Source organism: Geitlerinema sp. CS-897, from assembly GCF_028368005.1.
GTDB classification, from domain to species: domain Bacteria; phylum Cyanobacteriota; class Cyanobacteriia; order Cyanobacteriales; family Geitlerinemataceae; genus Baaleninema; species Baaleninema simplex.
The window spans coordinates 1-44,182 of the sequence record NZ_JAQNCQ010000182.1 but is presented as its reverse complement, the minus strand read 5'-3'; the positions used below and the strand labels follow the sequence as shown (position 1 = coordinate 44,182).

General features: G+C 54.1%; 41 protein-coding genes. 20 read left to right on the top strand and 21 right to left on the bottom strand.

Features of this window, described 5'->3' with window-relative positions; translation table 11 throughout:
- Positions 1-218: 218 nt before the first annotated feature.
- From POG22_RS11490 to ribBA, 3 genes are all read right to left on the bottom strand, one after another.
- Positions 219-2,828 (bottom strand): family 10 glycosylhydrolase, encoded by a 2,610-nt coding sequence (locus POG22_RS11490; RefSeq protein ID WP_498905355.1) that lies wholly within the window; start codon positions 2,826-2,828, stop codon positions 219-221.
- A gap of 561 nt (positions 2,829-3,389) precedes the next feature.
- Positions 3,390-6,038 carry a DEAD/DEAH box helicase gene (locus tag POG22_RS11485; protein ID WP_063715232.1) on the bottom strand — a complete coding sequence of 883 codons (2,649 nt, stop codon included), beginning with the start codon at positions 6,036-6,038 and terminating at the stop codon, positions 3,390-3,392.
- Positions 6,039-6,280: 242 nt separating this feature from the next.
- Positions 6,281-7,969 (bottom strand): bifunctional 3,4-dihydroxy-2-butanone-4-phosphate synthase/GTP cyclohydrolase II, encoded by a 1,689-nt coding sequence (ribBA, locus tag POG22_RS11480; RefSeq protein ID WP_063715231.1) that lies wholly within the window; start codon positions 7,967-7,969, stop codon positions 6,281-6,283.
- Between the two features lie 300 nt (positions 7,970-8,269).
- Between ribBA and POG22_RS11475 the strand changes: the two genes are divergently transcribed.
- Positions 8,270-8,410 carry a hypothetical protein gene (locus tag POG22_RS11475; protein ID WP_017659767.1) on the top strand — a complete coding sequence of 47 codons (141 nt, stop codon included), beginning with the start codon at positions 8,270-8,272 and terminating at the stop codon, positions 8,408-8,410.
- 26 nt (positions 8,411-8,436) lie between these two features.
- Here POG22_RS11475 and POG22_RS11470 read toward each other — a convergent pair whose 3' ends face one another.
- From POG22_RS11470 to murC, 8 genes are all read right to left on the bottom strand, one after another.
- On the bottom strand, positions 8,437-8,769 hold the full coding sequence (locus POG22_RS11470) for a c-type cytochrome (protein ID WP_026097484.1): 333 nt from the start codon (positions 8,767-8,769) through the stop codon (positions 8,437-8,439).
- Between the two features lie 4 nt (positions 8,770-8,773).
- Positions 8,774-9,907: a hybrid sensor histidine kinase/response regulator gene (locus POG22_RS11465; protein WP_498905353.1), complete on the bottom strand. Its 1,134-nt coding sequence runs from the start codon at positions 9,905-9,907 to the stop codon at positions 8,774-8,776.
- A gap of 9 nt (positions 9,908-9,916) precedes the next feature.
- Entirely contained in the window at positions 9,917-15,328 is a 5,412-nt protein-coding gene (locus tag POG22_RS11460; protein ID WP_498905351.1) for a PAS domain S-box protein, read from the bottom strand.
- A 46-nt stretch (positions 15,329-15,374) separates the two neighbouring features.
- The gene (locus POG22_RS11455; protein ID WP_017659771.1) at positions 15,375-16,016 is read right to left on the bottom strand and encodes a pentapeptide repeat-containing protein; all 642 of its coding nucleotides are present in this window, start codon (positions 16,014-16,016) and stop codon (positions 15,375-15,377) included.
- A 99-nt stretch (positions 16,017-16,115) separates the two neighbouring features.
- Positions 16,116-17,525, bottom strand: coding sequence for a DICT sensory domain-containing protein (locus POG22_RS11450; protein WP_498905350.1), 1,410 nt, complete (start codon positions 17,523-17,525; stop codon positions 16,116-16,118).
- Between the two features lie 232 nt (positions 17,526-17,757).
- Positions 17,758-18,102 carry a YbaB/EbfC family nucleoid-associated protein gene (locus tag POG22_RS11445; protein ID WP_017659774.1) on the bottom strand — a complete coding sequence of 115 codons (345 nt, stop codon included), beginning with the start codon at positions 18,100-18,102 and terminating at the stop codon, positions 17,758-17,760.
- A 142-nt stretch (positions 18,103-18,244) separates the two neighbouring features.
- Positions 18,245-19,186: a UDP-N-acetylmuramate dehydrogenase gene (murB, locus tag POG22_RS11440; protein WP_498905349.1), complete on the bottom strand. Its 942-nt coding sequence runs from the start codon at positions 19,184-19,186 to the stop codon at positions 18,245-18,247.
- Between the two features lie 42 nt (positions 19,187-19,228).
- Positions 19,229-20,761 carry a UDP-N-acetylmuramate--L-alanine ligase gene (murC, locus tag POG22_RS11435; RefSeq protein ID WP_498905347.1) on the bottom strand — a complete coding sequence of 511 codons (1,533 nt, stop codon included), beginning with the start codon at positions 20,759-20,761 and terminating at the stop codon, positions 19,229-19,231.
- A gap of 230 nt (positions 20,762-20,991) precedes the next feature.
- Here murC and nadD point away from each other — a divergent pair, with 230 nt between their 5' ends.
- Entirely contained in the window at positions 20,992-21,672 is a 681-nt protein-coding gene (nadD, locus tag POG22_RS11430; RefSeq protein WP_498905346.1) for a nicotinate (nicotinamide) nucleotide adenylyltransferase, read from the top strand.
- Here nadD and POG22_RS11425 read toward each other — a convergent pair.
- Positions 21,638-21,826 (bottom strand): hypothetical protein, encoded by a 189-nt coding sequence (locus POG22_RS11425; protein ID WP_498905344.1) that lies wholly within the window; start codon positions 21,824-21,826, stop codon positions 21,638-21,640. The genes nadD and POG22_RS11425 overlap by 35 nt on opposite strands.
- 615 nt (positions 21,827-22,441) lie before the next feature.
- Between POG22_RS11425 and POG22_RS11420 the strand changes: the two genes are divergently transcribed.
- On the top strand, positions 22,442-22,600 hold the full coding sequence (locus tag POG22_RS11420; protein WP_498905342.1) for a hypothetical protein: 159 nt from the start codon (positions 22,442-22,444) through the stop codon (positions 22,598-22,600).
- A 79-nt stretch (positions 22,601-22,679) separates the two neighbouring features.
- Positions 22,680-23,696, top strand: a complete 1,017-nt coding sequence (locus tag POG22_RS11415) for a type I glyceraldehyde-3-phosphate dehydrogenase (protein ID WP_017659782.1) — start codon at positions 22,680-22,682, stop codon at positions 23,694-23,696.
- A 129-nt stretch (positions 23,697-23,825) separates the two neighbouring features.
- On the opposite strand, the gene POG22_RS11410 is transcribed toward POG22_RS11415, so the two are convergent.
- The 3 genes from POG22_RS11410 to POG22_RS11400 form a co-directional block, all read right to left on the bottom strand.
- Positions 23,826-24,293 (bottom strand): DNA phosphorothioation-associated protein 4, encoded by a 468-nt coding sequence (locus POG22_RS11410; RefSeq protein ID WP_063715224.1) that lies wholly within the window; start codon positions 24,291-24,293, stop codon positions 23,826-23,828.
- A 156-nt stretch (positions 24,294-24,449) separates the two neighbouring features.
- Positions 24,450-26,321 carry a peptidoglycan D,D-transpeptidase FtsI family protein gene (locus POG22_RS11405; protein WP_063715223.1) on the bottom strand — a complete coding sequence of 624 codons (1,872 nt, stop codon included), beginning with the start codon at positions 26,319-26,321 and terminating at the stop codon, positions 24,450-24,452.
- A 57-nt stretch (positions 26,322-26,378) separates the two neighbouring features.
- The gene (locus POG22_RS11400; protein WP_150128243.1) at positions 26,379-26,888 is read right to left on the bottom strand and encodes a hypothetical protein; all 510 of its coding nucleotides are present in this window, start codon (positions 26,886-26,888) and stop codon (positions 26,379-26,381) included.
- A 306-nt stretch (positions 26,889-27,194) separates the two neighbouring features.
- Here POG22_RS11400 and POG22_RS11395 point away from each other — a divergent pair, with 306 nt between their 5' ends.
- The 3 genes from POG22_RS11395 to POG22_RS11385 all read left to right on the top strand — a co-directional run bounded on the left by POG22_RS11395 (position 27,195) and on the right by POG22_RS11385 (position 28,834).
- A complete protein-coding gene (locus tag POG22_RS11395) occupies positions 27,195-27,503 on the top strand; it encodes a hypothetical protein (RefSeq protein ID WP_498905339.1) in 309 nt (102 codons plus the stop codon).
- 134 nt (positions 27,504-27,637) lie between these two features.
- A complete protein-coding gene (locus POG22_RS11390) occupies positions 27,638-28,333 on the top strand; it encodes a glutathione S-transferase family protein (protein ID WP_498905337.1) in 696 nt (231 codons plus the stop codon).
- 204 nt (positions 28,334-28,537) lie between these two features.
- Complete coding sequence (locus tag POG22_RS11385; protein WP_026097486.1) at positions 28,538-28,834, top strand: hypothetical protein; 297 nt, start codon at positions 28,538-28,540, stop codon at positions 28,832-28,834.
- A 61-nt stretch (positions 28,835-28,895) separates the two neighbouring features.
- Here the strand turns inward: POG22_RS11385 and POG22_RS11380 are convergent, their stop codons facing one another.
- Positions 28,896-29,018, bottom strand: a complete 123-nt coding sequence (locus POG22_RS11380; RefSeq protein WP_281166978.1) for a hypothetical protein — start codon at positions 29,016-29,018, stop codon at positions 28,896-28,898.
- A gap of 59 nt (positions 29,019-29,077) precedes the next feature.
- Between POG22_RS11380 and glgB the strand changes: the two genes are divergently transcribed.
- Positions 29,078-31,405: a 1,4-alpha-glucan branching enzyme gene (gene glgB / locus POG22_RS11375; RefSeq protein WP_498905334.1), complete on the top strand. Its 2,328-nt coding sequence runs from the start codon at positions 29,078-29,080 to the stop codon at positions 31,403-31,405.
- An 81-nt stretch (positions 31,406-31,486) separates the two neighbouring features.
- Here glgB and POG22_RS11370 read toward each other — a convergent pair whose 3' ends face one another.
- The gene (locus tag POG22_RS11370; RefSeq protein ID WP_498905332.1) at positions 31,487-32,179 is read right to left on the bottom strand and encodes a Uma2 family endonuclease; all 693 of its coding nucleotides are present in this window, start codon (positions 32,177-32,179) and stop codon (positions 31,487-31,489) included.
- 278 nt (positions 32,180-32,457) lie between these two features.
- On the opposite strand from POG22_RS11370, the gene POG22_RS11365 reads away from it, so the two are divergent.
- The 6 genes from POG22_RS11365 (at position 32,458) to POG22_RS11340 (ending at position 35,370) form a co-directional block, all read left to right on the top strand.
- Positions 32,458-32,772, top strand: coding sequence for a hypothetical protein (locus POG22_RS11365; protein WP_498905330.1), 315 nt, complete (start codon positions 32,458-32,460; stop codon positions 32,770-32,772).
- Positions 32,773-32,802: 30 nt separating this feature from the next.
- Complete coding sequence (locus POG22_RS11360; RefSeq protein ID WP_498905328.1) at positions 32,803-33,084, top strand: hypothetical protein; 282 nt, start codon at positions 32,803-32,805, stop codon at positions 33,082-33,084.
- Between the two features lie 44 nt (positions 33,085-33,128).
- Positions 33,129-33,353, top strand: coding sequence for a hypothetical protein (locus POG22_RS11355; protein WP_498905326.1), 225 nt, complete (start codon positions 33,129-33,131; stop codon positions 33,351-33,353).
- Entirely contained in the window at positions 33,350-33,772 is a 423-nt protein-coding gene (locus POG22_RS11350) for a Uma2 family endonuclease (RefSeq protein WP_498905324.1), read from the top strand. Before POG22_RS11355 ends, POG22_RS11350 begins: the two co-directional genes overlap by 4 nt.
- Positions 33,773-33,873: 101 nt before the next feature.
- Positions 33,874-34,698, top strand: coding sequence for a prohibitin family protein (locus POG22_RS11345; RefSeq protein ID WP_498905356.1), 825 nt, complete (start codon positions 33,874-33,876; stop codon positions 34,696-34,698).
- Between the two features lie 111 nt (positions 34,699-34,809).
- Positions 34,810-35,370, top strand: coding sequence for a hypothetical protein (locus POG22_RS11340; protein WP_498905322.1), 561 nt, complete (start codon positions 34,810-34,812; stop codon positions 35,368-35,370).
- 431 nt (positions 35,371-35,801) lie between these two features.
- Here POG22_RS11340 and POG22_RS11335 read toward each other — a convergent pair whose 3' ends face one another.
- From POG22_RS11335 to POG22_RS11325, 3 genes are all read right to left on the bottom strand, one after another.
- The gene (locus tag POG22_RS11335) at positions 35,802-36,830 is read right to left on the bottom strand and encodes a leucine-rich repeat domain-containing protein (protein ID WP_498905320.1); all 1,029 of its coding nucleotides are present in this window, start codon (positions 36,828-36,830) and stop codon (positions 35,802-35,804) included.
- A 95-nt stretch (positions 36,831-36,925) separates the two neighbouring features.
- Positions 36,926-37,201 (bottom strand): hypothetical protein, encoded by a 276-nt coding sequence (locus POG22_RS11330; protein WP_063716811.1) that lies wholly within the window; start codon positions 37,199-37,201, stop codon positions 36,926-36,928.
- Between the two features lie 65 nt (positions 37,202-37,266).
- Entirely contained in the window at positions 37,267-37,935 is a 669-nt protein-coding gene (locus POG22_RS11325) for a M23 family metallopeptidase (protein WP_063716812.1), read from the bottom strand.
- Positions 37,936-38,217: 282 nt separating this feature from the next.
- Here POG22_RS11325 and POG22_RS11320 point away from each other — a divergent pair, with 282 nt between their 5' ends.
- From POG22_RS11320 to POG22_RS11310, 3 genes are all read left to right on the top strand, one after another.
- Positions 38,218-38,604: a hypothetical protein gene (locus POG22_RS11320; protein ID WP_498905317.1), complete on the top strand. Its 387-nt coding sequence runs from the start codon at positions 38,218-38,220 to the stop codon at positions 38,602-38,604.
- Between the two features lie 106 nt (positions 38,605-38,710).
- Positions 38,711-39,673 (top strand): Sll0314/Alr1548 family TPR repeat-containing protein, encoded by a 963-nt coding sequence (locus POG22_RS11315; protein WP_082901518.1) that lies wholly within the window; start codon positions 38,711-38,713, stop codon positions 39,671-39,673.
- A gap of 38 nt (positions 39,674-39,711) precedes the next feature.
- Complete coding sequence (locus POG22_RS11310) at positions 39,712-40,161, top strand: DUF3531 family protein (RefSeq protein WP_017662645.1); 450 nt, start codon at positions 39,712-39,714, stop codon at positions 40,159-40,161.
- 2 nt (positions 40,162-40,163) lie between these two features.
- Here the strand turns inward: POG22_RS11310 and POG22_RS11305 are convergent, their stop codons facing one another.
- Positions 40,164-40,304 (bottom strand): hypothetical protein, encoded by a 141-nt coding sequence (locus POG22_RS11305; RefSeq protein ID WP_498905315.1) that lies wholly within the window; start codon positions 40,302-40,304, stop codon positions 40,164-40,166.
- On the opposite strand from POG22_RS11305, the gene POG22_RS11300 reads away from it, so the two are divergent.
- The 3 genes from POG22_RS11300 (at position 40,303) to POG22_RS11290 (ending at position 44,090) form a co-directional block, all read left to right on the top strand.
- A complete protein-coding gene (locus POG22_RS11300) occupies positions 40,303-40,731 on the top strand; it encodes an NUDIX hydrolase (RefSeq protein WP_063716814.1) in 429 nt (142 codons plus the stop codon). The two genes, POG22_RS11305 and POG22_RS11300, sit on opposite strands and share 2 nt — an antisense overlap.
- Positions 40,732-41,088: 357 nt before the next feature.
- A complete protein-coding gene (locus POG22_RS11295; protein WP_063716815.1) occupies positions 41,089-42,312 on the top strand; it encodes an MFS transporter in 1,224 nt (407 codons plus the stop codon).
- A gap of 44 nt (positions 42,313-42,356) precedes the next feature.
- A complete protein-coding gene (locus POG22_RS11290; protein WP_498905313.1) occupies positions 42,357-44,090 on the top strand; it encodes a GH3 auxin-responsive promoter family protein in 1,734 nt (577 codons plus the stop codon).
- The last annotated feature ends 92 nt before the right edge of the window (positions 44,091-44,182 follow it).

The window sequence follows — 44,182 nt, the reverse complement described above, 5'->3', positions numbered from 1 at the left end:
CCCTACCGCTAACTTTCCCCAAGCTAGACTTTCCGAAAATCGGTGCGTTACGGCGGAAATTAAATTGTCTGGTTTTCCCGCAATTTCCAAGCCGCCTAACGCACCCTACCGCTAACTTTAACCAAGCTAGACTTTCCGAAAATCGGTGCGTTACGGCGGAAATTAAATTGTCTGGTTTTCCCGCAATTTCCAAGCCGCCTAACGCACCCTACCGCTAACTATAACTTCCGTTGTCCGTAGCGTAACAACGTCTCGATCGCCACCAAACGATTTTGCCACGTCGCCACCTGGTAGGGATTGCTCAACCGCTGCAACCGCAACCAATCCGAAAAGTTAGATCGATAACCCTTCAACCGATCGATCTCCACTGAAAGATTGTCCTTCGTGGGATTTTCCGCTAGGCGATCGAGCGCCTTCGACAACTCCAAATCCGCCGCTTGCCACTGCACCAACCCCTCATCATCAATCCACAATCGTTCTGTCGCCAAAGCCGCTTGCCACTCTCCCTGTAACGCACGATATCGCGCCGAGGCTGCTTTAAACGGATGTCGGTAAGGAATCGGATCGTTTTTCGCTTCCCCCTGAGTACGACGCAGAATTTCATAGAGGCGATCGTCCAACATTTCCGCCGCAAACAACGCATAACCGTTGGTGGCGCGATCGCGAATTAACTGCATTTGGTCGATCGCCACAATTTCAGAAAGTCCGTGCAACTTCACCGCCGGAACGATGGGAACGCCGACGGGAACGTTTTCTAACATCGGCTCGACAATACGTCCGAGACGGTTGGTATCCTGGGCGTAAGTCATGGGAACCACCAGATCGACGCTGCCGTTTTCGATCCAAGTTTCCCAATGCTGCTGAATTTTATGGATGCGATCGTGCGTCGATTGGGGAAACACCGCCACCGAGAGAATTAAATCCGGATCGCGACTTTCCAAATGGCGATCGACTTCCGCCACAAACGACGTAATCTGTTCGACGCGAAAATCTGTCCACTGCTGCCACAAGTCCACCTGACGGGGAGACAAATCCATCGGATCGACTCCCGCTAACTCCCGAAATCGCTGGCGTGCGGCGTCTCCGTAACCGTAAGTTCGCTCGGCGCTCGGATCTTGGAACGGATAGCGGATGTAATCGAGTTGAATGCCGTCTACGTCGTAGTTGCGGACGATTTCATCGATGACGCGAATGATATACCACCGCGCTTCGGGATTGGCCGGATCGAGAAAGGTTTTGCGAGAACCGGGGTGACGAATTTGTCCGCGATCGTCGCGATTGGCCCACTCGGGATGTTCTTGGAGAACCGGACTGAGAAAGTCCGAAGACTGCCCTAAAAGCAGATTGTGGCGTTCGTTCCCCACTGCAAACGTCCAAATCCAGGCGTGGAGTTCCATTCCCCGTTCTCGCGCCAGTTCGATCGCCGCCTGAAGCGGATCCCAACCTTCAGTTAAGGGGTTTTGCGCCGGGGCGATTTCTGTCGGATAAATGGGATAACCGGCGTTGACGGTTTCAAAGAAAACGGTGTTGATTCCGGCTGAGGCGAAGCGATCGAACATCTCCACTAAACCCGCTTTCGATCCCGCCTTGACGATCGAACCGCGATCGAGCCAAATGGCCCGAACTTCCGGTTGCGCTCGCAGGCGATCGTTCGGATAGCTGTTCCAGAGTTGCTGTCTGGCTTCTAGCCACTGCGATCGCGCTTGGCGGTAGTTTTGTCGATCGACCCACTCTGGAAACGCTTGCAATACTGACGCGGCCAGTTCTACGGCGTCCGGTGGAGACGACACCGTTTCGAGATCGCGACTGGCTTGGAGTTGTTCGAGACTCTCAGCATCCGTTGGATTCGCCGCTCGTGCGGCGAGAATCGCACTTTCAACTCGACCGAGGAGTTGTCTGAGTTCCTTTTGCATCGTCAAGGCGATAACGTCGTCGATGGGGGCGTCGCCGGGTTCGACTTGCAAGCCAGGAGGAGCGGTTTGAGAGGCCGGATCGCTCAGTTCGATCTCAGTCGTGTCGCTGTCGCTGCGAGCGATCGGGGGGGGAGAACTCGAAATTTGGGGAGTTGGCGTCGGTTCTGGAGATGGAGACGCCGAAATTTGGGGAGTTGGCGTCGGTTCTGGAGATGGAGACGCCGAAATTTGGGGAGTTGGCGTCGGTGAGGTTTTGGGGGAAGCGGCGAGACTCTCGGCGCTCAGACGTTCCATCGCTCCTTCTAACCAAGCGCGATCGAATTCAACAGTACTCTCGTCTCCAGCCCCCCACGACCACCCGAAATAGGTTGCAGTGGGCGAAACGGCAATGGCGACGCCCCGTCCGGTGACGCGCCAGTAGGCCGACGCTCGGGCGCGATCGTCCACCAGTTGCAGAATACCGCCGGGCCGTCGGGGATGGGTGTGTGTCGCGGGCATCCACAACGGGTTCGAGCAGTTGGAATTTTCGACATCGCAGGGGTCGGTTAGCAATTGCAGCGAGGCCGCTTGCGGTAGGGCGATCGTCCAGCGCACGCCTAGCAGTTCTTCGAGCTGTCGCCGCACTCGCCGCGAGGAGTCTACTGCCAAAGGACCGCTGACGATGAGCTGTCCGCCGCGATCGACCCATTGCGCGAGTAAGTCGGCTTGACGACGGGTGAGGGTTTCGCGATCGGGGAGAAACAGCACGGTCGCGCGACCGAAATCAGACAGCGATCGCACGTTTGGCCAGTCGAATACTTGATAGTCGATCGTAGATCCCTCGAGACGCCGTTCGATGCCTTCCCAAATATCGAGGTTGTCGTCACTGCGAAGAACGCCCAGACGCTCGGCCGCTTCGGCCGCCAGTCCCCCCATGAAGGTGATGGAGATTACTAGAAGTGCTACAGCGAGACGTTTGAGGGGAGAGGGGGAGCAGGGGGGCAGGGGAGAGGGGGAGCCGAGGTCTGGGTGGCGATCGCGGTTTGGACTGTTATATTCGATCGAGTTTCTATCTTTTATTTTTTCTTTTTTTGTGTTATAATTGGGTATCTTATTTTTGTTTTTTTGAGTATTAAAAACGTTCGAGCGGTTTTGAGTTTTTTTAGAAAAGAATAGCATCTTTCGCGTGTGGGAGCTAAGTGAAGGATAGGTTGTCAGTACGGTGAGCGTACCGCTCTAACAGGAATTTTAAGCAGTTTTGAACGCGATCGCCTCCTGATACTCCATCCTTTCCCGATAAGCTAGGTTTCAAGAAGTCTTCACCACATCCCCCCTTAGCCCCCCTTTCAAAGGGGGGTTGGAGGGATAGAGAGGGACTTGTCAGATTAGGCAAAACCAGTATTTGAGTCCTAGACTCCGCTCAGCGTTGAGATTCGGATTCCGTATGAAACTTTCCTCGTGACTCCCAAAACCTTATCGATTGTCAATTATCAATTATCAAACCTCTTCGTTGACTGGGAAGCGATCGAGCCGCTGGCTGGCGTCTCGGGCTGTCATTCGCAGGACATCGCTGATGTGGGGAACGTGAGGGATCTGAGATAAGAAATCGAGAGTTCGGCGCAAAATCCGGACGATATCTCCTTCATCTAAACTCGTGTTGTTACAGAGTTCCGTCCACTCCACCCCGTTAGCCCACTGCTCGACGAGGGCGATCGCGTCCCGTTCCAACCACACCGGATGCGCCACTTGATAGCGACGCTGTACTTGGAACAGTTGGCGGCGCACCCCGCGCAACTCCGCCAGCACCTCATTTACGTCGGTCGAAACGTCGTAATTCGTCCAAGTATCGGGGCGGGAAATCTCCGTCACCAACGCCGCGCAAGCTGTGGCGAACTGTTCGGGACTCAAGCCTTCAAACTCGCCACTCGAGAGGGCTAACCCCAACCATAGCTCGTTATCTCCGCGAATGGCAGCGGTCGATTCGCCCAATTTCGTCGGTTTGAGGGAATCTTCCTCCAAACAGCCGAATTCCAACAGAATATCGATTAAATCCAAAAACTCTTCCCAGTGACGGGCGAGATTGTAGCGAACTTTGTCCGTGCGATCGCTCAGTTTCCGTTGTAGCTTTTCGACGCGTTTGGCACGTTTGAGCAGCGTTCCCGGATTCCCAAACGCCTTTAACGGATGCTGTTGTACCTCCGCTTCGATTTCCGCCACGCGTTCTTCCCATTCCACGACTTCCGGGGTGATTTCTAGCGGCGGTAGAACCGGAACGCGATCGACGATCGCTCGAGTTTCCGCGTCGCCCTGGCGCGTTTGGCCGGGTTTCAGCGGCATATCAGGCGGGGGATTGAGGAGATCGACCGCATCGATGCGGGGAAACTCTCCGTGCAAACTCACCACATCTTTCGTCGTCACCACGTACCAGCGATCGTTCTGCCCCAAACAAATCAAATAGGGCGCTTTCCCCGGACTCGGGGCTTTCGTCACCAACACCGCCGGAAGCGGATCGGAAACCGGCACGTTTTTTCCTTTCAATTGCACGATACTACCAGCGACTGCAAACTGCAACGCCAACACCAACGACTTATCTTGTACGTCGCTGGCTTGCTGTCGGAGGGTTTTGAGGATGCGCCGTTCCTCCCGCAACCGTTCTTGTAACTTTTCGTACTCTCGCAACAATTGCGGATCGATGTTTTGTAACTTCGTTTGGGCCGCAGCCAGTTCCGCTTCCAAATCCGCGATCGCCTGTTGTTGCGGCCGCAGACTCAACGACGCTAAATACTGTCCGAAACTTCGTTCGACCAATTCCTTTGCTTCGTCGATGGTGTGGGTTTGCAGCAGGTTCAACACCATGCCGTAAGTGGGCGTAAACTGACTCACGAGAGGATCTGCCCCAGAGGTGGCCAAATGCGCCGCTTCCACCGACCCCTCAAACGGCGTATCCAGGGTGACGACATAACCCTGTTCGTCCATCCCTCGCCGTCCGGCCCGTCCCGCCATTTGCAAAAATTCCGAAGCCGTCAGCAGACGGTGGCCGCGATCGGTGCGTTTGGACAAACTCGAAATCACCGTCGTTCGGGCGGGCATATTAATTCCCGCCGCCAAGGTTTCCGTGGCGAACACCACTTTAATCAATCCCCGTTGAAACAGTCCTTCCACTAACCCTTTCCAAGCCGGAAGAATACCGGCGTGGTGGGCGGCGATGCCCCGATAGAGAGGTTCGACTTGTCCGTCTCGGGCGGCTTCGGGATTGTGTCCGAGAAATTCATCGACGGTTAACTTGAGTTGTCGGGCTTCTTCGTCGTTGACGAGGTTGAGGCTGCCCATATCCGCCACCGCGCGATCGCACCCCCGACGGCTGAAAATAAAGTAAATTGCTGGCAACATATCCCGTTTTCGCAGTTGCGAGACCACGTAACTGATGGCCAAGCCGTTTTTACGGTTGCTGCGTCGCTGGTTGGGGTTGTTGCGTCGGGGTTTCAGTCGCGGGTTGAGACGTTTTCCCGCTTTATCGAGGAGGGGAAAGACCCCTTTGCGGTTACAAAAGAGAAACTGTAGCGGAACCGGCCGCGATTCCGAATAAATCAGTTCCGTCGGCCCGTGAACCGTGGAAATCCAATCGGTCAGTTGGTCGCTATTGGCGACGGTGGCGGACAACCCCACCAGTTGGATTTCCGGGGGACAGTAAATAATCGATTCTTCCCAAACCGTCCCTCGCTGGCGATCGTTCATATAGTGGCATTCGTCGAGAACCACCGTTTCGACGCCCTGGACGGACGTTCCTACTTCGCCGATGGGCGTCCCGTACAGCATATTTCGGAAAATTTCCGTCGTCATCACCAGTACTGGAGCGTCGCGGTTGAAGGATACGTCTCCCGTGAGAAGACCGACGTTTTCGACCCCGAACAGTTCTTGAAAGTCGCGCAGTTTCTGGTTTGACAGGGCTTTGAGGGGCGTGGTGTAGAAGACCCGACGCTCGCTAGCGAGGGCGCGATAGATGGCGTATTCACCGATGAGGGTTTTTCCCGACCCAGTCGGCGCACAGACGATCGCCGATTTCCCCGCATTTAAGGCATCGATGGCTTGGTGTTGGAAATCGTCGAGGGCGAAGGGAAACAGTGCGCTGAGGTCGAGTTCGGACATAGTTAAAGTTGAAGTTGGACGAACTGGGGGTGCAGGACAGTTGCGATACGGTCTTCATCTCATCTTAATTGACATATCGCCGTCCCAAGGAACAACACCATTTTTTCTTCTCGAGTGGCGCGATCGCCAAACAAAACCGTAGGGACGTTTTTGGCAACGTTCCTACGGTTTGTCAGAATAATGGCTGGTTGACGTGAAGTCCCTTTATCTCATCATCCATCCCTTCATCACCCCATCACCTCTCAAGAGGTTCCTTCGACACGATAGATGTTTTGCGTTGCCAAACGAGAGCAAATCGTCGAGGGTAACTCTCCAGGGGCGAGAACCCGGCGGGCTAACTTTCCTTTCAGGTTCGTCATCGGATCTCGACCGGAGGAAATCAAGAATTCGATATATTTAACGCGTTCCCAAGTGGCCAAGCGATCTAAAATCTCGGCTGTGGCTTTGACATAGGGATGGCTACAATCTTCGTACCAATCGGCTTTGGCAAGGTTGGGTTGGTCGAAGCCGATGTGAAACGTAATTGTCGGTTGTCCGAACAAGGCCACGGTCACGGGGCGGGTTTCTTCTTGCACGAGTAAGTGTTGGTCTCGGGCGAGTTCTCGCAGGTTTTCTAACAACTGCGATCGCCCATCGGCGGTTAAAGGATCTTCCTCGTGCAAGTGCATCGCCACGGTCGCCAGATACGTCTGCAACAGCATATGACCGAGTTTTTTCGCCTTCGTGGCCAAATAAACGGAGTTATAATCGGTGGCTTCGATCAGTAAGGGAACGCGATCGACGACTTCGATACCGTAACCCCGCAACCCAGCAATTTTACGCGGATTGTTTGTCAGTAAGCGAATTTTACGCACGCCCAAATCGTTGAGCATTTGCGCCCCCACACCGTAGTTGCGTAAGTCGGGGGGAAATCCCAGTCGTTCGTTGGCTTCGACGGTGTCTAAGCCCATATCTTGCAGCGAATAGGCTTTGAGCTTGTTCAGCAAGCCGATCCCGCGCCCCTCTTGGCGCAGGTACAACACCACCCCTTCACCGTGTTGTTCGATGGTCTTCAGCGCCGCTTGTAACTGCATCCGACAGTCGCACCGCAGCGATCCTAGGGCATCCCCGGTCAAGCATTCGGAGTGAACGCGCACCAATACCGGGCGATCGCCGAACGTCCCCGGATCGCCTTTGACGATCGCCACGTGTTCGGTATCGTCCATCGCGTTACGATAGGCGTAAATCTGAAAGTTCCCGAACTGGGAGGGTAACGCCGCAACAGTTTCTCGGGTCACGAACCGTTCGTTTTGCAGGCGATAGCTAATTAAATCAGCAATGCTAATCAGTTTGAGATCGTGTTTGTCCGCGTACTCGATGAGTTCGGGCAACCTCGCCATCGTCCCGTCGGGGTTTTGGATTTCGCAAATGACCCCGGCCGGATATAGCCCCGCCAAACGCGATAGATCGACGCCAGCTTCAGTATGTCCCGCCCGTTTGAGAACGCCGCCCTTTTTCGCCCGTAGGGGAAAAATATGACCGGGACGGCGCAAATCTTCGGGTTTGGTATTCGGGTCGGTCGTCGCTAAAATCGTTCGCGCCCGATCTTCTGCGGAAATGCCCGTCGTAACGCCGAGGTGGAGGGCGCCGTCGATGCTGACGGTAAAGGCGGTTTGGTCGGCAGCGGTATTGCGCGTCACCATCAGGGGAAGGTCGAGTTCGTCGAGACGCTCTCCCGTCATGGCCAGGCAGATTAACCCTCGGGCTTCGACCGCCATGAAGTTGATAGTCTCTGCGGTGACGAACTGTGCCGAACAGATGACGTCTCCTTCATTTTCGCGATTTTCGTCGTCCACGACGACGATACATTTTCCCGCCCGTAAGTCGGCCAGGGCGGATTCGATCGAGTCGAACTGAAACGAGCTGGATGCGTTGGGTTGAGACGATTCCACGGATGTATCGACTGTCCTACTTTGAAAACCGTAAACTTTTTTTAAGTCTCCTATAATTGTATCTTGTTTAGCGGACTTCTTCGGGGCGCAAGGGAGAGGAGGAGCTTTTTCAGGGAAGAGGGAAGAGGGAAGAGGGAAGACAGGTAACAGTTTCTCCTTATCTCCTCACTGGTGACTGGTGACTGAAACACTGTTCGCTGTAAAAGGGGAGAGGATGTCAAACGCCCTCTGACAGCTCAGGCAAAGTGCGTTAAGCTCGAATCCAATCGACAAACGCAGATAAGCAAAAATTAGAAAACTATGGAAATTCCGGCATGGATGGATTGGGTAGTCGTGGGATTTGCCGCCGCACTGCTTCTCGGTAGCGGCCTCGTCATGTCCAACGGCGCGATCGAGGACGAGCAGAAGTTACAACGACCGAAATCGAAGCCTAAAAAATAAGACGTTTCTAACTTCGTTCGTCGAACTTATCTCGATCGCCAGTTGTTCGCAGCGCGATCGAGGACGTAAGCTGTCACGTCTGCAATTTCTTCGTCGCTGAGGCGATCGCCGTAGGCAGACATATTATTTTTACCGTTTTTGACCAGTTCGGCGATCGCTTCGGGCGTATCCCGTCCGTAACGCCGCAAAGTCCGTTGTTTCAGCGTTTTTCCCCGACGGATAATATTACCACCGTTAACGTGGCATCCCACGCAATACCGATCGAAAATCGCTTCGCCGTTGTCCAAATCTGCTGCGTTGACCGCCGTTCCCGATAAGCCTAAAATTAAAAGTAATATTAGTATTAATACTCTCATCATCCCCTCATCCCCGCTTTTCCTCCTCTCCCAACGGTAACACCACGGTAAACGTCGTTCCCTTTCCTTCTTGGCTGCTGACGGAAATCGAACCGCCATGTATGTCCACCGATCGCTTGACGATCGCCAATCCCAACCCCGTTCCGGGGATTTTTCCAACGTTTTTAGCCCGGTGAAACGGCTCGAAGAGGCGATGTTGCTCCTCGGGGGCGATACCGATTCCCGAATCGCTCACTTGAAAGCAAACGCGATCGCTCTCGAAAGAAACGGTAAAGGTGACGACTCCCCCATCTGGGGAATATTTAACAGCGTTCGAGAGTAGGTTGTTCAGTAAGTGCCACAGCAGTTTCTCGTCGAGATGTGCGGGTTGGGGCGTACCTCGAACTGAATATTCGATCGAATAACCCTGTCCGGCCCCAAAGGCGATCGCATCGACTAAATCCCGACAAAACGTCTCGACATCTACCGAAGTCCGCTGAAACGGAACTTTTCCCGATTCGACTCGACCGAACGTCAGCACGTCTTCGAGCAGTTGGTTCATGCTGGCCGTACTCGAGAGAATGCGCTGAATGTACTTTTGTTTTTTCTCGTCCGACCAAACATCGCCAAAATGCTCTAACAGTTCTGCCGACGATTGAATCACAGTTAGCGGCGTGCGAAATTCGTGGGACGTCATCGACAAATACTGAGTTTTGAGATCGCTGTTTTCTTCCGCCGCTCGTTGTTGTTGGCGGGTGTTTTCTAACGCTTGCTGAAGCTCGCGTTCGGCGTGGTGGCGCGTCAGGGCAATTTCGATCGTAACCTGCAACTCTCGGTCTTTAAAGGGTTTGAGGACGTAACCGAGGGGAACGCTGACCTTCGCTCGCTCGAGGGTGGCGCGATCGGCGTTAGCCGTTAGGTACACCACCGGAAGCTCGAGGCGTTCTCGGATGGTACGAGCGGCTTCGATACCGTCGATCTCTCCCTGTAACATAATGTCCATCAAAACCAAGTCTGGGAGGTAGTCCGTGGCGGATTCGATCGCTTCTTCTCCCGACGCCACAATGTCTGCGATCTCGTATCCCAAATTTTCTAACCGGTAGGCGATATCGTCTGCGACGATCGCTTCGTCCTCGACGATGAGAATGCGAATCTCAGACATAACGTCGGGTCAACCTCGCGTGCGGTCTCGAAGTGGAGAAAACGTCACCTGAAAGACGGCTCCATTTCTGTTGTACATCTCTAGTTTGCCTCGAAGCTGGCGCGTCAGCGATCGCACTAGACGCAGTCCCAAGGAGGTCGTTCGCGCGATGTCTAAATTTTCGGGGAATCCTACGCCCGTATCGCTGACTCTGAGCATTAGTCGATCGTCGCGATCGAACCTTCGGAACTCTAGGGCAATTTTACCCGATCGCCCTTCAGGAAATCCATGTTTTAAAGAGTTGGAAATCAGTTCGTTAACGAGCAATCCGCAAGGAATAGCTGTATCGAGGTTTAGCGAAATTGGCTCGACGCTCGTTTCGAGCCGAACGTAGTTAAAACTCACATTGTATGAGGAAAACAACGCATGAACTAAGTTTTGGACGTAATCGGCAAAATCAATCTTAGAAAAACCATTAGATTGATAAAGTTTTTCGTGGATTAAAGCCATGCTTCGGATTCTATTTTGACTTTCTTCTAGAATCGAAAGAATACCCTTATCTTGACTAAATTGTGACTGCAATGAAAAAATACTTGAAATAACTTGTAGGTTATTTTTAACTCGATGATGCACTTCTTTAAGCAGCAATTCTTTGTCTTGCAAAGAGGTTTTCAGTTCGGATTCCGCTTGCTTGAGTTCGCTAATATCAATACCAACTGATACTGCCGAACGACCGCGATCGTACTTTTTTGCCACCATTAAATAGGTACGAACTCGACCGCGAACAGTCGAAGTCACTTCACAAGACAGTTGACTGTCACTCAGTTGAAAAAAGCGATCGATCCATCGAGAAAATTCAGACTGTCGGTCTTGAAAACCGACGGGACGGCCGATAAAGGTTTCGGTCGGTAAATCGTAGGTATTCGCTAAATGTTGGTTGACACCGAAATAATACGCCCGGCCTTCGTTGCGATCGAAGCCCATCCACGACACGAGACCCGGTACGGCGTCCAACACGGCTTGCAGTCGGTCTTTCGCTTGTTGCAACTCGGTTTCAGCCTGTTTGCGATCGCTGATATCAGTCCAATATCCCAAAATTTCGACGGGATTTCCCGCCTCGTCGCGAATCAATTTCAACTGATCGTAAACCCAGTGATAGCATCCATCGTCGAACAAAAAGCGATACTCGTGGTTGTAACAATCTGTCTCGAAGACGTGCTTCAAGTTCTCGAATACGCGATCGCGATCGTCGGGATGAATGCAACTCCCCCAAAAATGCGGTTCGATAACAAACCGCTCGGCCGGGTATCCCGTCAGAGATTCGACGTTGTCGCTCATATACGTCGCCGCAAAGTTGCCCTCGGCTTTGCAACTATAAATCACGCCCGGACTAGAAACGAGGAGGTATTCCAGTCGCTTCTGAGCCAAATGTCGATCTAACTCCGCAAATTTGGCTTCGGTGATATCGTTTTGAATCCCCAGATAGTGCGTGACCGCGTTTTCGGCGTCGTAAATCGGAGAAATCGATACTTCGTTCCAAAACATCCGGCCGTCTTTGCGATAGTTGCGAAGAACGACCGTACAACTGCCCTGACGCTTTAAGGCGTTGCGGAGGTTGTCGATTTCGACTTGGTGGCGATCGCGCCCCTGTAAAAACCGACAGTTGTGTCCCAACACCTCCTCGGCCGTATACCCCGTAATCTGCTCGAAGGCTGGGTTGACGTAAATGAGTGGATAATCCGGTTTTTGGGCGTCTACGATGACGATGCCGTTACTGCTAGCTTCGATCGCCCGTTCGTTGAGGCGCAAGCGTTCTTCAGTTTGCTTGCGATCGCTAATATCGCTACACACTCCGATAAGCTGCGTCGGTTTTCCGTCGTCCGTGCGAGAAAACACCGCCTCGCGACTGAGTACCCACCGCCATTGACCGTTCGCGTGACGGATGCGATATTCGATTTCGAGAACGGTCGCGTCGTCGATGCGATCGAAGCGACTCAACCTCTGCTGGACTCGCTCCCAATCGTCGGGATGGATGAGTCGAGATAAAAACCCGTTCCCCATGGCAGCGATATCTTCGAGAGAATACCCCAAAAGCACCTGAATTTCCTGGTTGACGTAAACGTTACGTCCTTGCTGGAGATCGTAGATATAGAGAAGGTCGGGAATCGCATCGGCCACGCGTCGAATAAAGCGTTGATTCTCCCGTAGTTGCTGTTCGGCCTGTTTGCGATCGCTGATGTCTGTCGAAATACCGCCAACGGCGTAGGGACGTCCGCCATCGTCTTTGAGGGGAAATTTAATCGAGAGATACGTTCGGGTTCGATCGTCCAAAGGAACGCATTCTTCAAATTCCCCAGGGGTTCCCGCTTCGAGAACCTCGAGATCGTTGTTCCGAAACGACTGAGCGATGTCGCGATCGATCAGCTCGAAATCCGTACGTCCGATCGCGCGTTCGGGTTCGATCTCGAACAGTTCCGAAAAGCGAGAGTTCACCAGGAGATATCGCCCTTGCAGATCCTTGAGATAGACCACAGAGGTCGTGTTGTCGAGGATCGCTTGCAACCGTTGCTGGGACTCTCGCAGCGCTTCCTCTGCCCGTTTGCGATCGCTGGCATCCCGCACGATGCAGATCGTTCCCCCATCGTCGAGTGTCGTGAGCGACACATCTTGAGGATACGTCGTCCCGTCGCGCCGCAACCCCCGAACCTCGCCGCGCCATTCTCCCCGTTCTCGCAGTTGGGGCAGCGCCTCTTGCTGCAAACGCTGCCGTTCGTCGTCTCGGTAGAGGACGCTCCAACTCCGGCCGAGGAGTTCCTCGGGGCGATCGTAACCGTAAACTTGGAGATGAGCGGGGTTGAGGTAAACGTAGCATTCCTCAGCGTTGAGAATCGCGATACCGTCTCGGGCGGCATCCATTGCTTTTCCTTGCTGTCGCAGTCGAGCTTCGGTACGGCGGCGTTCGGTAATATCTTCGTAGGTGACGAGAATGCCGATAACGTTCCCGTCGGGATCGTGTAGGGGTATGCGGCTGGTATCTAACCACGCTATCCGGCCGTCGGGACGGCGAATTTCTTCGATCGCGTGGTATTCGGGGGCATCGCCGTCCATCGCCCGTTGGTGGCAAACGCCGCACCCTTCGATGTCGGCACAATAGTCGGGGAGGTCGCGATCGCGCTTTCCGATGAGGTCTTCAGGGCTGGCCGCGCCTTTGTCTCGGGCGAACGTTTGGTTGCAGCCGCGATAGACGGTATCGCGGTCTTGCCAGAAAATAGCTTGAGGAATGTTGTCGATCACCAGTCGCAGAAAGGCTTGAGACTGTCGCAGTTCCAGTTCGGCTCGTTTGGCGTCGGTGATGTCCCGCACGATGGCGATGGTTTCGTTGGCAGCACTGGCGGTCACGCGGGCTTCCCAGTATCGCAGTCGATCGCCGATGGGCATTCGGTACTCGAAGGACTGGAGCGATCGCGTAGTTAAAGCCCGTTCGATAGCGTCGAGGGTCAATGTCGCTACTTCTGAAGGCAAAATTTGACTGACGTGTTTGCCGAGAAAGTCGTTGGGAGACATCCACAGCAACCCGTCGGGTGGACTGTGATAGTTGACGAACACGCCATCTCGCCGGATGCGGAACAGTAAATCGGGCAAGGCGTCGATGAGGGCGCGGTTAGTGGCGTAACTGCTGCGGAGGCGTTCGTCGGCCTGTCGGCGATCGGTGGCGTCCCGGCCGATACCGCGATATCCCTGCAAGCATCCTTCCGCGTCGAGGATGGGAACGCCGCTGGCTTCGACGATGACTTCGTTGCCCGTTTTAGCGTGGTAAAAGATATATTCTTGATTGCGAAAGGGTTGGCGGTCGGCTGCGGCTCGTAAGAACGCCTCGCGACCCCGTTGGGCGTCTTGGACGTTCATGAAGTCCCAAGGATAGCGATCGCACAGCTCTTGAGGGTCGAGTCCGAGGATCTCCCGCACTTGGGGACTGGCGTAGATGAATTTTCCTCGGCGATCGGATTCCCAGACCCAATCGCTACTGGCTTCGACGAGGTTGCGAAATCGCTGTTCGCTGTCTCGAAGGGCGTCGATCGCCCGCACCCGTTCGAGTTCGGCAGCCGCTCGGGCTGCGAACACTCGTAAAATCGAGAGGTTGTAGTCGGGATCGTCGCAGGGGCGATCGTCGATGGCGCAGAGATAGCCGATGGGGTTGCCCTGGCCGTCTTGCAGACACACACCGAGGTAGCTTTCGGCGTCGCAACAGGCTAAGTCCGAGTCGTGGGGAAAGGCTCGGCGCACGCCAGAGGGGTAGCAGCAAGATCCGGCTTCGAGAGCGATCTGACTGGGGGTTCCTTGGATGGGGGAGATGACGTTATGTTGGAGTTTTCCGTCGCACCAGACGGCTAGAGCGTGCAGGCGATCGCCTTGGAGTTGGGAGACGAAGACGCTCTGCACGTCGAGCGCGATGGCGATATGGCGGACGAGGGCGGGGAAAAAGTCGCTTCCGGTGACGGCGGCGGTTCCGGCGACGAGGTTGGTCAGAGCGGTGTCGGTGCGCTGGCGACGGGCGATTTCGGTTTCGAGGCGGTCGATCGTTTCTTGCAGTTGTCGGGTGCGCTCTCGAACTTGGGTTTCGAGTTCTCGGTTGATGTGTTGGAGTTGCTGTTGGCTGCGCCTGCGATCGCTGATGTCTTGACCTTCGACGACCAGTAAGATGGTGAGATCGCGTTCCCAAGATACGGGAGTCACGGATAAGGCGAGGGTGAGGGGTTCGCCCGATCGCGGATGGGTAAAGTCGAGTTCTAAGCGGGCGATCTTGCCGCCTGCCGCCTGTCGAACGGCTTCACGGACTCGGTCTTTCGCGGCGTCTTCGAGATTCCACCACCGGGCTTCCCAAAAGCGATCTCCGAGAACTTCGACGACGGAGAGGTTGGCGAAGTCTAAGACGCGCTGGTTCGCTTCGGCGACGGTTCCGTCGGGCATTAACAGCCAGATGAAGTTGAAGGCGCGATCGAAGATGCAGCGAAAGCGAGTTTCGTTGGCTTCCAAGGCGAGTTGGGCAAAGTGTCGTTCGCTGAGGTCGTGTAGGGCGATCGCCCATCCTCTCGGGGATTCTCCCGTTTCCCCAACAGCCGTCGCGGTGCAATCGACGGACACGGACTTACCGTCGTCGGCGATCGAGAGGAGGTTGCTGAAATGGCGAGGGGAATCCCCAGACGCGAGGGTAGTGGCGGACAGTTCGACGGGTCGGTACGTTTTCTGGCTCGTCAACTGCAAAATGTCTTCGAGCGGTCGGCCGATGGCGGATTCGGCAGTCCGTCCGGTGAGCCGTTCGGCAACGGGGTTGAACGCGATCGCGGTTCCCGTGCGATCGGTTACGATAACGCCGTCTCGGAGGGTCGAGAGGGTGGCAGACAGCCACAAGTCGCGATCGCCATGCTGTTCGTTTACCGTCATCTCTTTACCACAACATCAGCATTTTGTCAACAAAAAACCGAGTCGTTTACGTTCGAGCGTCGAGCCAGGTTCCCGTCAGACAAGACCCCGTTAACAGAGTTCCCTCGAACGTCGCATTGTCCACCTCGGCACACAGCAGGTTCGCACCCGATAGGTTCGCACCCCGCAAGTCCGCACCCGATAGGTTCGCTTCCTCGAGGTTGGCTTCCGCGAGCAGCGCCCCTTTCAAGTCCGCCTCGGCGAGATCGGCCCCCGACAGGTTCGCCCCCGACAGGTTCGCACCCCGCAAGTCCGCACCGCGTAAATCGACCCCCTGCAAATCGACTCCCATCAGGTTCGCGCCACTTAAAAACGCGCCGTTGAGAACCGCTTGTTGCAGCCTCGCCCCCATCAAGTTCGCTCCGCGCAGGTTGCTTCCCCGCAAGTCCGCTTCGCTCAAATTAGCTTGCATTAAGTTTGCCCCTAAAAAGGTCGCGCGGGCGTCTGCCCGATCTAACGACGCTCCGAGGAGATTGGCGCCGTCGAGACGCGTGGTTTCGAGCTGACTGCAAGACAGGTTAGCACCGACGAGATTGGCACCGGCGAGATCGACACCTCGCAAGTCGAAACCCGAGAGATTTTGGTCTTCGAGATCGACGCCGCGTAGGTGGTCGAACTGTCGCGATCGCAGAATTTCGAGATCTTTCATATGAAAAGTTGCAGTGACTGACGAGCTGGGGAATTTACAGTGAAGCGGGAAGGATTGCCGGAACGCGAACAACGAGGGAGACGCAGACACCGGCTCTCCTCATCCTCGGTACTGGCTGGGTTCTAGCGAGCCAATCGAGTCGTCGTGACGGTCGAGCAGCCACATTCCCGAGGCGATCTTGAAGGATTCCGTCGGCAGTGCCATACCCTGTTGCAAGGCTAACACCAGCAATGCTAAGGTTTCGACCAGTTTGGGATCCCACCGAAAACCGCTGTTCTCCTGGCAGTCGGACAGGGCGGTGGACAGGGCTTCTTCGCGACGGCACGTCCGAGATAGCTGCGTCGTTCGTCCTTGGAAATACGCCATTAACCCGAGAATTCGCGACTCGAGAGGAATGCTGTCATAGCTGAGTCCCGCCGGTTGTCCCGAACCGTCCCAGCGTTCGGTTTGGTGGGTGACGATTTTCGCCACCGCTCGCAGTTGGGGCATCGTCCGCAACACTTGCGCCCCCGTCCGCAACCGACAGCTCGGGGCCTCTCCCTGGCTCGCCGGGATTTCCTCGGGATCGCTACCGGGTAAGTAGTCGAGGCGATGGAGCCATCCCGCCAACCGCAAGCGTTTGATTTGCCACGCTTGGAGACCGAGCAGTTGTCCCATCATCTCGCACAGCGACGAGACTTCCGTGGCAGCCATCGGGTTTTCCGTGTCGGTTAAGTCGATGAGCTGCGCCATGCGGAGAAACGCTTGCAGCTTGTTGGAGACGATGTTGCGTTCGAGTTGCTGTTGGTGGGGAAACGGCGTCGAATCGAACCGTTCGTCTAAATCGCTGTGGCTGGCTTTGAGGTAGTTGACAACCCGCGAGACGATCTCGCTCAAGTCTTCGGTTCGATCGCCCTCGGCGGCGTCTTCGATCTCGCGGACGCGATCGGCCAATCGGTCTCGCAGCGAGCGATCGCGAGTTCCGATATGCTCGATCGACAACTTCACGGCTTCGAGAACCAATTCTGGCTCGAAAGTCCAGAATCCGTAAAACTTCCGTTCGACATCGACGTCAGGAACGCCTTCCGCCCCGTAGTCTTCGGGTAAGAGTTCCTGACACATCACCATGGCCGTGTAGCTCGGCGATAAAATCATTAAGTGCCATTCTTGGGCGACCGGATCGTCTGGCGATAAGGCCACGAACGAGACGTTCGGTTTTCGACTCGCCACGCGATCGGCAAATCCCGTTTCGGGAACGGCCATAATCGCGATCTCTCGCGCTTTGTCTGCCAGTTCCGCATAGCGATCGGCTTCTTGCAGATACCATTTTCCCCGTTGAAACGCGGCGATCGCGATGGGTTGGCACTCCGATTCGAGAATACTATCTTCGAGGGCGTGACACAGCGCAATTAAAGTATTTTTATAATAAACTCCGTAGTTTAAAGGAGTTTTGCTCGTTTTTCCTTGACGGTGGCCGTCAACGAGTTTTTGTAAGATCGATCCCTTCAGCATTACGACGGTACGAACCATTGGTACTTCCGATCGGAATTATAATGGATCGTTATGCTTCGGGCAGGAAAGGTACAGCGCGAGGGATCGCGATTCGAGGATGGGGACAGAGGGCCGAGTTCGCAGGGAAAACGACTCCGGGTCGATAAGTTCGTCTTCGTTTTCCCTTCTAGAGATCGACTCGGCCGCGATGCGATCTCACCAGTTCGACGGGCATTTCAGCACGGCGATCGCCCCGCACCCGGTCGCGGGATCAAACGCCCGGTAAATTCAATCCGCCCGTCAGCTCTTCCATTTTTTCGCGCATCGTCGCCGTCGATTTTTGATAAGCGTCTTGCATGGCTTCCGTCACCAGTTGCGAGACGACTTCAGCCCCTTCGCCGAGGGCATCTTCCGAGATTTCTGCCCGACGGGGTTCCTGGTTTCCGCTCAAGACGACTTTAACCAAACCACCTCCAGCTTCTCCCTCGATTTCCATGTTATCGAGGTCTTCTTGTAACTTTTTCGCTCCTTCTTGGACTTCTTGAGCTTTTTTGAACGCCTCGGCCAGTTCTTTCATTTTGCCGAGGCCGAAACCAAAACCTTGTCCCTTTGCCATAACTAATTTGCGAGTTGATTTGCGAGTCGATCCGCAAGCCAGCCTGCAAGTCGAGCGATCCGTTGCAACCACAACAGGAGTCCGACCCGAGCCGACCTTTAGAGCGTATACGTCTCCCTATTTTGACACCTCAGCGTCCTTCTCACCAAAGATCGTCGTAGTCGCGCGAAAATTCGCCGAGGAGTTTGACCTCCGGTTCGAGCCAAACGTCCCAGCGATCGCAGACCGTTCGACGCACGTGACGGATGACCGAGACGACATCGTCGGCCGTCGCGCGTCCGCAATTCAAAATAAAATTGGCGTGTTCTTGAGCCACACAAGCCCCCCCGACCGTATATCCCTTCAGCCCCGACTGTTCGATGAGCCAACCGGCGGCTTGGGGGGTCGGATTGCGGAAGACGCTGCCACAACTGGGACGATGGTAAGGTTGGCTGGCGTGGCGCTGTTTGAGATGGGATTCCGTGCGGGCTTTGACGCGAAGGGGGTCGTCTCCGACTCGTAAGGCGAACGTGGCGCTGAGAACCGTGCGATCGCTGCCCTGCAAGACCGAATGGCGATAGCCGTACTGTAGGTCTTCGAGTTTGAGAACCTCCAAGCTGCCTTCAGCAGACAACACCTCCACCGAAGCCACCACGTCCGCCGTACAACTGCGATGGGCGCCAGCGTTCATCACCACCGCCCCGCCGACCGTTCCGGGAATTCCCACCGCCCACTCGAAGCCGCTCCAACCGCGATCGGCGATTTGCCAGGCCAGTTTGGGAAGCGGAACCCCAGCGGCGACTCGTACCCGTCCGTCGGTCTCGAAGGCGGTCTCGCGTAGATAACGGGTACTGACGACGAGGCCGGGAATTCCCTTATCGCCGATGAGGAGGTTCGATCCCGCCCCTAACAGCGTGACGGGAAAGCCTTCGGATCTGGCCCAACTCACCGCCGCGTGCAAGTCGTCGAGGTGTCGGGGCGTGACGTACCACTGAGCCGGTCCGCCAACGCGCAGGGTCGTCATGCGAGTCAGCGAAACCTGTCGGTAAATGGGAGCCTCAGATCCCAGGAGACGAATCGGAGATCGATCGAGATCGTCTGTCATGACGATAGGGGAAGATCTAGGTTGAGAAAACGTCACGATCGTTCAAGATATACGGTACGACGATGCCGAACGCACCTGTACGGAGGGGCGATCGCGTTCGGCTTGGCGGCACTCTTCCATCACTTGAGGCACGATTTGATTGAGATCGCCTGCCCCTAAGAATAACGCTAAGTCTCCCGTTTCGAGGAAATCGCCGAGAAAGTCGGCTAACTCGGGCAGTTGGGGACGGTAGTAGACGCACTGATGGCACTCGGCCAGCGCGTCGGCCAAGCGCCTCGAAATCGCGCGATCGAAGGCGGCTTCTCCGGCACTGTAAACGTCGCTGACCACGACCACGTCCGCATCCGAGAAAGACTGGGCGAATTCCGTCAAAAAGGTTTGGGTGCGGCTGTAGCGGTGGGGTTGAAAGACGGCTACGACGCGGCGAATTTTTTCGGGGTCGCTGTCGGCTTGCAGTCGCGCCGCCGAGAGCGTAGCTTGAATTTCACTGGGGTGGTGGGCGTAGTCGTCGATAAAGCGAATGCCGTCGATGGTGCCGCGCAACTCGAACCGCCGCCGGGCCCCTTCAAACTGTTTGAGGGCGTTCGCGATCGCCTCGAACTCGAGGCCGAGATGGCGTCCCACGGCGATCGCAGCGAGGGCGTTGCTGAGGTTGTGCCGTCCGAGGAGTTTCAACTCGAGGGTGCCGAGAACCTGTCCCCGTTCCCAAATGCGGGCGCTGGCACCGCCGGCCGAAAACGCGATGCGATCGGCGAAGTAATCGGCGTTGGCGTCGGGATCGAGGCTGTAGGTGAGGTCGGGGGCGATGCGATCGCGGACGACCGTACAGTCGATACACCCGACGGTGAGGTGGCAGCGATCGGCAAACTGTCGGAAAATTTGGGTGACTTCGTCGAGACTTTGGTAGTGGTCGGGGTGATCGAGTTCGATGTTCGTGACGATGCCGATGGCGGCGTCGAACTTCACGAGAGAACCGTCTGATTCGTCGGCTTCGGCGACGAGGTAGTCTCCGAGACCGAGACGAGCGTTCCCTTCCCAGGCTTTGACTTCTCCACCCACGACGATGGTGGGGTCGAGGCCAGCGTGCAGTAATAGGAAACCCACCATGCTGCTGGTGGTCGTTTTTCCGTGAGTTCCGGCGACGGCGATACTTTTGTAGTCGCGAATCAGAGCCGCCAAAACGTCCGAGCGATGAAAAATCGGACAACCGAGGTCTAAGGCTGCCCGATATTCAGCGTTCGTCGAGTCGATGGCGGTCGAACAGATGACTTGGGGAAGTTCTTCGTTTTGGGGTCGTCCTCGACCGTTGCGACGGGGATTACCGTTCGACGAGAAGGTGGAAGCGCGATCGGCTCGGACGTTTTCGTGAAAAAATTCGAGATTGTTCGCGTTTTGTTCCCAGAAAATATGAGCGCCAAGCTGTTGCAATCGTTGGGTATGGGAATTGGATTTTAAATCCGAACCGTAAACGGGAAGCTGGCGCTTCGCTAAGATATATGCCAGGGCTGACATTCCAACTCCACCAATTCCGATGAAATGAAATGGCTTGCCGCTGAAATCAACAGAATTCGGCATTTTCGCTCCTAACACACCACACCGTACCGATAACACGCGATATCATATCAGGTATTGTTATTTTGCGATACAACTTCAGGTGAAGATCGCGGCTCGTCTCTTTCGAGACAACACCCCGTTCGCGTATCGCGGTGTTTATCGCGATTAAGTTTAGCGCAAGGGGTTCGCATTCGATCGCTTCGTACCTGTGAAACCCGATCGAAACTTGCCGTTCGAGCGATGCGCGAGCGATGCGCGATCGCCCTAAAGGGAATTTGACAGAGAATTTGGCAGGGAATTTAGCAGAAAATCGGGTCGAAAATTTGGCCGTGTTTGGCGGCACTTTCGATCCCGTTCATTTCGGTCATCTGGCGTTAGTTGAGGCGGCTCGAAAACAGTTCGATCTCGATGTGGTGGTTTGGGTGCCGACGTTCCGTCCGCCGCATAAAGGCGATCGGGTCGTGGCCTCCTTCGATCGACGGTTGGACATGGTTTCGATCGCGATCGGTTCGATCGCGGAATTCGTCGTTTCGGACGTCGAATCCGAACGATCTCGAACGTCTTTCGCCGTCGATACGTTGAGGGCGTTGCAGCAACGATATCTCGCCGAACGGTGGTATTGGATCGTCGGCAGCGATACCGCTCGCTTTTTACCCCGGTGGGTGGGGATCGAAACTCTGGTGGCACGGTGCGAGTGGATCGTCGCTCCCCGTGACTCGAGCGCGGCATGGCAGACGACTGAAGCCGTGGCGCGACAGTTGCAACAGCGACAGTTAACGTGGCGTTGGTACGGTTTGAATTGGGAGCCGCTGCCGATTTCCTCGAGCCAGGTGCGCCGCGCCTGTCGCGTCGGAGACTCCATCGAGAAACTCGTTCCCTCGGCGGTGGCCGATTACCTCAAAACATTTCGACTTTACGACAGTTCGCTGTAGAAAATTCCCGCAAACGAGGTAAGATTTCGACGATCCCCGATCGGTTCGACGCCACGATCGCACTAGCGATCGTCGGATAAAACAGCGATCGATCCGTCGTCGCTTCCTTGGAAAAACTGTTGCGACCCCACGCGTTTTTGCTGGCGGTTGCCAATAAGATTCTCCGAGAAGCGATCGAGAAACGGACGGTCTTTGCGATATGATGAGAGGCACTACCGTCCCCGATCTAAAAGGGTTCGGCAACTCGAGCGCCATCGAGCTGACGGGTCTTCAGGCACAGACCGTCGCCCCCTATCCGTCAGTCGCGGCGTAGAGAATCTCGATCCCCTCTTCAGGTCGCGATCGGATTTTTCGACAGAGATCGTTGAAACTCCTCAAATTCCCGAGCGTGTTTTGGGAGTGAGCCGTACCTTGAAAACTCAGCGTTCGGCGGGTTCCATACGGAAAAGCTTGTGTGGGTAAAACGTTGAAGCCTCAAGGCGAGTGCGTTCGGACTGCGGTGTTCGTCAGAAACCCGTTTGGCCGCTCGCTTTCCCCGAGAACTGAGTGTCTAATGCAGTTCTCAAGGTACGTCGGGACTCGGCGAAACCGGGGGCCGAGCGCCCCCAACGTCTGTGGAGAGCCGCACGCGATCCCCAAAGCGATCGGGACGCTCGATCGCCGTCGCTGCACTCGCTGAAGCAGAAACCTTATCGAGCCGGTGGGATTTTTCTGCCAGTTCGCTCGAGAAGGACGTCCACCCAGGTTATCCCAATCCCCAGGGCAAGGCTTGCCCGATCGCACGCAGGCATCCGACGGACTGTCGGCGGCCGGTAAGTGTGGTAAGTTCCTTGAGGGACTCGGCGTTTTCTCGGCCATCGACCTCGCACCACGGCGGGCGATCGATGCCGAACAAGACTGTCGCCCCCCCCTGAGTTGGGCAAGTTAAAAAACCGAAATCAAACGAGTCAAGCCAAGGGTTGCGCCCGTCACGGAGCGCGGGCGAAAAGCTGTTAGGAGGTAAAAAGGTGATTAGAGTCGCAATTAACGGTTTTGGACGTATCGGACGCAACTTTCTGCGTTGCTGGTTGACCAGAGAAAACAGCCAATTAGAAGTTGTCGGCGTCAACGATACGTCCGATCCGAAAACCAACGCCCACTTGCTCAAGTACGACTCGATGCTGGGTAAGTTGGACGCTGAAGTCAGTGCCGATAGTAATTCCATCACCGTTAACGGAAAAACGATCAAGTGCGTTAGCGATCGCAACCCCCTAAACCTGCCCTGGAAAGAGTGGGGAGTCGATCTCGTGGTGGAATCGACTGGGGTGTTCGTCACTGAAGAAGGTGCCTCGAAACACCTGCAAGCCGGTGCGAAAAAAGTGTTGATCACGGCACCGGGGAAAGGGGGCAGCATCGGAACCTACGTGATGGGTGTCAACCACCAAACCTACAAGCACGAAGATTACAAGGTCGTCAGTAACGCCAGTTGCACGACCAACTGTCTGGCCCCAGTGGTGAAAGTGCTTCACGATAACTTCGGCATTATCAAAGGCACGATGACCACCACCCACAGCTACACGGGCGACCAACGCTTGCTCGATGCGAGCCACCGGGACGTTCGCCGCGCTCGGGCAGCTGCGCTTAACATCGTTCCGACGTCTACGGGTGCAGCGAAAGCGGTGGCGTTGGTGATTCCCGAGATGAAAGGCAAACTCAACGGTATTGCTTTGCGCGTTCCGACTCCTAACGTTTCGGTCGTAGACTTTGTGGCTCAAGTGGAGAAGAAAACGTTCACCGAGCAGTTGAACGAAGTGCTGCACGAAGCCGCCAACGGCTCGATGAAAGGGATCTTGGGTTACAGCGACGAACCCCTCGTCTCCTGCGACTATCGCGGTACGAACGAATCGTCGATCGTCGATGCGAGTTTGACGCTGGTGATGGACGGCGATTTGATTAAGGTGGTCGCTTGGTACGACAACGAATGGGGTTACAGCCAGCGCGTGGTGGACTTGGCCGAACTGACGGCTGAAAAATGGGCTGAATAGTTCGGGTTTCGTAGCGAGCTTTTTTCGAGTTCGACAACGTGAGTATCGGCCGACAGGTTTTCAGAGGATCTGTCGGCCGATGTTTTGGTGTGGGAGTGGAGACGCCGAACGAGTAGGGGGCGAAATGCTTCACCCCCATTTCGGTAAATCGAAACTGTTGGTCTTTGGGTCTTCAGCGTCCCGTTCCATCAGCATGACTAACAGCAGGCGTTCGCCGTAATCGATCGCTCCCCGCAACTCTTCTTGTAAAATTTCCAAGCCGCCGTTGGCGTAAGCTTCAAATAACGCCACCCGAGCGGCGATCGCGTTAGTGTCTGTCGGGGACAACAGCGTCGGATTGCCCGTCTCCACCGCAGCCAACAGGTTGAACAGGCGATCGTAACCTCGCGATACGAAGACCTCCAAGGCAATCGGCGCGGGTTCTCGGTTCGACACCTCCCGAACGGGCGATTTCTGCCGTCGTTTCATTCCCAGGGCTGCCGCAAACGCCAGCAAATCGGCATAGGTTTGAAAGATCGCTTCTCCCGTGGCTTCGGCGGCGACCGATCTCCGAACGAATTCAGACTTGTCCTTGGCGACGCGAACGCGATGCACCATAGTCCTATTTTCTCCTTTGGCTTTCACAAATTTGAGATGACCGGATGATGAGATGACCGGAGGACGAGTCGGTGCGCGTCTGTCAGGGAAGAATCAAGAGTGAAGAGTGAAGACCGTTAACAGGTAAACGTTTCTCCCCCTCTCCCCCTCTCCCCATCACCTCATCTCCCCATCTCGATCGCTCGGTGGTATGTCCTCAACGGCGATGGTCATCTCCATCGCTTCTCGTGCCACAGGAGCGGCGGCCGTACCACCGCTTCCGCGACTCGGTTCGTCCAAGGCAACGAAGACCACATAGCGGGGATCGTCGGTGGGGAATACCGCGACGAAGCTGGCCACGACCGCCGACTCTGAATAGCCCCCTCCATCTTGACGGCTTTTTTGAGCCGTTCCCGTTTTTCCAGAAATGCGATAACCGGGAATTTTCGCGTTCTGACCGGTTCCCGACTCGATCGCTTCTTCCATCATGGCTAAGACCGATCGCACCGTTTCGGAGGAAAAGATACGTTGGGGGTCTGGTTGCCAAGCGACTTTCTGGAGTTTGCCTCGGGGGTCGCTCAATCCCCGAACGACGTGAGGCGTGACGAGATAGCCCTGGTTGGCCAGAGCGCCGTATAACTTCACCAACTGAATCGGTGTAATGGCAAATCCTTGTCCGAAGGAGGTCGTGGCGGCTTCGACTGGCGAGGCGACGAACTGCTCTCGGGATTTGAGCTGACCGGAGGCTTCAAAGGGCAAATCGATTTCCGTCGGTCGTCCGAGTTCGATGCGTTCGAGCCAGTCGTAATAGTCCGAGGCGTCCATCTGCTGGACGATGCGAACCATCCCGACGTTGCTCGAATCCCGCAAAATCTCCGTCACGCTCACCTGGCCGCGTCCGCCAGCACTTTCGTAGTCGTAGTTGGCGATTTCCCAGCCATCGATGAAAATTTGCCCTGGGTCGTAAAAGGTGTCGGTCGGGCGAATGGCTCCTGCTTCGAGGGCGATCGCCACGTTAATGGGCTTGAAAGTCGATCCCGGCTCGTATAAATCGCTCAACGCCCAATTTTTAAAGCGTTCGACCGGTGTTTCGTAGTATCGATTGGGGTTGTAGGACGGCTCGGACACCAAACACAGCAGCGAGCCGTCTCGGGCGTCCATGATGATGACCGTTCCCTGTTTGGCCTCGAACTGCTCCATTTGGGCGATTAACGCTTGACGGACAGACCGTTGCAGGCGCGAGTCCAGGGTTAGCTGTAATTCCAAGTCATCGAGTCGAACGAACGGTGGGGCGCTGCGATCGAGAATGCCGTTTTCTCCGTCGGTGTCGCCGACGACCTCGACCTGACGGCGCAAGCGGTCTTGTTGGCTGTATTCGATGCCCGCCTGGCCGTCTCCGTCGAAGTTGACGTATCCGACAACTGCTGCGGCCAGTTCGTTCTGAGGATACAAGCGAGCGGCGTGTCGTACCAGTTCCAAGCCGTCGAATCCCAGGCGAGACACGCGCTCGGCAGAGGTTTCTGAGAGAAAGTCCGTCACGCGTACGCCACTGTTGGAACTGGCGAGAACGGCTTCGAGGTCGAGCGGCGATCGCCCCAATACCGGCGAGAGCGATCGCGCCATCTCCGACAACGCGACGTCGAAGAGTTGGGGATGGGCGTAGAGAGTGTATACCGGGCGATCGATGGCTAAGGCAACTCCCTGGCGATCGACGATCGTACGCCGAGGGACGAAGTCAGCTAGCAGTCGCTGTTGTTGCTGTCCGGCGAGAGTTTGCAGGGTCGAGGCTCGAAACAGTTGTAAGCCGAGTAGGTTGAGGGTCAATCCCGCACCGGCGGCCACGAGCAACGCCCAAACGATAGTCACTCGTCGGTGAGACGGCGTCGCCACTGCGTCGCGAACGATCGGGAATTCAAACCAACGACGCCCCCAGAGTCTTCTTGCCCGAGAAGCCGAACGCGCTGACCTTTGGGGAGGAGGGGAAACGCGCGACCGTTCGGCCGGTCGGCGAGATTTGATGCGGGACGATTTCGATCGGCGATCGCTCATCGACAAGATTCCTCAGTCAAGCGCTTTCAACTCTTTCACTCTTGCCTCCGCACTCCATTAATACGCGCTGGGAAAGGGGACGGACGGCTCGGCCAGGGGTGGGGGAACCGCAACGGGAGGACGCGGAGACGCCGGTTCGATGTAAACTGCCCGATCGCGGATCGAAGTGTCGAGTCCCGTGTTTTCTTCGGCAGTCAGTTCCGAGACGTGCTGTCGCAAGGCTTCAGTTGCGACGGTCAGTTGGCGTTCGTTCTCCCGCAGGCGCTCGAGATCGCTGGCCGCTCGATTCCAGTGATGTTGGGTGTAAACCGTGCTGCCGTAGAGGGCTAGGGTCGTTGCCGCAAGGGTCGCACTGAGAGCTGCTGTAACGCGCCGTACTCGCCCCAAATTCTGTATTTTTTCGGAGACGGCGGGGAGGGGCGGTTTTAGGGGAACGACTCGGGTTGCACTCGACCGACGACGGCGCGATCGCTGAAATCGACCGGCGGCATCGAGCGGAGCGACCCGAGACGACCGGACAGACGGACGCTCGGACACTACAGACGCAGAACGAAGTGCGTAAGTCATAAACACCACCAAGACGAGAGAAAATAAAGTTAAAGCCGGCGATCGCAACAGAATCTCCGTTGAATCGACGGGTTTTCAGCGACGTTTCGGACTCGATCGAAGTCTTCACCATCCTAGCACTGTGATTTCCGCTTCCTGCAAGGAACGAGACCCCTTTGCGGAATCGAGCCGTTAGATACTGTGTTAAATTTTTGAATTAAGTTTTTGAGTTAACTTTAGGTTAAATTACAAGATCGCGAATACTATCGCGATATCGCGGTTTTACGTAAACCATCTCACTTGTGTTTCACCGACAGAGGTATCACCATGAAATTCAAAGCATTCAGCACGGCTATTCTTCTCGGCATGACGTTGACCCTCGGCGCTTGTGCGACTGGCGGCGACACCACGGCACCGGAGGCGCCCGAGGACGCCACCACGGAAACCCCTGCTGAAGAGGGTATGGAAGAGGCTCCCGCTGAAGAGGGTATGACTGAAGAAGCTCCCGCTGAAGAGGGTATGACTGAAGAAGCTCCCGCTGAAGAGGGTATGACTGAAGAAGCTCCCGCTGAAGAGGGTATGACCGAAGAGGCTCCCGCTGAAGAGGGTATGGAAGAGGCTCCGGCCGGCGAATAAGCCTCGATTTGACTCACCTCGATAGTTGGTTGGCGCATCTGTTGCGTTTGGGATAGCAACCGACGCAACAGGCGTCTGAGACGCGATCGCGTCTTCGTTCGCTCCTAACACTTTTCTCACTGTCCGGTTTGGGAATGCAGTTACTGCAATTCAGCACCTCTCACTACTGCCGTAAAATCCGTCTGGCGTTAGGTTACAAACGCCTCGACTACGATGTGGACAACTTAACCCCCGGCGCTCACACGTTAAAGCTCAAGCCGCTGACGGGGTTAACGACGGTTCCCACGTTACTCCCTCAGCATCCTGACGCCCCGGAGGCCATCGGTGACTCGACGCAAATCTTAAAGTTTTTGGAAATTCGCTATCCCGATCCGCCGTTGACGTTCGGCGACGAGGCGATCGATCGCCAAGCCTGGATGTTAGAAGATTGGTTCGACGAGAGCATCGGCACGGCGACGCGCTTTGTTTACTACGATTTTCGGGCGGGGGAGGGAAAATCGATCGATTCGTCCTGGTTCAGTCAATTGCTGGTGCGCGTGGTGCGGTTTCAGTATTCCATTACTCCGGCTGCGGTGGAACTCGCCCGCGAGCGCCTGAATTTAGCTCTGTCTTATCTCGAAAGTCGATCGAAAGAGCGTCCGTATCTCGTCGGCGATCGCCTCAGTGTCGCGGATTTGGCAGCGGCGGGGTTACTCAGTCCCCTGGCATTGATTCCTCACTATCGCAAAAATTACCCCTGGCTGTTCGAGCGTTTGGTGGCAGTTCACCAGCAATGCGACGAACCGCTTCCCCCCGGACTCGAAGAAACCGGCTCGATCGAAAAAGCTTGAATCGAAAACGTCGAATCGACGGTGAAATCCAGTAGACTGGCGACGAAGCCGATACAGACCGACCTCGATCTCTTCAACATCTTCTTTCGATCGGGTTGCATAGCATAAATATTCTATTTTGTCAATACAACAATCGATCGAAAGTGGCAATCGAATCCGAGAGAGCGTTGACGGTTTCAACCGTTGCGACCTACCAAGCCATCGATGAAGCAGCTAACCGTTTGTTGGGCAATGTCGATCGCTCCAGCGATCCTATCGTGGAGTGCGATCGCCCGCGCTCTGCCACCTCCCGACGATCCCCCCGAAGAAATCCTACGCACCGAAATCGTACTCGAGGCGCGATCGCCCATCGACGGAGAACCCCTGACGCCTGCCGAGTACGCCCGACTGCAAGCCGAACTCCAGCAGCCCAACGATCCGCCACAGCTAAGTTCGGACGTGCGATACAACATCTTTCTGCTGCGACTGCTGAAACTGATCCGCACCGTGACCCCATTTTGAACGTCTACGATACCGCGATCGCGCGATCGCGGTAAAACGTAAAGATTTGTTGCAAGATGCGCTATCTTAAATCCTGAATCGTTAGCTCCGAACTGTAAAGATTCCAGGTATAGTTTCCCGCAGGGGCATCGGCGTCGATTTTCCTCAAATTTCCCAAAACAGCGGCGTCAACCGGAGCCTTCATAACAAAAAACGACAAAATCGCGTAAAAAAATACAGACGAGACATTACACGGGTAGCTTCATGTCTATAACCATCGCCACCGAGCAAATCGATCGCATCGTTCACAACAGCCACCAAGATCCCTTTTCCGTTCTCGGCCCTCACCCCGTCGAGCGAAACGGTAAATCCGTATGGGTGGTTCGAGCGTACCTTCCCGACGTCGAAGCCGCTTGGGTCGTGCTTCCCGAAGAACGCGAAAGCTATCTCATGCAGTCAGTTCACCATCCCCACTTCTTCGAGTGCCAACTCGATCGCGTTGTAGACAAACAAGACCCCGACCCCTTCCCCTTCAACTACCAACTTCGTCTCAAACAAGGCGGTCACGAGCGCGTCATTTACGACCCCTACGCCTTCCGCTCCCACAAACTCACCGACTTCGACATTCACCTGTTCGCCGAAGGCAACCACCACCGCATCTACGAAAAACTCGGCGCTCACCCCATCCAACAAAACGGCATCAAAGGCGTCTACTTCGCCGTCTGGGCCCCCAACGCCCGCAACGTCTCCATCCTGGGGAACTTCAACCACTGGGACGGTCGCAAACACCAAATGGCCAAACGCGGGAACGGCGTGTGGGAACTCTTCATTCCCGAAATCGGCGTCGGCGAACACTACAAATACGAAATCAAAAACTTCGACGGCCACATCTACGAAAAATCAGACCCCTACGGCTTCCAACAAGAAGTCCGTCCCAAAACCGCCTCCATCGTCGCCGACGTGGACAGCTACACCTGGAACGATGGCCAATGGATGGAACATCGGCGCAACACCGACCCCATGACGTCCCCGGTCTCGATCTACGAAGTCCATTTGGGATCTTGGCTCAATGCGTCTTACGACGAACCGGGAACCGACTACCTGGGCAACCCCCTGCCTCCCGTTCCCGTCGCCGACCTCAAACCGGGAGCGCGGTTTTTAACCTATAAAGAACTAGCAGACCGTCTGATTCCCTACGTCAAAGACCTCGGCTTTACCCACATCGAACTGCTACCTATTGCCGAACACCCCTTCGATGGCTCTTGGGGCTACCAAGTCACGGGATACTACGCCGCCACCTCCCGCTACGGCAACCCGGAAGACTTCATGTACTTCGTAGACCAGTGCCACCAAAACGGCATCGGTGTCGTCGTAGATTGGGTTCCCGGTCACTTCCCCAAAGACGGCCACGGTTTGGCCTTCTTCGACGGAACCCACCTATACGAACACGCCGATCCTCGTCAGGGGGAACATAAATCTTGGGGAACCTTGGTGTTCAACTACGGCCGCAACGAAGTACGGAACTTCCTAGTGGCGAACGCCCTATTTTGGTTCGACAAATACCACATCGATGGCATTCGCGTCGATGCCGTGGCTTCGATGTTGTATCTGAACTACGATCGCGAAGATGGCGAGTGGATTGCCAACAAATACGGCGGTTGCGAGAACGTCGAAGCGGCGGACTTCCTGCGTCAAGTCAACCATCTGCTGTTCAGCTACTATCCCGGCGTTCTCTCCATTGCCGAAGAGTCCACCGCCTGGCCGATGGTGTCTTGGCCCACCTACGTCGGCGGGTTAGGCTTCAACCTCAAATGGAACATGGGCTGGATGCACGATATGCTGGACTATTTCGGCATGGATCCCTGGTTTCGCCAGTTCCACCAAAACAACGTCACCTTCAGCATTTGGTATCACCACAGCGAAAACTACGTTTTGGCGCTGTCCCACGATGAAATCGTCCACGGTAAGAGCAATATGCTGGGGAAAGTGCCGGGGGACGAATGGCAGAAATTCGCCAACTTGCGCTGTTTGTACGGCTATATGTTCGCCCACCCCGGCAAGAAGACGCTGTTTATGAGTATGGAGTACGGGCAGTGGAGTGAGTGGAACGTTTGGGGCGATCTCGATTGGGATCTGTTGCAGTACGAACCCCACAAACAACTGAAAGCCTTTGTCAGCCAACTCAACGCTCTGTACAAGCGGGAGTCGGCTTTACACAGTCAGGATTTCGAGGAACCGGGGTTTGAGTGGATCGACTGCAACGACAACAGCCACAGTGTCGTCTCGTTTATTCGTCGCGATAAGTTTTCCGAGGACTTTATTGTGACGGTGTGCAATTTCACGCCGCAGCCTCACAGCCACTATCGTGTCGGGGTTCCCGAGGCTGGGTTTTACACGGAGTTGTTTAACAGCGACGCTGGCGAGTTCGGCGGTAGCAATATGGGGAATTTGGGCGGTAAATGGACGGACGAGTGGGCGTTCCACAATCGTCCGTACTCCCTGGATTTGTGTTTGCCCCCGATGTCGGTGTTGATGTTCAAGCTCGATCGCTCTCAAAACACCCAAACGGTAGACGCGACGGAGACGGAATAATCGATCGGTTTTGGTGAAGATCCTCGGAATCTTGGAGAGTCCGGGGATCTGGTTGTGGGCGATCGGGCTGGATTTTTAACGTCAGGATTCAGGATTTCGATTTTGTTCGAGTTCCTGCAAACGAGTTTCTAATTCCCGAACTCGGGCTTCTGCGGTTTCTGCTCGTTGTCGTTCGGTTTCTGCTCGCTGTCGTTCGGCTTCCACCTGTTTCGAGAGTTCCGTCGGCGTTAAAAACCGCTCGCCGTCGGGACGGTAAATCGTTAAGTTGTCGTCTTTGAGTTCAAAGCGAATACCGAGGCGGGGACTCGTCCAGTTTTCCGGGCGATCGATTACGTCGAGGGTTCCGTCTTCGCAGCGCAACCAACCGCTAAAATCGATGCGATTGGGGTCGAAGATATAATATTCTTCTACGCCGTAAGTCTCGTAAAACTTCAGCTTTTTCGCCATTTCCTTGAGGGTGTTTCCCGGCGAGAGGATTTCAAACACCACTTGCGGGGCGATATTTGCTTCTTCCCATTGTTTGTAGGAACCGCGATCGCCTTTGGGTCGTCCGAACGCCACCATAATATCGGGGGCTTGGCATAATTGGTTATTTCCTTCTTGGGGATACCACAGCAAATCACCCGCGACAAAGACATCGGAACGGTCATCAAAGAGAATTTCTAGGTTTTCTTTGATGGTAACAATCCAACGAAATTGTTTGGTATTGTCGGACATGGGTTTTCCGTCGCTGTCGGGGTAGATGACGGCTGATTTATCTTTTGCAATGGTCATAGCCGTTCGGTAAATTCTACAGAGAATATCTTTATTGTAGTTCAAATAGTTTAATTTGGAATTCTAGATCGAGTTAATTTCATAAATTTTAAACAAGCAAAAACAGCACTGATATAACAATCGTCATATAGACACATTTCAAAAAACGAGATAAAATAAAGCATTTCAAAATAAAACGAATTTCGTTCAAAAAATTAGAACATTTATTCTGGCTTAAAAACGGCAAATTTGTTCGTAAATAGAGATTTATTGAAATTTAATTGTGGAAGGCACTAAAAATGGTTTCAGTTCTGCAATCTCGTCACGTTTCTGTTGTCGATCTGCGCGATCGCTATGGCTTGACGCTCTCAACAGAACCGGACTTTTTTACCGAATTATCCGTTGGCTCTATTCCTTTGATAGAGCGGGAAATGCAAGATTTAGATCGAGTTAAAATCAATTTTCTCAGCTTGCTACAAAAACCGCCCCTGCTTGAAAATAGCGTCAAGATGGTTGTCGTGTCACCCTTGCTCGATTTGACAGGATTTTATCGAGAACCGTTTCGCATTGAGTCAGAAACGAGTATCGAGTTACAGGGAAAAGATGAGGAATAAATTATTCGCGGACGTATTGACGTGCTGGTGTTGCAACAACAACTTTGGTTGTTGGTATTGGAATCTAAATCGAGCGATTTTTCGGTCAATGTGGGTATCGGACAAGCACTTACGTATATGATGGCAAGTCCGAACGACGATCGCCCTATATTTGGTGCGATTTGTAACGGAACTGATTTTCTCTTTTTGAAGTTGGTTCGATCGGCCTCACCTAAGTACGCCCATTTTCGCCTCTTTTCGTTACTCAATCCCGAAAACGATCTTTACAATGTACTCAAAGTTTTAAAAAATATAGGAAAAGCTTTAGCTTGAAAATCCCTAGAGTATAATTTCGTGAAAACGGGAGGATTGCGAAAATGACGATCGCGACAACGCTAGTGAATTTAGAAGGTCGAGTATTGCTGAAAAATGTTAGTTGGGATACTTACGATCGCTTGTTAGCAGACTTGGGAGACCAACGGAATATCCGCCTCCATTACGATCGAGGCTTTTTAGAAATAATGACCCCGTTGTTAGAACACGAAAATCCAAAACGAATTTTATCGATTCCCTCGCAGACGTTCTCGATTGGGAAGTCTTGAGTGCAGGTTCGACAACACTCAAACGTAAAGATTTAGAACGGGGTTCGGAACCCGATTCCGGTTTCTACATTCAGAACGAGCAACAGGTTAAAGGAAAACGCACGATCGATCTCCCCAACGATCCGCCGCCAGACTTAATTATCGAAGTAGACGTTACCAGCAGTTCCGTGAATCGAGAAGCTATTTACGGCGCGATGGGGGTTCCCGAAATTTGGCGGTGCGATCGCGGTGTAGTGACGTTTCTGCAACTGCAAGACGGGAACTATATCGAAATCGATCGCTCGATCGCCTTTCCCATCTTACCCGCCAGCAAAGCTACCGAAATATTAGAACAAAGCCAAACCGTGGGAGAAACCACCCTATTTCGAGAATTTCGGCGTTGGGTGACAGCGCAACTAGAGACCGAAGGTTCCTCCTAACGCTGTACCGACTCTCAAACCGTGCGATACCCTGAGTAAGGAAACCGACCGCACCGAAAGGAGAGGCAACCTTGAAAAGCGCACAACCCAACTCACCGAACATACAATCGATACTCATCGGCGTCATCCTGGCCGCGATCGCCCTCATCGGATTTAGTTCCTTCGTCATCATTTCCCCCGGCGAAGCTGGCGTCATCAGCATTCTGGGGAAAGCCAGAGACGGCGCGTTACTCGAAGGCTTGCACTTCAAACCCCCTTTAGTGTCGAAAGTCGATGTCTACGACGTAACGGTGCAGAAGTTTGAAGTTCCCGCCCAAAGTTCGACGAAAGACTTACAAGACTTAAAAGGACGCTTCGCGATTAACTTCCGGCTCGATCCGGCTAAGGTGGTAGAGGTGCGACGCACTCAAGGCACCCTGGCCAACATTGTCTCGAAAGTTATCGCCCCCCAAACCCAAGAGGCGTTTAAAATCGCCGCAGCCAAACGCACCGCAGAAGAAAGTATCACCCAGCGCAGCGAACTGAAAAAGGATTTCGACATCGCGTTGCAAAGCCGACTGGAGAAATACGACGTTATCGTTCTCGATACCAGCGTCGTGGATTTGAACTTCTCCACGGAGTTCGCCAAAGCCGTTGAAGAGAAGCAAATCGCCGAACAGCGTGCGCGACGGGCGGTTTACATCGCTCAAGAAGCCGAACAAGAAGCCCAAGCGGAAATCAACCGCGCCCGAGGGAAAGCAGAAGCGCAAAAACTGTTAGCGGAAACCCTGAAATCTCAAGGGGGACGTTTGGTGTTGCAGAAGGAGACGATTCAAGCCTGGCGCGAAGGCGGCGCACAAATGCCGAAAGTGCTAGTGTTGGGGGGTGACTCTCCTGCGATTCCCTTCCTCTTCGATTTACAAGACGTGCAAGACGAAGCGATGTAAGTCGGAATTCGGTTCGGAACTCCTGTAGTTGTGACGACAGGCTTTCGATTTTGCTCTGGGTAGGGACGTTTTCGGTAACGTCCCTACGGTTGTTTTTTAACCGAAACTGAGATGGCTGTTTGGAAATTCGCACTGGGATCGATCGCTGGGGTTCTTGTGGGAACCTCGCCGAGTTTGGCGCTTCCGGGTCAAACTGTCGAAGAAGTGCAAACTTGGATTCAAACCAATCCGCTGTTACCTCGGGGACTCGAGGGGAGTTTGCGCGTCAGTCGCAGTGATATTCCGGGTCAGCGGTTTACGTTTACCGCCTTGAAGACGTTACCGACAGACTCGAATTTGGTGGTGGGAGGACGCTACATCCGCAGCGAACGCCTGGAAGTTCTCGATTATGAAAATGGGGTGACGCGCGATCGCCTGGTTTCGACGTTGCGATCGATCTACGATCTCGATGTCTACCGGGATTATCGAGATGCTGAGGTGGTTTACGACTACGTGAGTCCCGCCGGACGCGAGATGCAGGACGTTTATCGGGGGGTGTTGTTGAAGGGCGATCGCTTTGGCTATTGGATTGAGATTACGGAACGAGACGGTATGGAACCCGTCATCGGTCACTTGGCGATCGTTCTGGCTGAAGATGTGGAAACCCTGGAAACGCAGTTGAGAAACCGTTGAGGAATTACGGCTCTTCCGAACTTAAAGTGCAAAATCAATCCGAAAAAAGTACAGAAAGCTGGCTTCTAAGTTCAAAGTTTCCAAAATTACGAAATCCGTAAGCCTTGCACTTAATTAGGATTTGCTGAAAAAGTATTAGATTTTAAAGTGAGGGGAGGGAACAGGGAACAGAAAATAGGGAACAGGGGATCGGAGGGTGGAGAATACGATCGTCTGGCTCGCTATAGCAGTATGACTTCGTTTGCGGATTGTTTTCAATATGAATCATTGCGGTATGGGGTTTTCAGCCGATCTGTTTCCGCAAACCATTTAGGATTGCTATATTTTTTCCCGAATTTTTGCCCCACCAAGGCCGAAAACTGAAGATTTTTGTCGAGTCAACTCCCTTAAAATCCCTTTTTCATAAGGGTTCGCGCTTTATTCAGCAAGCCCTAACTATTCTCTGCATCAAACTGACAAATCGAACTGGGATTAATCGGACAAGTCCCCGATTCAACTGGATTTTCCACGAAAATCGCCCGAACAAGGGTTTTCATCGTCGCAATCGGGGAAATATCGGAAATGTCGTTATTTTGAAAATCCACCCAGTTCAAACTTGACATTTGCGGCAAAATATGTATATTACGAATCTCGTTATCTCGGATATACAACTCTGTCAAATTCGTTAACGCAGCCAACGGTGAAATATCGACGATATCGTTGCCGTTTAAATACAATTCGTTTAGGGATGCCATCTGCTGCAATCCCTGTAACTCGACAATCTTGTTGTTGTCGAGGTGGAGTTCGTACATTTTCGTTAACGGAAATAACGGCGTGATATCTTCAATTTCATTGTCGTTGAGGGACAGCGTTCGTAAATCGATCGACCTGTTTAAAGGGTCAATATTTGCGATTTTATTGTTGTTTAAAAACAGCGTTTTTAAATTAATCAAATCCCGCAACGGTTCGACATTTTCGATTTGATTGTCGTTTAAAAAGAGAACTTCCAGAGATATTTTACCGTCGAGGGCAGAAATATCCTCAATTTGATTTCGATCGAGATTCAACTTCCGCAAGTTCAACGTCGCCAGAGGACTCACATCGGAAATTTGGTTGTGACTCAGCAGCAGTTCTTCTAAATTCGTCAACCGCGACAGGGGCGACAGGTCGGACAACTCGTTTAAACTCAAATCCAGCCGAGTTAACTGCGTCAGGGAAGCTAAGGGGCGTAAATCCGTCAATCCTTGGGCGCTGAGGTTGAGATCGGTCGTTTCCTGTAATTGCGTTTCCGCCGCCGCGCAATCCGTGGTTTCGGCACGACGCAACATCACTTCTATGGTCTTTTGCGTCTGGGGTTCGAGGCTGTCCCGTTCCTCGCACCACGCTGCAAAAGAACGCACCTCCTGCGCCTGGAGTCCTCCCCCAAACGCGGACGTTGTCACAATACCGGCGATCGCAATTCCGCGCAGTATTCCCTTCATGGCTTCTCTGTACTGTATTGTCTGGATTTCTTCACACTCTAGCAATTCTCACCAACGAAAATCCGGTCAGTTTGTATCGATCTCGAACCCATCGATTACTCGGCGTCCGCTTCGCGATTCCGCCAGCGATAGACGACATATCCCACCACCGCCGCCACCGCGAAACTGGCGAAGCCGCGATGAGACAACATGGCGATTTCCTTCGTGGGGAAGGGAATCAGAAAACTAGCCGCCAGTAACCCCCCCGCAATCCAAAGGCCGTTGTTACGGAACTTATAGCCGATAAATCCCCCTGGGACTAAGGCGACGAGGAATAACAGCCAGGAGAGGACTTCAGTAAGTTGCTGTCGGGTTTCGGCGATCGCGTTCATGATGGAGTCTCCCGAGAGGTTCGATCGAATCTTCGATCTGTATTTTAAACGGCCTCAACAGCAGTTCACCCCTCCGCCACCATCGCCCGCAACACCAACGCCGGATCGACCCAACGATCGCCGTAGCGCATTCCCCAATGTAAATGAGGGCCGGTGGTGCGTCCGCTCATTCCCACACGTCCGATACGGGCGGCGGCGGGAAGTTCCTGTCCTTCGATCACTTGAATTCCGCCCCGGCGATCGAGCAACGTTTTCCGGCCGTTAAGTCGCTGTACTTGTCCGCCCATGTGACAGTAAATATGCTCCCAGTCTCCCGACTGAATCACCAAACCGACGCCACAGCGATCGTCGTCGATAACTTCCACCACGACACCCGCCCACCAGCTTCGCACGTAACTGCCTTCTGGGGCGGCGATGTCTAATCCCGAGTGAAACTCGTAGCCGCCGCCACCTGTCGCGGAGGGGCGATAGCCAAAAGGAGACGTATAAGCTTGAAAGTTTTCCACGGGGAAAGACGCCCCCGCCCAAGAAGGGGTAGTCGTCCAACTCGTCGCCGTCGCCGATTCTGGGCGTCCGTTCCAAACGATCGCACTGAGACCGCTGAGAAGGGCAAAAGCAGCGATCGCCTTCGATCGCCGAGAGAGATGGCCGACGACGCGAGAAACCAGGGAACGCACGACAGATTGTCGTTCTGTTGGCGCTAACGCACGATCTAACCGAGACAGCCGAGACATAGGTTGTGAAAATACTTGTGAAGAGAGAATCTGCCCCGATTTTGTAGCCTGCCTTTAAGGGTTTGTCAAGATTGGCATTTCGGGAGAGAGCGATCGGCGATCGCCTCGTACCAACTGTCACAGAACGAGGTTTCTAATCTTCGTTACAATCGTTCAAAACTCTCTTTAATATTTTTTAAAGGGGCGATCGCTCGATGCGATCGATTTCAAACACCCATTTCAGACTCTAACTTTTAGACCCAAACTTCAAACTTTCGTGACGCTGTTTCTCAGGAATTTACTATGTTGTCAGAATTATTCCCTTTCCAGATTGCGATCGATACCACCACTCTCGCCGGAACGACATTGTGGTCGCTGGCCTTGTATCTGGGCTTTTTCCCCGTGGGCGAATGGGTCGCCGATCGCCTGATGCAGTGGTTTAACTTCGCCGAGCGATCGCTCTACACCTCCCAAAAAGAATTCGATCGCACCCGTCGCGGCCGCGAAGCCCAAAACGCCTTCTACGCCTCGCTGTTCAGCATCGTCCCCTTCCTCCTCGTCGGCGGCTTGTTCGAGTATGGTGTCGAAATCGGCTTAGGTCGCAGTTGGGCAGTCAGCATCGGCACGATCGCCTGCATAAGCGGTGGTGTCTACGAACTCGGCCGTCGCGATGGGGCCTCTAGGGAGTGATGAGGGAAAGACAAGGGGGACAAGGAAGTTCACCTATCTTCCCCTCTCCCCGGCTACACAGTGGTCAAGGCTGAAATCCGTAAACTATACTGACGGAAATGGAGTTGTGGGAGTTCTTGAAACCATGATGACGCAAGGGATTTTCGGAGACGATCGCCTCTCGGCTTCGGTGCGATCGCTCCTCGTCGGCGGAACCAGTGCGCTGATGCTGGCAGTGAGTTCGCTGGCGTCTGTGGCGATCGCAGGCGATCCGTTTCGCAGCGAAAATCCCCACGACATCGGCGATAAAACAGAAAAGGCGTTCGAGGCGTTTTTCAAAGACAGCCACTATCCCAACGCAGAAGCCTACCTCGACGACGCACTCGAGAGCGAAGCCGACGATCCCATCGTTCCGGCGATGAAAGCCTCACTACTCTACCTCAAAGAACCCGACGAACTCGAGGCGGAATTTCAAGAGTACGCCGCCGCGACTCTCGCCGCTGCTGACGCTTTACTGGAAAACGATCCCCTGCGAGGGAATATTTATCTGGCGGTGGGTCACTTTTTAGAAGGGGGGTATATCCTCAAAACAGAAGGGGTGGTGCGTGGCGTTCCCAAAGCATTACAGAAGTTGCAATTAGTTTTTCAACATCTCGATCGCGCCGCCGATATCGACGCCACCGATCCCGAACTCAACATCATCAAAGGCTACATGGATTTGATGTTAGCGGTGTCGCTTCCCTTCGCCAATCCCGATCGCCCCATCGAACGCTTGCGAGAACACGCCGCTCCGGAATATTTGGCGCAACGGGGGTTAGCCGTAGGATATCGCGATTTAGAGCGTCTCGACGAAGCGATGGAAGCCGTCGATCGCACCTTGGAACTGACACCGAGCAACCCGGAAGTCATGTATCTTAAAGGTCAGATTTACGTCGAAAAAGGTCAACACGCCGAAAGTTTGGCCTGGTTCGATCGCGCCTTGGCGATGCGAGAACAACTACTCGACGATTTAGTCCGTCAGATCGAACGGGAACGCAACAAAGCCCAGCGGGAAGTAGAGGAAAACGGTGACGCACCCGAGGCGTCGTGAGGTATCCTAGGAAAGCTCAACTCGTGCGCCCGTCAAGTATGCAAGTCCAGTTTCGCGAATTCAATCCCTTCGACGTTTGGTTTTGGATCGAATTCAGCACCACGCCGTCGCCACAGGAACAGCAGTATATTGAAGAACTCTTCGACTCGTGGTTTTTCATCGGAAAACTGGGAGGGTTCAACGCCGAAAACTTGCAAGTGCAAGAAGAAGGCTTAGAAATCGGCTATATGGACTATAGCGAGCGAGTAGCGGACGATTCCATGTTGGCGTTGATGCACAATATGGGCGAGTTCGAGTATTGTGCCAATTGGGGGCGGTGTTGGTTCGATTTGGGAACCAGCGACGCGATCGCCCTCGATGTTTTGGCGAACTCACTGCGTCAACTGAGTCTCGATTACGTTTCGATCGAGCGGTTGATTATCGGCGGACAAAACGAAGACTGGCCGATTCCCGAGTCTCACGAAGCGCAATTTGCCGATTATAATTAACCTCAGTTCGGCATCGATCGCGACGATGGAACGGAGAACCTCGGGTGGATAACGTCCACCGACCGAACCTGTATCGAAATTTCCGTTGAAATTGCGTAAGTCGTAAAAGTATTTTCAGCTTGCAGTTCGCTTTCAGTTTTCATGGGTAAATCCAATTCGATTCGCGTCTTAGCATTGGGATTAATTCGCGACGGCGATCGATTGTTTGTAGGAGAAGGATTCGATCGCGTAAAAAAGCAAACATTCTATCGCGCTTTAGGGGGTGGAGTCGATTTTGGAGAACTGAGTATCGACGCACTACAACGAGAATTTCAAGAAGAAATTCAAGCCGATTTACAAAATATTGAATATCTGGGCTGCCTCGAGAATATCTTTAAATATAAAGGAAAAACGGGACACGAACTCATTCAGCTATATCGTTGCGATTTTGTCGATCCGAAGTTGTACGACATCGATCGCATTCCTTTTTCAGAAGGAAAACGCAAAAAAGAAGCCATGTGGATCGACATTGAAAAATTTCGATCGAACGAACTAATTTTATACCCCGAAGGCTTTTCAAAATTCCTGTAATTTCTCCAGTGCGATCGCTTCTCCTTCGGCTTTAATACACAAAAAGTCTGATTTGTCAAGACAAGGTAGGAGAGATTTTTTAGGGGTCGAAGCCGGCCCGAAACGCACCAAGTCCCCCGTATCGTTAAGATACTGGGGTTCTTTTGATGCCAAACGGTGCAACGTGGCGGCAATTTTAATAACTAAATGGTAATATACCCGATCGCATCCTTTTCAGTGAAGAGAAAAGAGTGGTAGGGTGCGTCACTTGAAAAATAGGGTGTCGAAAGTGCTACGCACCACTTCCGCGAACGTGAGACCGCTCGATCGTCACGCACCGCTCCCTCTCTCCCCCTCTCCCTCTCTCCCTCTCTCTCCATGCCGGATTCTACCCAACTCGATCGCGTCCGACCCCCAGAAAAACCCAGAACATCGGGAGTTTCCCCCGAACAAAAGCCCGTTTTAGCCGTATTGATGGTGGCGGCTTGCATTACCACCCTAACGGGAGCGGCGATCGCGCCGGTGTTTCCCGATATGGTAGACCGACTCGCTCTCGACCCTCGCTGGGCGGGACTGCTAGTGAGCGCTCCCAGACTGACCATCGCCCTCGCCAGTCCGATTTTAGGCTTGCTGGCCGATCGCATCGGAAAACGACGCGTTCTCGTCTCGTCCCTCCTCGGATTTGCCATCTTCGGAATGATGGGGGGACTCCTACGAACCTTCACGCCGTTGTTAGTAGTGCGGGGACTCGTCGGCGTCGCCAACGGCGGCATTTCAGCGGCAAGTTTGGGATTGGTGGCCAGTTGGTTCGACGGCGAAACGCGATCGCGCCTCATCGGATACACCACCAGCGCCATTTCCCTGACAACGACCGTCGTTCCCCTCATTGCAGGGGGACTCGGCGCGATCGGTTGGCAATACGCCTTTAGCCTCTACGGACTCGCCCTTCCCGTAGCGATCGCCACCCTATGGATTGTCAAAGAACCCAAACGCAGCAGCAACGGCGGCACTCTCGGCGACGTATCCCTTGCCTCCGTGGGGCGAGATTTGCGGCAGTGGAAAATGCTAGTTCTGTTCGTCAACCTCGCCGCCACCTCCATCGTGTTCTACACCGTCATCGCCTACGCGCCGCAATACTTCCAAGAGGCGATCGGTGCCGATGCCCCCACCAACGGCATCATTTTAGCCACTCGCGCCATCGGTGCCGCCATTATCGCCGCTGTCGGAACCCATACCGTGGCGCGGCGGTTCGGATCGATCGCGGCTGTCGCGTTGGGATTTGGAGCGATCGCGCTCACCGTGGCGACGATTCCCGTCGTCGATAGCCTGTGGCTGGCACTGGTGGCGGCGTTCGGCTTCGGTGTCGGCTTCGGTTTGGTGATGCCTAACCTGTATAACCTCCTCCTCGATCTCGTCTCCGAGAACAATCGATCGACCCTGCTGGCGTTGGGGACGGGATTTGCCTCCCTGGGGCAGTTTTTCGCGCCGATTCTCCTCGGGGGAATTTGGAAGAGCGGATATACCGATGTTTTTGTCGTCGCAGCCGAAATCGCCATTGCCAGCGCTTTGCTGCAACTCGCCAGCAGTAAGTTCCACCGCTAACTTTTACCGTTTACCTTTACCTCGTTCTGACAGAAGCAACGTCTATGTCCAGTATTCTTCAAACGCTCGTCAGCCCCTACGCGCGATCGATAACGGGGCAGTTTTTGCGAAAAACCCAGCAGGCGAACCGCGTACAACGGGCGTTTTTATTGTCGCTGGTGCGGCGTCACCAAAACACCGAATTCGGTCGTCGGTATCAATTCAACCAAATTCGTAGCGTCGAGGAGTTTTTAGCGCGAGTACCGGTTCTGTCTTACCGAGACCATCAACCGTACACCGAAAAAATCGCCCGAGGCGAGTCGAACGTCCTCACCAGCGATCGCGTCGTCTACATGAACATGACCAGCGGTTCGACGGGTCAGAAAAAACTCATTCCCGTCACCGCGAGATCGCAGCGAATGCGAAACAAAGCCCATCGTACCGGACTGTGTTTCGGTCTCGAAGCCCTTCGGACAACCGGGCGATCGCTCGGGAAAATTCTAGTTACCAGTGCGATGGAATGGTTCGGCGAAACCGAGGGAGGCATTCCTTACGGTCCCGTCAGCGCGAACCACCTGCGAAACGCCGACGCTCTCGAACGACACTTGTTCGCCCACCCTTACGACGCTCTCGCGCCCAGCGATAACTTAGCACGTCACTACGTTTGCCTGCTGTTTGCTCTGAACAACCCCAACACCCGCTTTATCGGGGCGAACTTTCCCGTATTAGCACTGCAACTGGCACAATATCTCGAAGCCTATGCTGACTCCTTAATCGACGACTTAGAACGCGGTACGATCGCCCCTTGGCTGAATCTCGAACCCCACTTGCGATCGCGCCTAGAACGTCAGCTCTCTCCGACTCCCCAACGCGCTCGCCAACTCCGCCAAATTCGCGATCGCACCGGACGCCTCACCCCGATTTTAGCCTGGCCGGATCTCTCCCTCGTTACGACAGCGTTGGGGGGAACCTCCGATTTCTACTTACAGCGATTTCCCGAATACTTTGGCGACATCCCCGTGTTTGGCGGAATTTATTCTTCCTCCGAAACAGCCTTCGGAATTTACCGCGACTTCAACGACAGCGGAAGTATCCTCGCGATCGAATCGGGATTTTTTGAGTTCGTCCCTTCCTCCCAATGGAACGTCGAACAACCGACGACTCTCCTCGCCGAAGAAGTCCAAATCGGACAACACTATCGCATCCTCATTACCAACTACAACGGCTTATATCGCTACGACATCGGAGATGTGGTGGAAGTGGTGGGATTCTGTCACAAAACCCCCGTTATTACATTTCGCCATCGCCGAGGAGGATTGCTCTCATCGACGAGCGAGAAAACGACAGAATTCCACGCCATACAAGTGATGAAACAATTGCAGCAAGACTTCGATATTGCTTTAACCAACTTTTGCATTACCCTTTCAGAAAACGAAACGCCACCCTCTTATTTAGTCAATATCGAACTATCACCCGGTCAAACTTTGAAAGATCCCCAAGCCTTCCTCGAACAGTTCGATCGCCACTTACAAGAAATTCACACCTCTTACGCTTTCAAACGTCGCAGTCAGGTACCGCCGCCTCGTTTGCGCGTTTTAGCATCGGGAAGTTTTGAACTCGTGCGCCAGCGATTACTCCAGAGAGGAATTCCCGAACACCATCTCAAATTTCCCCATATCAGCGAAGATCGCCAATTTTTAACCGGCGTCGCGATCGAACAAGAAGTATATCTTTCAGTCAACTGTTCTTCGTTCCGCCGATTCAAAAATGAAATGCAACACCGGTGGGTTTACGAATAAAGGCTCATCGGCTATACTTCGATCTTTCATGAATAATTACCTAATTGAAGATCGAACCAATGAGCCATCACCATCTTACCCCATCTGAGCGT

What these genes read in the sequence shown, in the direction of transcription:
- POG22_RS11400 (WP_150128243.1), bottom strand. Translation starts at nt 26,888, where the DNA reads ATGACTTACGCACTTCGTTCTGCGTCTGTAGTGTCCGAGCGTCCGTCT.
- glgB (WP_498905334.1), top strand. Translation starts at nt 29,078, where the DNA reads ATGTCTATAACCATCGCCACCGAGCAAATCGATCGCATCGTTCACAAC.
- POG22_RS11405 (WP_063715223.1), bottom strand. Translation starts at nt 26,321, where the DNA reads ATGAGCGATCGCCGATCGAAATCGTCCCGCATCAAATCTCGCCGACCG.
- POG22_RS11485 (WP_063715232.1), bottom strand. Translation starts at nt 6,038, where the DNA reads ATGTCCGAACTCGACCTCAGCGCACTGTTTCCCTTCGCCCTCGACGAT.
- POG22_RS11445 (WP_017659774.1), bottom strand. Translation starts at nt 18,102, where the DNA reads ATGGCAAAGGGACAAGGTTTTGGTTTCGGCCTCGGCAAAATGAAAGAA.
- POG22_RS11300 (WP_063716814.1), top strand. Translation starts at nt 40,303, where the DNA reads ATGGGTAAATCCAATTCGATTCGCGTCTTAGCATTGGGATTAATTCGC.
- POG22_RS11330 (WP_063716811.1), bottom strand. Translation starts at nt 37,201, where the DNA reads ATGAACGCGATCGCCGAAACCCGACAGCAACTTACTGAAGTCCTCTCC.
- POG22_RS11320 (WP_498905317.1), top strand. Translation starts at nt 38,218, where the DNA reads ATGTTGTCAGAATTATTCCCTTTCCAGATTGCGATCGATACCACCACT.
- POG22_RS11310 (WP_017662645.1), top strand. Translation starts at nt 39,712, where the DNA reads ATGCAAGTCCAGTTTCGCGAATTCAATCCCTTCGACGTTTGGTTTTGG.
- POG22_RS11355 (WP_498905326.1), top strand. Translation starts at nt 33,129, where the DNA reads ATGACGATCGCGACAACGCTAGTGAATTTAGAAGGTCGAGTATTGCTG.
- nadD (WP_498905346.1), top strand. Translation starts at nt 20,992, where the DNA reads ATGCGCGATCGCCCTAAAGGGAATTTGACAGAGAATTTGGCAGGGAAT.
- POG22_RS11410 (WP_063715224.1), bottom strand. Translation starts at nt 24,293, where the DNA reads ATGGTGCATCGCGTTCGCGTCGCCAAGGACAAGTCTGAATTCGTTCGG.
- POG22_RS11470 (WP_026097484.1), bottom strand. Translation starts at nt 8,769, where the DNA reads ATGATGAGAGTATTAATACTAATATTACTTTTAATTTTAGGCTTATCG.
- POG22_RS11460 (WP_498905351.1), bottom strand. Translation starts at nt 15,328, where the DNA reads ATGACGGTAAACGAACAGCATGGCGATCGCGACTTGTGGCTGTCTGCC.
- POG22_RS11390 (WP_498905337.1), top strand. Translation starts at nt 27,638, where the DNA reads ATGCAGTTACTGCAATTCAGCACCTCTCACTACTGCCGTAAAATCCGT.
- POG22_RS11380 (WP_281166978.1), bottom strand. Translation starts at nt 29,018, where the DNA reads ATGAAGGCTCCGGTTGACGCCGCTGTTTTGGGAAATTTGAGGAAAATC.
- POG22_RS11395 (WP_498905339.1), top strand. Translation starts at nt 27,195, where the DNA reads ATGAAATTCAAAGCATTCAGCACGGCTATTCTTCTCGGCATGACGTTG.
- POG22_RS11290 (WP_498905313.1), top strand. Translation starts at nt 42,357, where the DNA reads ATGTCCAGTATTCTTCAAACGCTCGTCAGCCCCTACGCGCGATCGATA.
- POG22_RS11465 (WP_498905353.1), bottom strand. Translation starts at nt 9,907, where the DNA reads ATGTCTGAGATTCGCATTCTCATCGTCGAGGACGAAGCGATCGTCGCA.
- POG22_RS11325 (WP_063716812.1), bottom strand. Translation starts at nt 37,935, where the DNA reads ATGTCTCGGCTGTCTCGGTTAGATCGTGCGTTAGCGCCAACAGAACGA.
- POG22_RS11475 (WP_017659767.1), top strand. Translation starts at nt 8,270, where the DNA reads ATGGAAATTCCGGCATGGATGGATTGGGTAGTCGTGGGATTTGCCGCC.
- POG22_RS11385 (WP_026097486.1), top strand. Translation starts at nt 28,538, where the DNA reads ATGAAGCAGCTAACCGTTTGTTGGGCAATGTCGATCGCTCCAGCGATC.
- POG22_RS11335 (WP_498905320.1), bottom strand. Translation starts at nt 36,830, where the DNA reads ATGAAGGGAATACTGCGCGGAATTGCGATCGCCGGTATTGTGACAACG.
- POG22_RS11455 (WP_017659771.1), bottom strand. Translation starts at nt 16,016, where the DNA reads ATGAAAGATCTCGAAATTCTGCGATCGCGACAGTTCGACCACCTACGC.
- POG22_RS11295 (WP_063716815.1), top strand. Translation starts at nt 41,089, where the DNA reads ATGCCGGATTCTACCCAACTCGATCGCGTCCGACCCCCAGAAAAACCC.
- POG22_RS11490 (WP_498905355.1), bottom strand. Translation starts at nt 2,828, where the DNA reads ATGGGGGGACTGGCGGCCGAAGCGGCCGAGCGTCTGGGCGTTCTTCGC.
- POG22_RS11450 (WP_498905350.1), bottom strand. Translation starts at nt 17,525, where the DNA reads ATGGTTCGTACCGTCGTAATGCTGAAGGGATCGATCTTACAAAAACTC.
- POG22_RS11370 (WP_498905332.1), bottom strand. Translation starts at nt 32,179, where the DNA reads ATGACCATTGCAAAAGATAAATCAGCCGTCATCTACCCCGACAGCGAC.
- POG22_RS11365 (WP_498905330.1), top strand. Translation starts at nt 32,458, where the DNA reads ATGGTTTCAGTTCTGCAATCTCGTCACGTTTCTGTTGTCGATCTGCGC.
- POG22_RS11340 (WP_498905322.1), top strand. Translation starts at nt 34,810, where the DNA reads ATGGCTGTTTGGAAATTCGCACTGGGATCGATCGCTGGGGTTCTTGTG.
- murB (WP_498905349.1), bottom strand. Translation starts at nt 19,186, where the DNA reads ATGACAGACGATCTCGATCGATCTCCGATTCGTCTCCTGGGATCTGAG.
- murC (WP_498905347.1), bottom strand. Translation starts at nt 20,761, where the DNA reads ATGCCGAATTCTGTTGATTTCAGCGGCAAGCCATTTCATTTCATCGGA.
- POG22_RS11305 (WP_498905315.1), bottom strand. Translation starts at nt 40,304, where the DNA reads ATGAAAACTGAAAGCGAACTGCAAGCTGAAAATACTTTTACGACTTAC.